Origin of the sequence: Paenibacillus phytohabitans (genome assembly GCF_013141775.1) — a bacterium.
Lineage (GTDB): Bacteria > Bacillota > Bacilli > Paenibacillales > Paenibacillaceae > Paenibacillus_AQ > Paenibacillus_AQ phytohabitans.
In genome coordinates, this window is the sequence record NZ_WHOB01000069.1 from 519,044 (window position 1) to 576,714 (window position 57,671).

Consider the following 57,671-nt stretch of genomic DNA (forward strand, 5'->3'; position numbering starts at 1 on the left):
ATCATTTCCGGCAGGAACTTGGCGACAATGACCAGCCCCACCTGGAGCGAGGAACCGGTCATCGAGTACACGAGCCAGCTGATAGCCAGATTGTATAAGGAATCCCCGAAGACGGAGCTGGCACGGGCCAGCCATAGATAGCGGAAATCGGCATTATGTTTTAACAGGAGTCTGTAATTAGGTTTGCTGATTGCGGGGTTCAAGGAATAGCACACCTCCTTCATAAAGCGATCTTCAAGCTTCTGCTGCCGGTAACCGCTTCAGCCGCAGAAACCGGTTCGAGATACAGTGTTGCCATAACTCAGTATGGAACTCATGCTGCGCCGATTGCTGCAGCAGCTCCGTCAAACTTAAGCCAGGTACGAAATTCCGCAAAAACTCGATCATGGGTACAGGAAACGGAAAAAGAGTGCCATCCCGCCGGACGAACAGCTTCTGCTCTTTGGGCTGCGGGTAACTGGAGCAATCCGGTTTCCATTGCCCAAGAAGTTCAGTTAAATTTTGCGCGGTGACTGCCTTTCCTTCGCATTCGGATCTGTCCAGGATGTTATCCAGGTTCTTTTTGTTAAAAAGCTTGTGGACCGGAAGGTAATAATGTCCCTCTAGAAGGTGTCCGTTTAATTCCAAAATCGAGTTCTCGTTAGCTGCCGTCTGAGTTGTCCCGCTGATGACCTGAAGGACCTTGTTCCCGAAACGGTCGTGATAGAACATCGAATGCGCAGTATCCACTCCCCCCACCCAGGGACGGTCAAACAGGTTGCTCCTGAGAGATGCTTTGGCCTCTGTCAGCTCCTTCGGTCCCCAACGGGAAGTGTTGGCAAGCAAGTGCGTTTGCTCACTGTAATGCAGCCTCCATGCGACATCTTCGCCCTCGAAAGGCCGGAGATCCTGAATGCCGAAGCGCTCCGGTTCTTTGGCTATAATGGCACCTTTGGTTAAGACGAACTGGCCAAGCCCGCCAAAAGTCCAGTGCCTGCTGTTATGCTGCAAAAAATCAACTGAACTCAGGGCATCGTCAACCGTTTCTGTAGGAAATCCGGTAAATCCCATAATTTGTACGCCGATGCCGGCTTCGCTGAACATTTGGATCGTTTCCTGCAGGCGGTCCACCTTGGTTCCTTTATGAATCAGATTCAATATCCGCTGGTTGCCGGATTCAAATCCGACAGAGATGGCGGTACATCCGCTTTGCTTCAGCAAAGCGCAGCGTTCCGGTGTCCAGTATTCCTCTAACCGGATCTCCGCTCCCCAGCGAATGTCGAGTCCTTCTTCCAGAATCGCTGCCGCCAGCTTAAGCAGCAGGGCCGGAGATAACACGTCCACTGAGAAATAGATATATTTGTAGGTGACGGCGAGCGTCCTCAAATCTTCCATAATCTTATCCAGCGGGTATTGCCGCCAGGGACTGGTAGGCGAATCGGTATTGAGTCCGTAATCACAAAAGGTGCACCGGTTCCAATAACATCCCCGCGAAGGAGAATAGTAAATGAACGGAAAGGGGGATAAGTATTTCTCCCAGGGTAGCTTGCTGTACTCCGGCACCGGAAAGGAGCAGATATCTTCGTATTTGATTTCCAGAGCGGAGGCACCATGCACCGCCTGGTACCGGGGATGCAGCGCAATATTCGGTGACGCAGGCAGCGGTTTATGGTGCTTCAATGCCTGGAGGATAGAGACCAGTGCACTTTCACCTTCCCCGATAATGCAGGCATCTGCAGAGTCAAATACAGCATAGAAATCGCTTTTGTTCAAAATATATTTCCAGTAATCTGAGACGGCAGTCCCGCCAAATATAATCCGGATTTCCGGGCAGCTCTCCCGGATGTGCTGCGCCATGCTGAGCGCGAAAGGAAGCTGGGCGACATAGGTGATGCTGATCCCCACGAGGGAATAACCGCCAGTGATGATGCCGGGAATCAATTCGTTCCTGAAATAATCGGTGAAAGGTGCTGAGATCACTCCGGTAATTCGGGTATCGCGCATATCCATGGAGTTAAATACATTGAAAAATCCGCTGGTGGCTAAGCTGAATCCTCTGAATTGCCCCGGAAAGCCTTTTAGAGATAAGGCATCCATCCAGAGCATTACAGTCTCAACGGCGCTGGTATACAGCCTGTAGTCAAAGAATTCTGTTTCATCACGGAAAGTATGCAGCGCGGCTGGCAGCGCCCCGGCAAAATTCATGCCTTGTACTTTGAGCGCGTAATAAAGCTCCATCTGTTCAATGGGCGCAGGTTGTTCCAGTGCTTGAAGCTGTGCAGTCCGTTCATTTATATACTGCATTGTTCTTCCGATTTGCTCAGGCGTTACGGTATACAGCCAGGAGTCTATATTACTATCAATAATATCAATATCTTCAAAGCCGAATTGCCGCGCATAGCCCGCCAAGCAACATAGGCTGTGATAACCTGAAGTAGGGTCGCTGACCGGAGGGTATATTAGCGCAGTTTTTACCATTCCAAAACCTCCATCATGAAGAGAATTCCTCCTCATTGAAAGATTCAATGAGGAGGATGGGCTGCGGAGAGTTACTTAGTGAATGTTATTGACGTTGTTCTGGCGTGTGACATCGTTATCAGATGCTTCGGTGACTTCCAAAATCGCTGCAAGCAACTCTTTTTCTTCCTTTTTCATGTAAATTCACCTCCTTTAGCTAATTAAAGAGATTATATGCTATAAAATACCACTAGACCTATGAGTTAGCAGATTGACGATGAAAATAATTACAGATAAACTATTAAATTGGGTATTTCTGCGTAAAATCGTTCAAGCCTAAATGAATACTCACTCTGCTGTTACGGGAAGAATGTATGCAAGAGAATGTCTGGAAGGAGTGAGCGCTAGATGAAAGTTGCAATCATGGGGGCAGGAATATCGGGGCTTGCCTGTGCCATTACACTTGAGAAGCATGGAATAGAACCCGTAATTTTTGAGAGCCGCAGTATGATTGGAGACCGGTTTGTGAATGCCGAAGTGCTGCTCTCCATGTTCACCCGTCCCGTTAATGACAGTATCGCTTACTTATCGGAGCAATACGGTATATATCTTCATCCGGCTGCCGGCATTTCAAAGTTTACATTTTATTCGAAGCATGAGCAGGCTATTCTGGAAGGGCAGCTAGGCTTCACGAACATTCGTGGAAGACATAAGAATTCTTATGAAGCACAGCTGGGGAGGCAGGTTAAGTCAAAAATCCATTATAGATCTGACAAAACGTATGAGGAACTGCTTGCAGACTATACGCATGTGGTGCTTGCAACGGGGGACAGCGATTACGCGAAGAAAACCCGCAATTTCAGGGAAGATCTGACGGTTTCGGTCAAAGGTGCAACGGTTGAGGGCCAATTCGATCCGTATGAGGTTAAGGCTTGGCTGGATTACGACCTCGCACCTTTCGGATACGGATACCTGATTCCATTCTCGGAGAAAGAGGCTAACCTTGTCATTGCCATTCCTGATCTCCCTGAGATGAATACCGTTATAGAAACTCTATGGGAGCGTTATTATCTCAAGGTACAAGCGGAACTCCAGCAAGCGCTGCCTATTACGGACCAATTCCAAATCACCGGTTACCCCCTAGGGGTATGTCACTCCGGCAGGATCGGCAATACATTTTATGTTGGTAATTGCTTCGGGGCAATGATGCCGTTCATGGGGTTCGGACAGCATGCCTCCTGGATGACCGGGATTTATGCCGCCCGCGATTTATGTGGTCTGGGTAGCTATGAGGAGCTTACCAAGCCGATCAGACAGAGTTACGAGAACTCGCTAGTCCTGCGCAGAACGATGGAGCATCTCTCGAATGAGACCTTGGATCTTATTATCCGTAATCTCGATAGCAGCCTGGGCAGAAAATTGCTCACAAGCACTATCCTTAATCCTTTAAAAATAGCAAGTTATCTGCTTCGTCCCTATATTAAGCTGAAGAGCTAATTATTTTAACTTAAGAGCTTCAATAAATCGTTCCTCAGCTGTACAACTTCCCTGTTTGCACTATCCGCATAATCCGGCAGCAGCATATCCTTCACCATGTTGGTCCGCAGCCATAGCATAAAGAATAAATCCAGTATCAAGCTTGGAAATATAAGCACCATTTTAAATCCAGCAGGGTTAATAGTGACGCCAGCTTGTTGGATGGCCTTTAAATACTTTTTTAAGGTGACTGTTATTTGGTGTGCCGTTTGTCTGGTTCTGACTGTTTTTATGTCAATAATCTTATGGTCAGAGTGTAAAACACTAAGCAATGCAATGTCCGATACGGAATGTGTTATGAGATAAGCTCTCATATCCTTATTCATTGTGTAAGGAAGCTTTGCTGTTATAAATAATTGTGCGAGGTTTTCTACACGTTCTGTCACTGCACCGTTGATTTCTCCAAATGTAGTAGCGAATAGCATCTTTGGCGGAAACCGGGCATACAAAATCCCCTCTTTAATCTGTCCGCCAGCCCCGGGAAAAGCCGGTAAAAGTCTGTCTCCCACAATATCCAGCCACGAAGCAAATCCAATTGAATTATTAGTCATAGTAACAATATTTTTGCTTTGATTGTCTTTGAGTGCTAACAACGCGGATTCGGCTTGATCGTAACGAACGGTTACCAAAATAAAATCATATACATCATCATTTTCAAGCTTATCGATGACTTTTACCTGTACCGCTTTAACGGCACCTTTCTCATTATATTGCAGGCCTTTCTCTTTCAAGGCTGTAAACCGGTTAGAACGTGCAAACAGAGTAACATCCACCCCTGCTTCCAAGAATTTGATTGCATACGCGCTCCCTATAACACCTGCACCAAAAATCAAAATTCTTTTTTGTTTCACTGGCATAATAATCCCCCTATTTTTTAACATTCCGGTATTGACTATCCAACAGCGTGTTGTATGATGTGATCATAAATCTTTAGTCTTCCCTCATCAACCATCAGTTTTTCAGGATGTGTCGGATGATAATCTTGTCTGCGAAGGAGTATGGAATGAAAAAACAGCCCGAAATCACGGAAAAAACGAGACAAAATTTCATAGATGTTTTTTGTGAGCTGTACAGCCAAAAGCCGATTGAAAAAATCTCAGTGCAAGAGATTGCGAAGAAGTCGGGATATAACCGCAGCACCTTTTATCAATACTTCACTGATATTTACGAATTGTTGGACTCTGTTGAGAATGATTTGTTGAATTACATCAAAGAAGAGTTGGCGAATAAAAAGCTGGCTGCCTATACTGTTCAGGATGCGCTTCATTGTCTGGAAAACCAGGAATATCTCTCGGTCCTCAAGGCCCTCCTGGGTGATTATGGCAGTATCCATTTTATAGAACGCTTGAAAAGAGAAATGATCCTGGATAGATTGGATTTAAACGTTCCGCACAACGATTCCTTAAAGCCATACCTGATTGAGTTTCAGATTTCAACCTCACTTTCTCTGCTTCGTCTATGGCTTCAGCGGGAAAAGGATTTACCGCCGGAAGAATTCCACAGGTTAGTGGACAACCTATATACAGCGGGGGTAACGGCCTATTCTCAGAACTGAAACCATGCCGATTTCACACCATTATTCGACTTGTTCAAATTTTAATAGCGCTTACATTAGGATATTCATAGGGTCCTTCGCTCCCCGTCATTATAATGAAGGTGCAATTACCTTAAAGATGAGGTGAGGTGGGGTTAATAATGAAGAGGAAGTCCGTTGTGTCATTGCTGCTTGTCTGGATGCTGATTGTCGCAGTCGTTCCGTCTTATGCAGGTGCAGATCCGGTACCGGGTCCGGTTAGTATTGTGCTGGGAGAGACGAATACAGAGAATGGAATAACGGCCTGGAACGGGGACGGACCGGGAGGGGTCATCAAAGAGACGGTCCAGGGCAAATCCGGCTGGCGGACAGACCCGGCCGGGGGCGGGAAATATATTTACCTGAACGTGTCGGATGCCTTCATCCATGGCGGAACTAATGCGGTCACGGTCACATTCGAATATTATGATATGGCCGGCAGCGCAGACAACATCTTCGGATTCTCCTACGACTCCGTATCAAGTGCATGGGATTATAACGTACCTAAGACGTATCTGACAGGCAGCAACACCTGGAAGACCGTCACCTACACCTTAAAGGACGCTAACTTTGCGAATAGGGAGAATGGGGCTGATCTCCGGATTGACACCTCTGTCCCTGTCCTGTTCGGGAGCATCACTGTCGCGAAGAGTGCGGTAACTTCTGCAGCAACGGGGCTTCAGGCAGTTCCGGCTGCCGTAAGTCTGCCCATCGGATCAACCCGTACGATTGCTGCCGCTGTACTGGACCAGAACGGGTTCCTGATGAACAAGCTGACCCTCAGCTACACCAGCAGCAACGCTGCCATCGCCAAGGTTGACAGCACCGGCAAGATCACGGCCATGCAGCTGGGAAGCGCCGTTGTCACAGCGAAGTACGGCACCCTCACCACGAACATTCCCGTGACTGTAACCAAGGTGACCGGACCTGTAAGCGTTATCATGGGGTCGGTTACACAGGAGAACGGATTGACGCCGTTTGCCGGAGATTCGAATGCCAAGACGATCCAGACTTACAATGGCATTACCGGCTGGCAGACGAATCCTGCCGCCAGCGCGCATTATATCTATTTCAAGGTAACCGATAATTACATTTATGGCGGCAAAAACACGGTCAGGGTAACGGTAGACTACTACGACAGCGCCGTGAGCGGAGAGAAAGGCTTCAAGCTTGCCTATGATTCATCACAGACGCAGTACGCTTACACAGACTTGACCGTACTGACCGGCAGCAATACCTGGAAGCAGGCGACTTACATCATAGAGGATGCCCAGTTCAGCAACCGTCTAAATAATGGCTCCGACTTCCGGATTGAGACCAGTATACCGGTCTGCTTCGCCAAGGTAACCGCTGAACTCATCCCTACCGTGTCAATGCGCGGGGCACAAATCAAGACAGGCAGTGTTTTCAAGGAGACGGAAGCATCGGGCGTCAACCTGGTTTTTGACAATCAGTTCGAATCCGGCAGGGCCCTGCATGTGAAGTACAGTCTTCTTGACTATTCGAATATCACAGTGGATGAAGGTGAGTTCGATGTCAGCCTGAATCCGGAGCAGAAGGGCTTCATCAAGCCGCTGAATTTCGGTATTCTGAACAAAGGGACGTATACCGTATCCGTAGACGCCGCCAGTGCAGACGGAACGATTCAGCTTCATGAAGACCTGCATCTCGGAACAATCACCGATCTTACGGGTAAATCTGTCCAATCGTTCCTGGGCATGAACACCCATTTCAGCAAAGCCTATGGAGGCTCAGATATCCGGCTTCCGCTGGCTGTCCAGGCGGGCGCTGTATCGATCCGGGATGGCTACAATCCGGGCAACCCAACGACTTACATTGATAACGCAGCCGCAAACGGATTAAGCACATTCATCGTGACAAGCACAGATCCTGTTGTCATAGAACAGACGGTGACAAGTCTGCAGGGCAAGGTGAACGCTTTTGAAATCGGCAATGAACTCAGTACCCAGCTGACACCCGCGCAATATCTGGCGATTCTGCAGAACGCGTATACGATTATCAAAGGCGTGAATCCAAGCCTCAAGGTAGTCGGCGGTGTCACCTTGAACTATGATGAGCCTTGGCTCAAGCAGCTGGTCGATCTTGGGGCCACGCAATATCTGGATGTGATGTCCTTCCATGTGTACCCTTCCTACAATCCTGAACAAGGGGAGACGCTTGCTGAATTTCAGGATCTGGACAGTTATATTAAAGCTTATCAGAGTAGTCATGGGCTCACCAAGGATATTGAATTATGGCTGACCGAGATTGGCTGGCCGACGATGGATCAGAAATGGGGAGGGGTTACGGAACTTGATTCGGCTTCTTATGCGGTTCAATTGTATGTAGCCAATCTGGCGAATGATAAGCTGATCGATCGAATTTACTGGTACGATTTCCTGAACGACTGTACCGACAGCACCTTCTATGAATGCAGTCAAGGTGTGCTGTACGTCGATAATTCGCCGAAACCTTCGTTCGTCGGGTTCAATGCCGTCTCGGAGCTGCTAGGCGGAGCCACCTTCGTTCAGGCTTACAGTCTGGCGGACAATGATGTAAGAGCCTATAAGTTCCACCGTGCGTCCGACAACCAGGATATCACTGTAATCTGGTCAAACACCGATAAGCAGATTGGTCTGCATACGGGTACCGCCGAGGTAGAGCTGAGAGATCTATTCGGTAATGCCCGTTCCTTCGATACGATCGGCGGCACGACGACATTCACGGCTTCGCAGGAACCCGTCTACCTCGTCGGCAATCTCGCCGCGGCTCCAGTGCTGGATACGCCGACCTTTCAGGCGGACACTTCTGCTATAACGGCGGCACCGGGGGAAGAAGTTCAGATACAGGTCACGCGGGCAGGCGGGGCAGAATCGCTCTCTGGAACTTACAGTCTGGCCCTTCCGGCCGGCTGGCAGCTGGTATCAGGAGGCTCCTTCAGTGCGGGACCGGCAACGGATACTTTAACCGTCAGAGCCCCGGGAACCCCCTCCACCGGCAGCGCACGCCTCTACCCGACCGGTGCGTCCGGCGAACGGTACGGCAGTCTGACGCTGGAGGTTCTCATGAAGGAAGCTGACGCTGTGCATGTCTCTCCCGCCCTTAACGCAGCCGGAGACGGCTGGGATCTGGCGGTCACGATTGACAACCAGAATGCACTCGGGCCAATGGATGGGGGAACAGTCACCGTGCTGGAACCCTCTAGTATGGCCGGAACGCTACCTTTTGCGCCTGTTGCGCCTCATTCGAGTACAACTCTTGTCATTCCGGCTCCGTCGCTAAGCAAGGACGCTCCATTGTCTGTCAAGATCAAGGTAGACCGGGATGACGGGTTCTCGCAGCTCATCGAACGGAATATCAGCGCTCTGACAGCGGTCAAGTCGAACCAGCCTATTACGGTAGACGGAGTTATCGGTGCAGCGGAGTGGAGCCACGCGGAGTCATTCGTATTGGATCAGGCCTCGCAGGTCCGGCTCATGACGGATTGGGGAGGAATAGAAGATCTAAGTGCCACCGCCTATACCAAGTGGGACGCAGAGCAGCTCTACCTGGCGGTTCAGGTGACAGATAATACCCATATTAACAACAATCCTCCGGGCGATGCCTGGAAGGGAGATTCCATCCAGTTCGCAATCGATCCGGGCCGTCCCGTCGAGCCGGGTAAACTGGGCTGGAGTGAGAACATCGTCGCCTTGAATCCGGAGACACAAGCAATCATGAAAAGAGGCGGCATCGGCGGCAATAACCTGCAGAATTCATCCGTCGCGATCCACCGGGAAGGCACCCAAACCGTCTACGAGCTGGCGGTTAAATGGTCAGATGTGCTTCCCGCCGGAATGACGCCGTCTGCGGCGAACTCCATCGGGTTCTCTCTGCTCGTGAATGATAATGACGGAACAGGCAGACGGGGATGGATGGAGTATATGAGCGGGATCGGCTTCAGCAAGAATCCGAATCTCTTCGGGGATCTAATCTTAACAGACCGGACGAAGCTTGGAGCAGACCTCCCCGGACCGGCTTCGATTGCGGTCGATCAGACCGAAGTCCACATGCCTGTCGGGGGTACGGTTTCTGTAACGGCTGCAGTCTATGATCAGAATAACACGGTCATGAGCGGTGTCCAGGTTGCCTGGTCGAGCAGCAATCCGGCTGTAGCTGCCGTCGATGCGGCAGGGGTGATTACCGGGGTGTCGGCCGGAACATCTGTGGTCCAAGCCACGTATGAGGGCTTAACCGCAAATGTGGCGGTGAATGTTGAGGCAGTCACCTTGATCTCCGACGGATTCAGCGGAAGCAACGGAAGCGTGATTTCCGGAAGAGCACCGGACACGGCTAATCTTCCAGGAGGGACTTGGTCGCTGGCAAGCTTCCCTTCGAACGGCAATTTCTCCGTTTACGTGAATAACAGCCAGGGAAATCCGTTGCCGCAGGCACAGATCAATGCGGCCGGCAATTCCCGGGGCGCAATGGCCATTCCAATCGTCAGCTCCGGAGCCTACCAGAAGCCGGGGAAGATGCGCATCGAGGCGGATCTCTCCTTCCCGGTGAAAGCTACCGAGCATGTGGGACTCGGATTCTACGCTGCACTTCCCTCACAGAGCAGCGGCGAGCTTGCTGAGACTTATTTTACCGGCCTGAGCATCGACAACCGGACGGGCGCCATCACGCTTAAGGTGAACGGGCAATCTGCCGGGTCCGAGATTGCGTATACCGGAACCTGGAATCCGGAGAGCGGCTTCCTGCATCTGGCCTATACGGTTGATACCTCCACGGGCACGATCTCAAATATAACCTTTACGGGGAGTACCAGCAATTACAGCTTCCAGACAGACGGATTTAACGGAAACGCTACTGCTTATGCGGCCGTCCTGATCGGGTCGACTTCCCAGCGGGATCACCGCGTGTATCTGGATAATTTCAAAATTAGCGGTTTATAGAACCAAGCAGGACAACAGCGGTGCGGGGAGTAGTCTCCGTACCGCTGTTTGGCATGGCCGTTTAAATTTTCATAGCGAGGAAGTACAGATATTCCATTCCCGCTCTTAGCGAAACTCTATACAATTACGCTGAGTCTACCGAAGAAACGACAAGGGGAGTGCCGCAATGAATAACATTGTACATGTCATATCCCATACACATTGGGACCGGGAATGGTATATGCCATTTGAGAAGCATCACGTGAGACTGGTCGCTTTGATGGATGAATTGCTGGACGTGCTGGAACGGGACGCGGAATTCCGCAGCTTCCATCTCGACGGGCAGACGATCATCCTGGACGATTATTTACAAGTGCGTCCTGATCGCAGGAAAGAGCTTGAGCAGCGTATAAGAGAGGGCCGTATCCTGATCGGCCCCTGGTATATCCTGCAGGATGAGTTCCTGACCAGTCCGGAAGCCAATGTGCGGAACCTGCTGGCCGGCTGGCAGGCCGCGAAGCCCTATGGCCGCTGGACGAGGATCGGTTATTTCCCTGATTCCTTCGGGAATATCGGGCAGGCGCCACAGCTGATCGCGCAAGCGGGCATGACAGCGGCGGTATTCGGTAGAGGGGTGAAGCCGACAGGCTTCAATAATTACACCCGGCAATCAGGCAGCTACGAATCGCCTTATTCCGAGATGTACTGGGAGTCGCCTGACGGCACGAAAGTCCTGGGCATCTTATTCGCGAACTGGTACAACAACGGGATGGAGATACCGGTCCGGAACGAAGAGGCTGCGGCCTATTGGGACGAACGCATAGCAGCGGCCGGGCAGTATGCATCGACACCTCACCTGCTACTCATGAACGGCTGCGACCATCAGCCGGTCCAGGCCGATCTGTCCGCAGCGCTTGCGGCCGCACGCCGGTTATATCCGGATACCCGGTTCGTACATTCTGACTTCGAATCCTATATCGAACAGGTCCGGGCTGCGGCACCGCAGAAGCTTAACATCATCCAAGGAGAACTGCGCAGCTTACGCAGTGACGGCTGGTATACACTAGTCAACACGGCTTCAAGCCGGATTCATCTGAAGCGGCAGAATGCCCTGGGCCAATCAGAGCTGGAGCGTGTTGCAGAGCCGCTCGCAGCTTTCGCTTACCTGCAGGGGGATGCCTACCCGCATCACTTGCTTGCTTATGCGTGGAAGACGCTGATGCAGAATCATCCTCACGACAGCATCTGCGGCTGCAGTGTTGATGAGGTTCACCGGGAGATGGTAACACGGTTCGACAAAAGTCTTCAGGTGGCGGAATCGGTCGCCCTGGACAGCGCGGAGTCTCTGGCGGGCAGGGTGGATACCTCTTGCTTCGCAGCATACGGTAACGCCTTGCCGTTCGTCGTATTCAACACGTCCGGCTGGCCCAAGCACGGTGTCGTCACGGTGGAACTGGAGACCCAGCGGTTGTATCTGGCTGAAGGCAAGCCGGCTGAGCTGAAGCAAAGACTCAGCAGCCTGCCCTTCCGGCCGGGATACGTCATTACGGATTCGGGCGGGAACCTTGAAGCGCAGGTAGAGGACCTCGGCGTCCGCTTCGGCTACAAGCTGCCGAACGATCGGTTCCGCGAGCCTTATTACGCCCGTATCATCCGCTTGACCTTCTTAGCCGGCCAAATTCCGGCTCTCGGATACCGGACATTCGCCTGGGCAACGGATACGCTGCCAGCTGCATCTTTCCCGCCGTCTTCGCTGGTTACAGGTCCGCGATCAATGGAGAATGAATGGATTCGGGTGGATATTGCAGATAACGGAACGTTCACTTTGCTGGATAAGGCATCGCAGACAACCTATCCCGGACTAGGCTATTTCGAGGATACGGGCGATATCGGCAATGAATACGTATATACCGCACCGCAGGGACATTCTGCGCTGACGACGGAAGGCAGCCCGGTGTCTTCCTGCGAACTGGTGGAGAATTGGGCCGGTGCAGCCGCGTTCGAAATCGTTCACCGGTGGGCTGTTCCGGCAGAAGCGGATTCGCTGCTGCAGGAAGAGATCGATGCGATGGTTCCGTTCATGGATCGGCAAGCCCAGCGCGGCAAGCGTGAGATTCCGCTCATCCTCAGGATGAAGGTGACGCTGGAGCGGGGAGCGAGAAGCTTGAAGCTATCGGTCCATTACGACAATCAGGCGAAGGATCACCGGCTGCGTATCTGCTTCCCGGCCGGCATTCAGGCGGACAGCCATTACGCGGAGTCAGTCTTCGAGATTGCGGAGCGCAGTAATATACCCGACCCCGAATGGGTCAATCCGAGCTACTGCCATCCTCAGCAATCATTCTCCGGCATCGATTCCGTGGAGGCCGGTCTGATGGCGGCTGGCCTCGGGCTGCACGAGTATGAAGTGCTGCAGGACGGCCGTAACACACTTGCCGTCACGCTGCTTCGGGCCGTGGGCGAATTAGGGGACTGGGGCGTGTTCCGCACGCCGGAGGCACAGTGCCTGGGAACGCATACGGCCCAGCTCAGCCTAATTCCGTATTCGGGTAAGCCGTTCCGGACTGAAGCGGCGGCGGAAGCCTATCGCCAGTCGGTTCCCTTTACGGTAATTCCAACCGGGTTGAAATCCGGAGAACTTCCCCCTACCCATTCTTGGCTGCAATGGGAGGGAGACGGATTGTTACTAACCTCGGTCAAGGTTTCGGAAGAAACCGGCGATCTCGCCGTCCGCTGGTTCAATGCGTCTATGCAGCCTGCGGTCTTATTGCTGGATGCACCTCCGGGAGGCGGGGGCGTATGGAACAAAAGCAACATTATGGAGGAACGTCTGCATAGGCTGACCCAAGGGCAGGATGGACGGGTTCGGTTGCCGGTCCGGCCTGCCGAAATTGTGACGGCGGTTTATGAGAGAGCCGGTCAGGAAGGACTCCCTTTAGCGTAATAATCGGATTATAATGAATTATGGAAAAAATTATGATCTGGGGGCGATGGCCATACTCTCGTTAATCCATTCGGTCACAAAGGGGATTATGGCTGTATTCGGCTATTTTTCACGCTCCCTTTTTCGTAAAATGCTGCTCGCCTTATTCGCGATCATCACGATTACGGTATCAACGCTTGGCTTATATACCTACGATCATACGTCCTCAGATATCAAGCAGCGCGAGATCCAGAATATGGAGCTCTTCAGTTCGCAATCAGCCGCCAACCTGGAGACGCAGATGGCCAATATCAAGAGTACCGCATGGAATTACTTCTCTGACCCGAGATTCCAAAGCTTCGTGCAGACGTTAGGCTCCGATCCGCTGGCTTATAGTGAATTCTCCGGCAACTTCAGTCAATTCGTGACCGATCATTCCGCAGTCGAATTCATCGTGGTTACACAGCTTGAGGGCAATCGCTTGATCAAAGGCAATCTCAATAACACGGATGTAGTCGATTTCGAAGATTTGAAGGAGATCGCGGTGGCGAATAACGGCAGAGGCGTCTGGGTCCCCTCGATAGCTTTTGACCGGCGTACAGGGCAGGAGGTTAGCACGCTGACTTTCGTACAGGCAGTCAAGAATATCAGCACGCTATCCAAGTTCCCTATAATCGGTGTCCTGATGGTCCAGCTGTCTTATGAGTATCTGAAGCAATGGCTCTCAGGACTTGGTGAGACGGAAGGCGTGGACTTTCTGCTGGTGGATGCAAGGGAAGAGACGGTCCGGATCTCTGCTGATTCCTCACTGCCCGGTAAACCGCTGGAGCGCCGTAACGATACGGAAGTGCTGTACGTTTCCCAGCCTTTGGCGAATACGTCATGGGTACTGGTGGGCATCGTTAATGTCCGTACCCTGCTCAAAGAGGTGAACGGATTGGCGCGGGATACGATCTTGATCGGAATTGCCTGCTTATTGGGAGCCATGCTGGTGGCTATTCTGCTGTCCTCACGAATTCTCACACCACTCAAAGAGCTGAAGAAAGGCATTCTGGCCGTTGAGAAGGGCGATTACGATATTATTCTGCCTATCCGCACCAAAGATGAAACCGGTTACATTATTCACCGTTTTAACCACATGACTGAGGAGATCAAGTCGCTGATCCGGAAAGTGTACGAGGCAGACTTAGTCCGTAAAGAAGCGGAAATCAAGGCGCTGCAATCGCAGATCAATCCCCACTTTCTCTACAATACACTAGGCATAATCGATAGCCTTGCCACCCTGCATGATGACGACCGTATTAGCCTGATCAGCAGGTCACTGGCAAAGATGTTCCGTTACAACATAAGTGCTGCCCGGACGTCAACGATCCAGCTTGAGCTGCGTCAGATCGAATTGTACCTCTATATTCAGCAGCAGCGGTACGGGAACCGGTTCAAATATACGATCGAAGTGGAGGATTCAATATACGGCTTCTCCATTCCGAAGCTGCTGATACAGCCCTTGGTGGAGAATTGCTTCGTGCATGTCTTCGACAGAATGTCTGCGCAGTGCGAGCTGCGAATCCGGGGCTGGAGACGGTCCGATCAGGAAATCTATCTCTCTGTATGGAACAACGGCCCGCCGATTGCAGCGTCAAGACTGGCGGAGCTCAACATGCTGCTGGGTCAGGATATCCAGCAGCGGCGTGACGAGCTGCCGCCATCCTCCATCGGACTGATGAACGTGCAGAACCGGATCAAGCTGCTGTATGGAAATGAATATGGTCTTACCATTACCAGTGAGCAGGAGCAAGGCACTGAAGCTGTTATTCATCTAAGAAAACTGGGAGAGGAGGAGTAGTGGGATGAAACTGCTCCTGATTGAAGATGAGCCTATCTTACGGCAAGGCCTGATCCGGATCATCGAACGGATGGGGCTGCCGATCGGGGAGATTGGCGAAGCCGCAAATGGCATTGAAGGCTTGCAGCGTCTGGCTGAGCTCCGGCCGGACATCGTCATTACGGATATCCGGATGCCGGAGATGAACGGACTGGATTTCATCCGCGAGGCCAAGGAGGTCGACGATAAACTGCAATTTATCCTGGTCAGCGGCTATGAAGAATTCGAGTTCGCCAAAAGAGGCATCCAATACGGAGTTGCCGACTATCTGCTGAAGCCGGTCGAACCCGAAGAGCTTCGGGGCTGCCTGATCCGGATCATGGCGAAGATCGAGCAGGACCGCCGGCATTCCACGCTCGGCGATGAGCTCCAGCTGCTTCAGCAAAGAAGCGAGGAGACTTCGCGTGAGCGGCTGTTGACCCAGCTGATCCAGCAGGGAGACGAGGGCTTTGCCTTCGAGCAGGACAGGGAGCTGGCTTCCATGAACACTTCTTGCCGCGAGTTCGTAATCGTCCTGTTCGAAGTCACACGGCCCGACTTGCCCTATAGCTCTTTCCTCCAGGGAGACGAAGCTCTGCTTGGATTTGCAATCTCCAATGTCATCTCCCAGCTGATTGAATCCAGGGAGCGGGAAGGGATGTTATTCCGCCATTCTATCTATGACAAAGAGCTTGTCTACCTCCTTGGAGACGGCAATTCCATCGGCCTCACCTCTATAAAGCATGAGCTTGAAGGGGTGATGACGGGGATTCACCGCTATCTTAAGCTTGAGGTGACCATCGGCTTCGGCCTGCCGGTGCGGAATATCCGCCAGATCCATCAGTCCTATCAGCAAGCCAAGCAAGCGCTGCGGGACCGGATTATCCACGGACGGAATAAAGTATACGGCTTGACACCGGCAGCCGGCGGTCAGGGTAACGGGAGCTCGGTTCTTGCGGAAGAGGATGAGCGGTTCGTATTCCGCCTTTTGAACGATGGCAATGCCGCAGCCTTAATCAAGTGGCTCGGCCCCCGTATCGAAGCTCTCGTGGAGTACGAAGCTTCCAGCTTCAATCAGCTGGAGAGCTTCTGCATTGATCTCCATCTTCTCTACCGCAAATATCTGCTGCTTAAGACAAGTATCCCGGAATGGATCATCGGTGAGGTCGGCGATCTGCTGAGCTGGCTTCACGGGGTGGAGAGCTGGACGGAGATTGAGGTCAAGCTTGCCGCTATGACCCATAATATGATGGATCACTTAAACAGGATGCGGCATTCCTCGAATCCCGATCTTATGGATGAAATCAAGCTCTATATAGACAATAATCTGCATGAGCCGATCAGTCTCCAGGTCATTGCTGACCGCTTCTATATCCACCCGAATTATTTCTCCAGACGGTTCAAAGAACGGTTTAAAAGCAGCTTCATCAGCTACATGACTGAAGAACGAATCCGCAAGGCCGGACAGCTCTTGAAGAAGACGGAGCTGCAGATCCAGGAAATTGCCGTTCTGGTTGGCTTTCCCGATGCGGCTTATTTCAGCAGCGTGTTCCGGAAATCGACTGGTACGACTCCGGTTCAGTACCGCTTGAACATGTCGGCTGCTTCAGAGTAAGGCCGATGAGCGTTGACAAGGGGGGACAAGGGTTCGATGAAGATCATGGAACATACATTGCAAGCTCACTATAAGACACTAATCTGCGGAGCGACTTGCAGCGGAATCGGAGCAGCGTTAGCGGCACCGGAGTCGACTCTGGTCGTCGAGCGGTCGGCAGCAGTAGGGCAAGAGTATATCGAGAGCTTCAACCCTGGACGGAACGATGGGCCGATTCCGCTGTCCTCATTCGGACGCTCGTTCGTGCTGGAGCTCCGTCAGCGTAATTTGACCGGGGCCGCCTTAGAGCCGGTGCACCTGCCGGGCCTTCATCCTGTTCTGTGCCGGAGACTGCTGGATGCCCGGGTTCAGGTGCTGCTCCTGACAGAGATTCTTGAGATCCGGCAGCTCCCCGCAGGCTTCGAGGTTGATCTATTCAATGCATCCGGTCTACGTACGGTAACGGCCGACCGCATAATAGATACGACTACATGCCGGGTATCCCGTCCGGCAGAGATCCGTCCGTCCGGGCGCAGCCTTAATGCGTATATTCACACCGGAATTGCAGATCAGGGCCTGCCTGCTGCCAGCGATCCCGGGGTGGAGTTCGTTCAAGGCCGTTTCAGCGCAGAGCATATCGTCAAATGGACGCTTGCAGCAGACGACGATTGGCCTGCTGCAAGAAACGGTCTATTAAGCTATTGGCATACCCGTCCAAGCGTACTTCTCCCCTGGACAATTGCCGCCATCGCCTCCGTCTTCGATTGTGAAGTGCAGCGAGGCTTGCAGCTCGTCATGGACGGCTGGTTCTGGCTTCCGTCAAAAGGGTATGGGCACCCGGTTGAAGCTATCGATCAAGGCTATGTTCACCAAAAGAGATGGGAGGGAGCAGCAGATGGAGCACGCAGAAAGGTATAGCGGTGGCGTGGTCAACCATTCGTCCTTCGGGGGAGCTTATGCGGGACGCTATGATGTCATCGTAGCAGGGCTGGGAACAGCAGGAGCGATTGCGGCGATCACGGCGGCCAGGCAAGGGCTGAAGGTTCTTGGCGTAGAGCGTCTGCATGGCATGGGCGGTACAGGAACGGCCGGGGCTGTATGGAGCTATTATTACGGGTCGAGGGGCGGCATATCCGAGCCTCTGGATGAGCAGGTGTTAACGCTTGCTGCCGGATGCTTCACACCTTCGCAAGGCGTGAACGGAGAAGCCAAAATGATCGTAATGGAGCAGGAAGTGATTCAGCTTGGCGCAGACCTCCGGTATGAGAGCACAATCACAGGAGTCCTTAGACGGGGCAAGCGCGTATGCGGAATCGAATGGATATCCCCGGAAGGCCGATTCACGGCGGACAGTGAAGTCGTGATTGATTGTACGGGAGACGCGCATGTGTGCGCGCATGCAGGAGCGGGCATGTACTGCGGCCGCAAGATGGACGGCCAGCTGCAGCCGTTCTCGAACGTATGGCTGCAGCTGGAGAACGGACAGGTTAACTGCCGGCATACCGACTCGGGTTATGCCGATCCGGGAGATGCGTTAGCTCTGTCGCAAGCAATCCTCACGTCCGCAACCGTCTCTACGCACCTGAAGGATACTTATACTGAGCGGGACCGCTGGCTCCGCCTTGCACCACTGACCGGAATCAGGGAAGGGCGGCTGATCGAAGGGGAAGCACAGGTGACACTCGAATGCGTCCTCAATGACATTCATACAACGGAGCCCTTGTATTATGCGTATGCGCATGTTGATCTGCACAGCAAGGATACCGCCTTCGAGAGCGAGGTGCTGCAGAAATGGAGCGTTGCCTGCAGCATGTGGGGACACAAACTCTCCGTTCCGGTCCCGCTCGGCGCGCTCATTCCCCGAGGAATGGAGGGGCTGCTCGTCGCGGGCAGATGTCTGGCCGTCGATCATGACTTGGCCACCTGTGTACGGATGAAACGGGATATGCAAAAAGCAGGGGAGGCTGCCGCCAATGCCGCCTATCTCTCCATAACCAGGAAAGTACCGCTCCGCGAGGTTCCTTATCCGGAGCTATCCGCGCTGCTCACCGCAACAGGCTGCTTGCAGGCAAGCGGTCACAATACGGGTCCGGCTTGGCTCGGTGCGCCGGAGAGCATCAGGGAAGGCATGTCCAGCGCGCATCCGGGGCTTTCGATCTGGTCGGCGGTTAGAATGGGTGGATCTATTCACGCTGCATTAAGAGCCTGGATGACACAGGTTCCTGAGTCTGACCTCAGTAAGCATAGTGCATTCGCACTTGCATTGCTTGGGTATGCCTCGTCCGCACCTGTGCTGAGAAAGCTCGCGCGCGTGAAGGACCCCTTCGTACCACAGACCCGCCTCGTCCATAAGCGCGGCCATGGGCGGGGCTATTCGGCGATTCTCCTGCTGGGACTGCTTGCGGACAAGGATGCGGCTGACTTGCTGTATACCCTATTGGAAGAACCTGTAGAAGCTTTCCCGGACCCGGATGCAAGTGAAGCGTCGGAGACGCCTGCCGAAGTACACTTCCAATACGTCTCGTTCGCCGTGGCTGCCTTGGCCAGAATCGGGGACCGCCACTCGGATACGCGCTGTCCAACGGCCGAAGCTTATTGTAAGCTGCTGCACAGGAAGGACCTCGGATTTGAGGTCGCCCTGCCCGGTGCGCCTCACATTCCGTACGACATGCTCCCTAAAATCCGGTTGTGCATAGAACAAACAATCCTCCGCTGGGACATCGGACCGCTGTCCTGGAGGTGAAATATTCATGTTTAGCCGGTTAATTATTTCTATTTAGTAAGCGGTTGCAACCCTTTATGATGAAGGGGTACAGCAATCACACTTCACGGGGGGATTATGAAATGAAGCGTTATAAAGGGTCCACACACAAGCGGGCTGCGCTGTTAACCATGTCGCTCGCCTTCGGCCTGCTGACGGCGTGCGGTTCCGGCAACGGGAACGATCCGGCAGCAGAATCGGCGGCAACGCCGGCGGGCAATACGCCTGCGGCGGAGAATACAGCAGAGCCTTCCAAGGAAGCAGCTATCGTCGAGATTACCGTTTGGGATAAGCCGGCGCCGGATGCCGCAACGAAAGCAGTCGCCGAAGAATTGCAGGCAAAGTTCGATGCTGCTTATCCGAATATCAAGGTCATACACGAGGATGAGACGCAGACGCCCGAGAAATTCCTGGCAGCGGTTGCGGGCGGAGAGCAGCCTGACGTGTTCCGGCCGTCGTTCCCCAAGATGCAGGAATACGTTCAAGCGGGCATTGTAGCGGATATTACCGATTTGATCAACGCTTCCCCTGATAAGGACCGCTTTATCGACGGCGCCTTCAACATGGCTACACGGGACGGCAAAATCTATGGCGTACCTCTCTCAATGTATTCGACGGGCGTCTATTACAACAAAAAGCTGTTCGAAACTGCCGGAATCACGAGCCTTCCCGCCACATGGGATGAATTCGCTGCTACGGCCAAGACCGTACAAGAGAAGAATCCGGGCACTATCGGTTTCGATATTCTCGGCATGGACTGGGGCGACTGGCACTTCGAGTATTACGTCTGGCAAGCCGGAGGAGATTTGACGGAGCTTCAGCCGGACGGAACGGTCAAGCTTAACTTCACTTCTGAGGCTACCGTCACAGCCTTGCAGTATTACAAGGATTTGAAATGGACGCATAAAGTCGTTCAGAGCAATGTTCTCCAGTCTTTTGAAGAGAATAACAAGGACTTCTACAGCGGGAAGTCGGCGATGATCCTCGGAGCATCCGATGCCTATAACACCTTCGTCGGACAGGGTATGGACCCGAGCGTAATCGGCTTCATGCCATACCCGGTCGGTCCTGCGGGTGTAGGCCCATCCCAGGTGGGCGGCAGCTTCTGGGCAATCAGCCCGTCGGCAACTCCGGAGAAGCGGCAGGCGGCTTTTGATTACATTATGTTCATGTCCTCCAAGGAAGCCTTCGAGACCCGGCTGCAGTTCAATAAAGACAACGGGCTGGGAGTCAACCCGTTTACCGTCGTCAAAGACGTAGACACATCCAATTATGTTGAAGGCATGCCCGCTGATTTCTTAAGTGCCATCCGTAAGGCGGCCGAAACGCAGCAATTGGAATATTATTTGAAGTCGAGTCTGAGCCCCTATGTGGTGAAGCCGATTCAGAAGGTGCTGCTCGATCAGAATGCTGATCCTTTGACGGAGCTCAAGGCGGCGGAACAATTGGCGCAGAAGGAAGTTATTGATAAATATAACACAGATATCCTGAGTCAATCCGGCAAGTAACCACAGATTACTGTTAAGCTGCCCGGGGTTTCCGGCAAGGAGATCCCGGCATCTATTCTTGTGCAGGCGGTGAAAAGATGAAGCTCGAATCCAGTCCTCCCCTTAAGGCCCTTCCCGCCCCGCGGACCCGTTTCCGTATCCGGTGGACGCCGGTCTTGTTTCTACTGCCATCCATTATCGTCTTCATCGTGTTTAAGTATTATCTGATCTTCTCGGCCGTGCAAATCAGTCTATTTAACTACGATATCGTGAATCCGCCCGGCAGGTTCGTCGGGTTAGAGAATTACTTCGTCTTTTTGCAGACATCGACGTTCTGGCTTGCGCTCAAGAACACCTTTATCATCTTCCTCCTGTCCGTCGCGTTAACCTTCTGGGTGCCGATCGTTCAAGCCATCTTCCTGAGCGAGATCCGCAAGGCGAACGGAGTGTACCGGGTGCTGTATCAGATTCCGAGCATTCTGCCGGTCGTGGCAGGCGCACTGCTGTGGAAGTGGATGTACAACCCCGACAGCGGGCTGTTCAATTACTTGCTCGGCAAAATCGGCCTTGGTCCCTACGGCTGGCTCAACGATATTAACATGACTAAGTTCGCTATTGTCCTTCCGGGGTTTTTCGCCAGCGGCGGAATCGGAGTGCTGCTCTACTATGCTGCGATCAAATCGATCCCTGCAGAATTATTCGAATCGGCCAAAATCGACGGTTGCGGCCCCTGGCGCCGAATCCGGTCTCTGGTGCTGCCTAATATCCGCTTCGTAATCCTGATCCAGTTCATCTCGTTCATGTCCGGGGCGCTGCTTGCATTCGATAATATCTTCATTCTGACGAAGGGAGGACCTGCAGATGCTTCACTGGTCGTTTCCTTGCTCATTCAGCGTTCTGCCTTCGAACAATCGAACTTCGGGATGTCGGCTGCCCTGTCATTCTTCATGTTTCTGGTCATTGCCTTGCTGACGGTCATTCAATTCAAGCTGCAGAAGGAGGAGAACTGATCCTTATGAAATCTAACCGCATCTCTGAGCGAGGTGAGAAGGGACTAAGGTTCACCTCCTATGCTGTGACGATATTGTTTCTCTTGTTCGGTACGCTGCCACTCGTATGGCTGTGCCTTACTTCCATCATGGACAACGAGTCGATTCAATCGGCTACGCCCAAATTCATTCCGGACGTGCCTCACACGATTACTGTTACATTAGATTTCACGGGCGCAGACAGCGGGGATGAGACCTTCTATAAGAAAGAAGCAATGGAGGCGATCTGGTTCCCCTGGGCATCCTTAATCCGCAACAATATCGGTGAGATTATCGTGAACGGGACGAGGGACGGCCAGCAGCTGTTCCGGGCCAAGGCCACTTCGGCGCAATTCTATGTGGGCCAGATGTCGATTGTTCCTACCCGCGTCGTCAACGATCAGGTGATGAAGCTTAAGCTGCCCACCATCGCAGAGCGGAAACTGAGTGATTTCGAATGGTACGGCCCGGCCTCTAAGCCGGCCAAGGCTACGGCACCCTCCTCTGACCATGAGGTGGCGAAGCTCTACCGCGACTTCTTCGTGTCCCATGACGTGTTAGCCGGGAAAATAACGAGTGTCGGGCATTCCCGCAATAAGCTAAGGCTGTTCGACAGCTTCGCCAGCCTGCAGCATATAGCGCTTGGGAAAGCCGGGGATCTCGGGTTCTACCGTTACTTCATCAACAGCGGAATGGTCACGTTCACCGTCATCATCTGGCAGCTGGTCTTCGCGGGTATCGGCAGTTATGCCTTGTCCCAGCTCATCCGCAGCAGCCGCCTGAGATTCTTCCTGTTGATGTTCTTCCTGGCGACAATTATGATTCCCGGGGTATCGATCCTGATCCCGCAATATATTCTCATCAAGAACCTGCATCTAAGTGACTCCCTGTGGGCCATCATCCTGCCGCATTTCGCCTGGGGCTTCGTAATCTTCCTGTTCAAAGGCTTCTTCGATCAGCTGCCCAAGGAATTGCTTCAGGCGGCCCGAATTGACGGTGCTGGTGAACTCAGAACCTTCTTGAAGATTGTCGTTCCCATGTCGATCCCTGTATTCACCATCGTGGCAGTCATGACCTTCGTGCCTGTATGGAATGAATTCATGTGGCCCTACATCGTAACGAAATCGCCGGAGCATTGGACCTTCCCGGTCGCGATGAACGATATGCAGCAGACGACCAACCGCAATACCATCGTCCGGCCGAACCTGATCAGTGCGAGCGGCGTCCTCTCGCTGATTCCGCTGCTGATCTTGTTCATATCCACACAGCGTTTCGTGGAGAAAGGGATTAATTTCACAGGAATTAAGGGCTAATAACCACTTGAAGGAGCAGAGGATAAATGGAAAGCTATGAGGTTGTCATATACGGAGCAACACCCGGCGGAATCGGTGCAGCGCTCGGAGCGGCGAGGCAGGGCCGGCGGACCTTGCTTCTGGAACCGACAGATCATCTGGGCGGAATGCTGACCAGCGGACTAGGCAGAACCGATATTCTCTCTCTTGAAGCCTCCGGCGCCGTATTCCGTGAATTTGCCGGCCGCGTACATGCTTATTATCGTGACCGGTACGGCGAAGAATCCGCGCAGGTCCAGGATTGCAATAGCGGATTATTCTTCGAGCCGTCCGTCGCTCAGCATATTCTGCAGGAGATGACACGCAAGGAAACGCTGCTTCACATTCAGCTGTGTGCAGAGCTGAAGGGTGTCCGGGTAGAAGGCACTCAACTGCTGGCGATTCGGGTACAGACGCATGCTGGCGAACAGGAATTTGTCGGCAAGGTATTCGTGGACGGGACTTACGAGGGGGATCTGGCGGCGATGGCAGGTGTTCCTTACCGGCTGGGACGCGAATCCCGGGAAGAGTGGAACGAGGAGTATGCCGGCAGGCTCTATATGAACTTCGATGAATCGAAGGAAGTGTATCCCGGCAGCACCGGCGAAGGGGACGACCGGATACAAGCGTATAATTACCGGCTGTGCCTAACCCGGAACCGGGATAATTTCATTGCTTGTACCAGACCGCCGGGGTATAACCGTGACGAATATGCCCTGCTGGCAAACGATGTGACGGAGCAACGGGTCAAGTCTATTGGGGATGTGCTTAATATGCTGGCCGTGCCGAACGGCAAGACAGACAGCAATAACCACCATTACTGCATGTGCTCGACGGATCTTCCGGAGGAGAATACGGCTTATGCCGATGGGGATCGCAGGACAAGGGAGCTATTCGCGAAACGCCAGAAGGAGTATATTCAGGGGCTGCTGTGGTTTATTCAGCACGATGAGGAGCTGCCGGAGGACTTTCGCAAAGAAGCATTAAGCTGGGGGTATGCGGCGGATGAATTTACCGCTTACGATTATTTCCCGCCGCAGCTATATGTGCGTGAAGCCAGAAGGATACAGGGAGAGTACACGTTTACAGAAAATGATGCACGACTCGCTCCCGGTCTAGCACGTGCGCCGATTCAATTCGACAGCATCGCGATCGGGGATTACCCCATTGATTCTCATGCCGTGAAGAAACGGGAGCCCGAAGGTCAAAACAAAGCGCTTGAGGGCTTCCTCGGCCTCAACTGGCTGTCTGAAATCTATCAGATTCCCTACGGTGTTATAGTCCCGCAAGCTATTGACGGATTGCTGGTACCGGTCGCCGTGTCCGCCAGCCATATGGGCTTCGGCACCCTCCGGATGGAGCCATGCTGGATGCAGCTCGGCTTGGCGGCCGGCATAGCCGCAGACCTTGCCATCACTAGGAACACAGATGTGCGTCTTGTGCCTGTCGATGCACTGCAGATCAGCTTGCTTGATCGGGAGCAGCGGATTACTTACTTCGAAGATGTTGCCTGGGATCATCCGGCAAGGCAGGCCGCGGAATACTTGGGAACAAAGGGGTTCTTCACTGCTTATGCTGCCGGATTAGACGATCCAATGCCGTTATCCGAAGCCTCCAGACTGATTGCATGGGCACGCAGCTTACCCGGATGCCGCAGCCTGCCTGTACTTCCGGCGACAGACAACCTAATTCCGGTTGGTACAGATATGGGGCCAAGGCTGCCCCTGGAGGAAGCCGGACCGCGGGAGTACTGGCATGAACGGCCGCTGCTAACCGGGGCGATGACGGCGAATTGGATACAGGTTGCATTAAGAGGGCTTGGCCTCTCCGCCCGGGAGGACCCGCTTATAGAGCTTAGCCGGGAATCCAGCATCACAAGAGGGACGTTTGTGTCCAAGCTGTATGAGCTTATCCGTGAGGTTCAGCAAATGTAGTGAGGGGGTATGTTTTTGAGAACGTCTGGCCGATGGGCAGGCAAAAGCTGGGGCACGCTTGGCGACAGCATCAGCGCGGCGGGTGGTTATCAGCCGCTGGTGTGTGCAGAAGTTGGTTTCGGAACAATGGCCAACCTCGCAGTCAGCGGTTGTCCTATGGCAGCGGGCGGAGACCGTGACTACGGGGCGACTGTACATGCGGGCCGTTCTTTAACAGAGATCCCTGACTGTGTTACTATTTTGGCCGGAACCAACGATTTCAGGCTCGATAAGCCGCTGGGGAGTATGGAAGGGCGGGACATTCATACCTTTTACGGTGCCTACGCCACTTTGATTGAGGACCTGTTAACCCGCAGGCCGGATGCCCGTCTGAATCTGTGGACTCCGCTTCAGCGGGATAAGGACGGATGGGATACCACCGTCAGGAACTGCGCAGGCTTCCGCCTGCCGGATTACGCTGAAGCGGTCCGCAGGATCGGAGCCTATTATGCGGTGCCAGTACTGGACTTGTATGCTGAAAGCGGGATTACCCGGTTAACTCTGGATTATTTCACCCTTGACGGCCTTCATCCGAACGAGGCAGGCTTTCAGCGGATTGCTGAGCTGGCCATCCCTTTTCTGGAGCGGATTTGAATAGCAGGCTGAATGGTTCCATGCACTTTTGAATGTACAAAGAAACCTCTCTTATGAGAGGTTTCTTCATTTGTTTTTTAAGATTGCAGATCCAATTCCCGCTTAAACAGCGGAGAGGACGGAACGATTGTGGAAAAGCGACAGCGGTCCGTTCGCGCAGCGTCCACTAAAGTGCACACGATGATCCTACTCCAAAAAAGGGGCTTATTAGCTACCCCAACCAACTATAGGGCCGCTCAGAATCTCTGTACTTATAGCATCGGTAAAAGTATCAGTAGTGTGGAAGTAGTAGGAATGCTGGCCGGGAGGCAGCTTGGTCGTGTATTGATAGACTCTGCCGTCAACATAGTTAGTATCACCCGGATTAGCAGGCTGCATGGTCCGGACAACGCCATCCAAGACCAGCTCCATGGCAAATGGGGCCTGATTGTCCGCATCGGTATAAGTGACTGTGAAAGTAAACTCGGTTTGCGGCGTGCCTGCTGTATGATTTACGCCTCCTGAAGTTAACGTTGGCGCACTTCCGCTGACCTGATTGGTCGCCTTGATTTCATCAATCAGCATTTCACCGGCAGTGACTGTATTTTGTTTCAACCAAATGGACATCTTCAGCGCCTTTTTATCAATGGCCGGACTAAGTGCATTCAGATCAAATTGCAGATCGCTCCAGTCCGCTGGAACCAGAGCCCAGCCTCCGGTCAGATTGTACGTTCTTTTGCCGTCATTAATTTCAATCCGGGTTCTGAGGTCAGGAGAGGCCGGATTCTTAAGCGTAATATTCAAATACCGGTAGCCGCTCAGATCGACCACATCGTTCCACGGCTGGAATTTAGACGCTGAAGTCACACTTGCCGGAGTCTGGGCGAATTTGCCGGCTGAACGTCCGTCTACGGTAAGCTTGGTGAACGTTCCCGTGCCGCCATTCTGGTTATACCAGTTGACCCAGGTCGTATTGGCCGCAGAACCACCCCAGAATCCGCCTCCTCCAAAATCATCATATAACAGGGGAGTGGAGGGGTCCGGCAACGCGGGAGCAACGGTGTAATGAGTCGAGCTGTAGGTGTATCCGCCGGAAGAGTCCTTCGCTCGAACATCTACTCTCCGGTTGGTGTAGGGCAAGGATTGGCTCTCATCGATGACAGCAGCGTACACCGCACCCCTTACAGTTGAATATACATTACCGGATACCGTCATCGGCTGATAAGGCAATCCGGCTGCCGCATACTCTACCTGGCTCAGATCATCCCCAGCCTCAGCAAAAACAGTTACATCTCCGCGGACCCATTCTCCAATCACCGGAGAGAGTAGCGGCAAGGCGGGCGGCTTCGCGGTGTTGTCCGCACCTGTTCCCGGAGTTGCACTCAGTCCCATGACTGTGTATAGGAGTCCTGCCTGAATACTGATACTGAACTCGTTATACCGCCACTGATTCGTATCATCCAGATAGAGGGAACGGTCCTCGTACCAGGGGCTTATACTGGTTCGATTCTTAGGATCTTTCATATTCGGTCCGCTGACCATGGCGCCGGGGAAGATAATCCCAGTATCACCCGCAGTATTAGAATCCTCATTGTAGCGGGTATGCGGGAACATCACATGATGGGTGCCAATGCCGGAGATCCAGCTGATATTCCACGGATTTTCTCCGAACAGCCAATACATGCCTTTTACCACCGCCTCCAGTGCTGCCGGGTCACCGAATAATTCATAGTACCGCAGCAGGTCCCCTAAATAAGAAGCATGAGGTTCGTTTACACCGAAATTCTTAAACTGGTTCAGTACACCATACGGGGTATCATCTGAAGTGGAGAGGAAGAAATCCGCTTGCCCTTTTAACAAACTGTGAATATGAGACTGTGTTGCAGCATCGGCAACCGGGTAGAACTCAGCCATGGACATTGGGCTCATATCCCAATAGTTCGTGGATGAAATGTCACCCAGCGTTAAGGCGTTGATTGTAGCTGAAGCTGAATTCCTATACCGGATCTCGCCGGTCAGCAAGTACAGCTCCACATCAGCGAGCAGCTTGGAATTGGGGATGCCTCCTCTGGTGGAGTAGGAGCCTATTGGACCGTCAGGATGGGCAACCACATAATCATAAAAGATTACAGCTGCGCTCTCGCATTGGTCGGCAAAATCCGTAAGTTCTGCAATCCGGGCTGACGCGATGTCGCCTTCGTTAACCGCTGTGCGGATCGCGCGCGCTGTGGCTGCCAGTGTACCCGCTGACTTGGCTGAGCCGCCGACGCTTAAATCGGTCAGCTTCCGGTCATCGGCTGTGCCGGAGATGTTGTCGGTAGATTTCTCCGGGTGAACGAAAGAAGCATTGTTCCTGAGATTATACATTTCCCCGCCAAGCTGATCCGCGAACTTGATGAGATATTCGCTGCCGAAGACAGCTTCATCTACCAGGTCCGGGATGCCATTGCTGTCGTTATCGTACTTCACGCTGTCTTTGTCCGCATAACGCGTATAAGCAAGTGCAATCTCCGCGCCGACCCATTGGTTACCGCCATATTTCCCGTAATCCCCCGCATCGTACCAGCTGCCTGTCAGATCATAATGGGTCAGGCCGTCCGCAGACTGGGCATCATCCAGGTGACCCGCGGCATGGTAGAGCTTGGCGGAAGGAGCTACACTGCTGTAACCCTCAGGATAAGCATCACTGGTGGCTACTGAGGCACGCAGGAGACGATAGAAGGCAGTCATTTCATCCTTGTATTGATCCCACAGGTTAGGCGTAATTTCAAAAGGATAGGAATACTGCTGATTACTTCGCACCCTGTAGTTGTTCCCGGAATCTGTGACGGAGGAGAAGCCGATAGAGTAAACATGCTTATTCCAGTAAAAGCCCTCGTAAGTCATGGTGCCTGAAGACACGACATTAGCTCCATCCAAGATCTCATAGGTTGTATCTGTCACTGTGGTGGTTGAGATGAATTTGGCGTTCTTGATATCATCTGCGCTGTAGCCGGCTTGGCTCACTACAATATCAATTACAGAAGAGGAATTGGTTACGCTCAAATTGTGAATTCCGGTCGTGACTTCATTCGATGTCGTATCTGTGGTACGGAAATAGTAGGAATGGGCACCCGCCGGAAGCTTGGTCATGAACCTGTAATCTTTTCCGTCCGTGTAGGTTACATCGGCTTGATCGGTTTCGCGCATAGTATAGGCCGTGTCATCAATGATCACCTGGACGGCATAAGGCACCTCGTTATCCGGGTCGGTATAAGTGGCATCGAAGGTAAAATTAGTGTTCTGGTTATAGCTTCCATCTGTATCCGCACTCATCACAGCCGGGCTTAACTGAGGCGCGGTACCGCCGGAGGCCGTGGTAAACACGATATCATCGATCAGCATTTCCCCGTAAGTCCCGCCGGCTTGTCTAAGCCATACCTCCAGTTTGACTTTCTCCTTCTGAATCTTGGGCGACAGGGCATCCAGATCAAACTGCAGGCTGGTCCAGGTATTCGTTGCAGGTACATAACCACCGGTAAGATTGTAATTGGTAATGCCATCGCCTATAACAACACGAATGAGTGACTGGGTATAACCTGCATTTTGCAGAGACAGATTCATATAACGGTAGCCCGAGAGGTCAAAGGTCTCGTTCATCGGCTGAAACTTGGCCCAGGAGGTGGAGGAGCTTGGGGTTTGTGTGAACTTTCCAATTGTACGGGTGCCTTGGACCGTCTTGGTGAAAGTGCCGCTGCCCCCGTTCTGATTGTACCAGTTCGTCCAATTTTGCTTGAACAGCCCGCCGCCGGCAAAATCATCATACAGAAGAGGGTGGCCGGGTCCCGGCAAGGGGTTAACCGCTGCTGCGGCAGGCCGGGGAGACAGAGCAACAGCACTTATGATCAACAACAGACTGAGGCATACAGGTAATAACTTTTTGAATCGTACGGGGAATAGGCTTGATCTGAACATCTGTTTAACCTCCTCATAGTCGGATAGTGTGAACCCTAATCTCCTTTCCTCTTTTATGTAAACGCTTGCAAAAAGAGCATAAAAGAGTTACTATCACTAATCGATGATGAATTACAGGGAATATGTGATCTATACTAGGGCTGTAACGGCTTCGAACCTATGAAACAAAGGTCTTTCAGAGCCAGGCGGTCAACAATCCTGATATAGATCACACAAAAGATGAAATAGATCATCTACCGGAATTTGCAGCGAGTGTACTGTGATACAAAAGGGGGGAGCATCATGTATAAAATTCTCGTGGTAGACGATGAGCCGAGAGTGAGTGCGGGGATCAAGAACTTCCTGCTCGCTTCGGACATGAACATCACTTATGTTGAAACGGCAATCAATGGGTTCGAAGCGATTGATTATTTGCGGATGGACCGCTTTGATCTGGTGCTGACCGATATACAGATGGGCCGGATGAGCGGAATTGAATTAATGGAGAATATCTATATGGAGCAGTGGAATGTCCCGGTGATTGTCATTTCCGCCCATGAGAAGTTTGATTTCGCCAAAAAGTCGCTCCGGCTGGGGGCTAAGGATTATCTGGTCAAGCCGGTAGAGCGAGCAGAGCTGCTGCGGGTAGTCCGCAAAGCGTTAACCCAGAAAGAGCTTCCGGGGAAGAGCCTTGAGGCGGACAGCAGGCCGATACAGGACCAGTCCAGGCGTAATGAGTGGCTGATGGAGCTGGTTACAGAGCGGAATCTGACCCGGAAGGATATTGAAGATGTGACCAGTGAACTGGGAGAGCTATTACAAGGACAATTCTTCGGCGTGATCTCCAGCCGCATTGATTATAGCCAGGCCGGCTTCAGCCAACAGAAGGTCACTCTGCATGACCGCAAATTATTGAAATATGCGGCGATCAATATTATGAATGAAACCTTAATGGAGTGGAATGGTTTGACCTTCAACGGCTTCGGCCATTCCATCATCAGCATTATCCAGTTATCTGCCGAAGAAATGGGCGATCCCCAGGTTAGAGTACACTCGCAGATCCATATGATCGGGCAGATGATCGCCATGAATATGAAGCAGTATCTGAATGTGGAGGCAACGATCGGCCTCAGCACTTTGGGCGGAGATGTATTAATGCTCCCCAGGCTGATGGAAGAAGCAGACACTGCGGCGGAGTGGACCAAAGTCCATCCCGGACAAAGAGTCTTCTATTATCACGATATAGCCGTGCAGGATAATCTGAGTATGGTCGTCTGGATGAGCAAGGTCAGTGAATTCATGGAGCAGATGAAATCAGCGGTAGAATCCGCAGGGTACGTGAATCCGCAAAACATCCTTGGCCAGCTGCCGGTGTCTGAACAGTCACAGGAGGTCACGAACAGCTATTGCGGGATGCTGATCTACCGGATTTACGGGCTGCTGGTCGAATACGGGCAGGGGAACGGGGTCTCCCTCTATGATTTCAACCCGGATATGGTGTTCCAGGGACTTAGCGGACAGCAGAAGCTGGAACGGCTGCACCGGTACATTGAAGATTCGGTTGCTTTTTTGCAGCAGCTCTCGAAGGCCAGAGATCAGAATGTGATCTCGCGGATTACCAGCTACATCCAGAAGAATTACCGTAATCCGGCGCTGAAAATCCAGGATATTTCCGAGGAGGTTCATTTCAGCGCAGCTCATCTGGGTTATATTTTCAAACGTGATATGAAAACAAACCTCTGGGATTATGTGACGGCACTAAGGATGGAAGAGGCCCGCCGGCTGATGATTACCACGGACAAGAAACGGTATGAAATCGCCTTTGCGGTAGGGTATGAGTCGCCTGAGCACTTCAGCCGGATGTTCAAGAGAATGCTGGGGCTCACACCGGCAGAATTCCGCAAGCAAGCCAGAGGAGGGAACCGGACTGAAGCTGAAACTGAAACTGAAGCATAAAGTCACCCTGGCATTCCTCGTATTGATTGTCCTCCCCTTTATAGTAGTAGGCTGGATTTCAGCTTATGTGGCTGTAGATACCATCAAGGAAGAAGTCGGCAGTACAACACTCCAGCTGGTTAAACAAAATCATGTGACGATCGACAAAACCATATCCGCGATCAATGACAGGACGGTCACACTGCTGGATAATCACTTTTTCAGTAATCCGGCGGGGTATAGCTTCTGGACCGGAATTGACACGCTGAATGAAATCCAGCAGGCCGATAATATTCTGGAGAGCTGGTCTACCGGAGGCACAGAATATGCAATTTATATGAGAAATATTGAGCGTAGAGATACGCCTTTTGATCTTTCCCATAAGACAAAGGGATTCAAGTATTTGGATAATGATGCGGGCGGATTACCTGACGCTATGGTAAGCAACATGGATGACAGCGGAGGCGGAGCACTGCGCATTACGCATGCAGAGACCGGTGAGCAAACGATCTCGTTCATGCGCAGTATTCTCAATCCCCGGGACTATAATGAGGCCATCGGCCTGCTGGTGGTCAACAAGGTAGAGGTGCTTTTAACCCGGGATATGGTATCTGTTGAGGTGCCGTCTGCTGCCGGTATCTTTTTATTCAACGACAAGGATGAGCTGTTAATGTCCGCAGGTTCAGGCAGCATTTCACTGGCCGAGATTGACAAGAATATCGGACCTGCGGGGCCTTATGGCTTCACCTTCGCTGAAGAAGGCGGGGAAGAGTGGCTCTATGCCTATTCGGACAGCCCGAAATTCCACACCAGATTATTGTACAAAATCCCCTTAGCGTCCATTACCGGTAAACAAATCTGGCTGCAAAATATGCTCGTCATAATCTCCGTCGTTTTTTTAGCATTTGTCCTCACGTTCGTGCTCTATTTAGTACGGCTTGTCGTTAAGCCCGTAGTGAAGCTCGTCTCGGTTATGAAAATATATGAACCCGGCAAAACGCTGTCATGGACAGAGGAGCCGCTCAGGCATGATGAATTCGGCATTCTATATGGATCATTTGTGAAAATGACCAAAAGGCTGGATTATTCGATTGAAGAAAATTATGTGATGCAGCTGAAACAGAAAGAGTATGAGCTGCTGATGCTTCAATCCCAGATCACCCCCCATTATCTGTACAATACTCTGGATTCGATTTACTGGTACGCGCTGGATAGCGGAAATACCGAGGTTGGCGAAATGGTCCGTGACTTGTCCATGCTGCTGCGTATCGGCCTCAGTAAAGGCCGGAAAATGATTACAGCCGGGGAAGAGCTGGAGCATGCCCAGGCCTATACACGGCTGCAAGAGAAACGTTACCCTGACACCTTTGAGGTCTGCTGGCAGATCGATGAAACATTGAGCGGCTATGAAACTCCCAAAGTCATTATTCAGCCTCTGATCGAAAATGCCATTATTCATGGCGTGCGCGGAATGGATGGGGAAGGAGAAATACGGGTATCTGCAGTTCAAAGTGAAGATACCCTCCGCTTCATCGTAGAGGACAACGGGCATCTGCCTGTAGATCCGGATGAACTCTCTGCCATCATGCAGGAAGAGCATAGTCCGAAGGGATATGGCATTAGAAATGTGCACCAGCGGATCCAGCTCCATTACGGGGAGGCGTATGGTTTGACCTATGAACGAAGCGATGAGGGGTGGACACGGGCAATCATCACCCTGCCTTTGCGCAAGCCCCCCGAATGAGGTACTACCGGCTATGGGCGTTTAAAAGATCACGTTTTTACGGGAATGCATCATCGTAGCCGTGTAGAGATGGTTCTATAATAAGTCCATGAAAGGAGTAATGGACATGACTAGAGCCACTGGATTCTCAAGATTTATCCATGCCATGTGGAAGTACAAGGCGCTGACACTAATGATGCTGCCGGCCGTTCTTGTCCTTCTGGCGCACAGCTATCTGCCGATGTTCGGTATATTCATTGCGTTCAAGAATGTGAATTACATTGACGGAATTTGGGGGAGTCCATGGGTAGGATTTGATAACTTCAAATTCCTGTTCTCCTCGGGAGATATGTGGAGAATTGTAAGAAACACGCTGCTGTACAGCTTGACCTTTATGATACTGAACCTAGTGCTGTCGGTATCTATCGCGGTGGCCATCAATGAGATCCGGCGGCGGTTTCTGGCAAAAGCTTACCAAAGCTTCATTATCCTGCCGCACTTCCTGTCGATGGTCGTGGTGAGTTATCTCGTATACGCTTTCCTGCAGCCGGATCATGGCTTCATTAATGCCACCGTCCTCAAAGCCTTCGGGCAGGATGCGGTGTTCTGGTATTCGGAGAAGGAATACTGGCCTTATATCCTGGTGTTCGTGAACGCCTGGAAGCATGCCGGCTTCGGTGCCGTTATCTACATTGCGGCGATCGCCGGAATTGACCCCGAATACTATGAGGCTGCACTTATCGACGGGGCTTCCAAGTGGAAGCAGATTACGAACATAACGATCCCTTTTATCCGGCCGGTCATTATCATTATGACGATTCTGTCGATGGGAAGTATCTTCAGTTCAGACTTCGGGCTGTTCTTCCAGGTGCCCATGAACTCAGGGGCATTGTATCCGGTTACGGATACCGTGGATACGTATGTATACCGGGCCTTGATGCAATTAAATGATATCGGGATGTCCTCGGCCACGGCGCTTGTTCAATCGGTGGTTGGGTTCATCATGGTGATCGCAACCAATAGCGCGGTCAGACAAATTGACCGGGAACAGGCATTATTCTAAATAAAGGAGAACAATCATGGCCAACGACTCCGGCAGCCGCATCGGCGGAATTTCTGTAGCTTCCAGTTTAATTTTAAACATTGCTTTTGTAATCCTCTCATTAATCTGCTTTTTGCCTGTTCTGCTAGTCATTATTGTATCCTTCACAGACGGACAGTCCATTCTGACTCAAGGGTACAGCTTTGTTCCGGATAAATGGTCGTTGATTGCCTACGAATCCATCTTTAAGGATTTTCAGACGATTCTGTCGGGCTACCGGGTGAGCTTTACCATAACCATTCTTGGCACAGCGCTCAGTGTACTGCTCATGGCACTATATGCCTATCCCATTTCACGTGCGGATTATCCGTTCCGTAATGCATTTACGTTCTTTTTGTTCTTCACGATGTTGTTTAACGGCGGGATGGTCAGCAGATATTTAATCTATACTCAGGTGCTGCATATCAAGGACTCCTATATGGCGCTGATCCTGCCCATGCTGATTGTGCCATTCAATGTAATTATTATGCGGACCTTTTTCCAGACGACCATTCATCCTGCAGTGATTGAATCGGCAAGAATTGACGGTGCGGGTGAGCTTAGAATCTTCCTGCGGATCGTTCTGCCGCTCTCGTTGCCTGTCCTGGCGACCATGGCTTTGTTCAGTACAATCGGCTATTGGAACGACTGGTTCAATGCGCTGCTGTATATCAGCAGTGAGGACAAATATCCGCTCCAGTATTTGATGATGCGTGTCCTCAATGACGTGCAGTATCTGCGCAATAATGTGGAGCTGGCCGCCCAGAATCCAACGATGATGAAGAACCTGCCGAATGAATCCTTGCAGATGGCAATGGCCGTCATAGGAATGGGGCCGATCCTGATCGCGTACCCTTTCTTTCAGAAATATTTTGTCAAAGGCCTCACAGTAGGGGCTGTTAAGGGCTAAAGCAGCGGTGGAGCCGGCAAGCAGCCTATTCTGCCTGCCGTTCTATATATAAGCTTAATCATTTAGGGAGGGTTAATATGAAAAAGTTAAAAGGGCGCAAACCGCTATTCACAGCGATTATTCTGGTTCTTGCGTTATCCTTGCAGGCATGCTCTGGCGGTAATAACGGGGGTACTTCTGAACCGGCAGCATCAAAAGGCACGGAGAGCACGAGTACTGCGGCACCTGCTGACAGTCCGGAATCACTGAAGCCTTACGAGGTGTCGATTATCTACTTCGGTGCACCGCAGCGGGATGATGCGCTGGTGGAAGCCAAGCTCAGTGAATATTTCAAAGAGAAATTCAATGCCACTGTTGATCTTCAGCCGATCGCCTCCAGCGAATACAAGCAGAAGACCGAGCTGATGTTAAATGCCGGTGAGCCGATGGATCTTGTATTCACAGCCTCATGGCTTAATTTCTTCGGCAACGTCTCTAAGGGCGCCTTCCTGGATCTGGATGATCTGCTGGCCAAATACGGGCAGGGCATCTCGGAGAACCTGAACCCGATCTACCTGGAGGCTCCGCGCTACAAAGGGAAGCTGTATGGGATTCCCACAAACAAAGAGATTACCCAGGGCAAGGCCTACACTTACCGGAAAGATATAGTCGACAAATATAGTATCCCTATTGAGGATATTAAGACGATGTCAGACTTTGAACCCTGGTTCAAGCTGCTGAAGGAGAAAGAGCCGGAATTGATTCTGGATTTCATTAAGGAGTCGGGTGAAGGCATGATGTATGAGACCCGCTCGGACTTCCGCGTTATCGGGCCGACGCCTAACAAGATTCCTTTGTTCTTATATGACTATACGAATACAGATAACATCCAGATAAAATCGGTTATTGATCCGGAAATCTCATCGATTGCCAAAGCGGAATATGAGCTGAACCGCAGCTATTATGAGAAGGGCTACATCAATAGCGATGCAGCTACAACAACGACTGACATCGGTGATTTAAGAAAACAGGGTAAAATCTGGATGCAGCAGGCCGTCTGGAAGCCGGGGGCTGATATTGAACTGAAAATTGCCACCGACAATAAATATGATTTCGTCTCTAAGGTTATTGAAGAGCCTATTGTAACCACGGACCTTGCCGCCGGATCGATGTTCTCCATCTCCCGCACCTCCAAAGATCCTGAGCGGGCCATGATGGTATTAAATGCGCTGCATACTGATCCTTATGCCGTGAACCTGTTCGTTAACGGAATTGAAGGCACCCACTATAAGAAGATTAGCGAGAACCGCATCGAGCCGATTGCCGATTCCGGATATGGCACCAGCGCCCTGTTCTGGGTGATTGGTAATCAGCTCATCAATTATCTCAAGCCGGGTCAGCCTGATGATTTGTATTCAAGCTGGAAGGAATTCAACAATGAGGCCAAACGTTCACCGCTGTTAGGGTTCGTATTCGATGAGTCATCCGTCAAGAACGAGATTACTCAGCTTACCTCGGTCATTGGCGAATACCGGGCCGCAAGCACGGGGGCTATTCCTGACCCTGCCAAAATGCTTGAGGAAAGAAATGAGAAATTAAAGAAGGCTGGCATTGAGAAGGTCCAAACAGAATTGCAGACCCAAATTGATGCATGGAAAGCAGCTCAATAATTAACGCATTGAAGCATGGCAGGAGGTCTGTTGTTTCAGGGCGTCCTGCCATTTAACTGTACAAGAGAAAAGGAGACCATACACGATGGAGACTTGGATCAATGAGGCCTGGGATTATTCCCTGGGCAAATTAAGCACCACGCGCCACAGAATCGGAGCAACCTTCCCTAATGCCTCTTACGGCGGAAAATATGATGCGCGTGACCCCGATTGCTGGACCAACGGGTTCTGGCCCGGAATCCTGTGGCTGGCTTATCGGGCTACCGGCGATGAGGAATACCGGAGTATCGCCGAGAACTGTGAAGAACAGCTGGATGCGCCTCTTCAGGAATACGAACAGCTCCATCATGATAACGGATTCCTCTGGAGTCTGTCAGCGGTGGCCGACTACAAGCTCACCGGCAATATGCTGTCCAGAAGAAGAGGGCTGATCGCTGCCAGCCACTTAGCCAGCCGCTTTAATCTTAAAGGGCATTTCATCCGTGCCTGGCTGTATGAAGGCAGTGAAGGCCTGGCTATTATAGATTGCATGATGAATCTTGGCTTACTGTACTGGGCCAGCGAAGAGCTTAAGGACCCGCGGTACCGGCATATAGCCGCTGCACACTCTGAGATGGCGCTCCGCGAATTCATCCGTCAGGATGGCTCGGTGCACCATATCGTCCGCTTCGATCCCGGAACGGGAGAGCGGATAGAAGCGCTTGGCGGACAAGGGTATAGTCCGGATTCCGCCTGGTCCCGCGGATCGGCCTGGGCGATTTACGGATTCGCTATAGGGTACCGCTATACGCGCGACATCCGGTTTTTGGATGCGGCCAAAGCGGCTGCGGATTATTTCGCCGCACAATTGCCGGAGGATCTTGTGCCACCGTGGGATTTCCGGGCACCTGCCGAACAGCTATGGGCCAAAGATTCAACAGCTGCGGCCTGCGCAGCCAGCGGAATGCTGGAAATTGCCTTTCTGTTGGAAGGTGAAGAGGCAGCGCGCTACCGGAAGCTCGGCGCGGCAATAACGGAATCGCTGTTCCGTCATTACGCGCCGGAGGACCCGGCGGAAGAAGCGTTGATTACCCGGGGCACCGGCAGCTTCCCGTCCAATGCCGAAGTAGAGGTGCCTATCATCTACGGCGACTTTTTCTTTCTGGAAGCCTTGCTGAAGTTAAAGGGAGAGAGCGAAATCTTTTGGTAGAGGGAAGGCTTTACCGGCAATGAAGGAGGTACAACGTTGATGAGAAGAAGAGTGGATTATGTCGATCCGTTTATAGGTGTGGATGGAGAAAACAATTGCTTGTGCGGGCCTTATCTGCCGGGCAGCATCGTAAGGCTTGGCCCGGATACGCTGCCGCCGCAGCTATCCCACGGCTACGACAGTTCGAGGCCGATTAGCAGATTCAGTCATACGCATGTCAGCGGAACGGGGGGCGGAGGCCGTTACGGCAATGTAGGCTTCACCCCTTATACCGGCATGCAGCGGTTCCATATCGATCCTTACTTTAAGGAGAATGAGCAGGCCGAAGCAGGATATTACAGCGTGCAATTAATGCCCGCTGCCATACAGGCTGAATTGACCAGCACAGCGCGCACAGGCATCCACCGTTACAGCTTCAAGCCCGGGGACGCTGCCAACCTGCTGATTGATGCCGGGGCGGTAATTCAGGTAGGCGGAGATGAGCCGGGGAAGACTACCGGCGTCTCCACGGGCGGCTACCTTGAAGTGATATCGGAGTACGAGATTGCAGGCCGTTCCGACCTGCGCGGGGGCTGGGGGCATGAGTTCCCTTATTCCGTCTACTTCTATATCCGCTTCGATCAGCCGATGAAGAGCAGCCTGCTGGCGGACGCAGGCGGAGTGCGGCGCAGCCCGTCTGTAGATGGTCCGAATTGTAAGGCTTCCCTTAGCTTCGGTGACTGCAAAGTTCTGGTGGCGAAGACTGGTATTTCTTATGTAAGTGTCGGCAAGGCCAGAGCCAGTGTGGACCGGGAAGCGTCCGCCGGATTCGATGAAATCCGGCAAGCGGCCAGTAGCATCTGGGAGGATAAACTTAGCAGAGTCACGGTGGAAGGCGGAAGTGAGGAGCATACGCGGCTGTTCTATACCCTGATGACCCGGCTGTTCTGTATGCCGAGTGACTTGGGGGTAGACGATGAGAACTTCGCCTGGGAATCCGGGGTCCGGCATTTCACTGATCTGTATGCACTGTGGGACAGCGTCCGAAATGCCAACTCGTTGATTACACTGCTTGACCCGCAGCTTGAAGTGGATATCCTCAATTGTCTGCTGGATATCGCGGATCATACCGGCTGGCTGCCGGACGCCTGGATTATGGGACATAGCGCGATGATTCAAGGAGGAAGCTCCGCAGATGTGCTGTTCTGTGAAGCGGCGCTTAAGAAGCTGGAGGGAATCGACTATGCCAAAGCCCTGAAGCAAATGCGCAAGAATAATGAGGTTACGTCCCCGGACACCTGGCTCTATGGCCGTCACCTGAAGGATTACCATTCCCTGGGGTACTTGTCGACGGATGTGAAGAAGAACTGTGTATCCCGTCATATGGAGTATACCTATCAGGACTGGTGTATCGGCCGGTTGGCCGAGGTTCTTGGTCAAGAGGAGACGGCTGAGACGTACTATGCAAGCTCGGAGAAGCTATGGAACCTATGGCGGGAGGATCTCAAATGCTTCGCGCCCCGGCTTCCGGACGGGGAATGGGCAAGGTCCTTTGACCCCACATCCTGCCTGCCGGATTCATGGAATGATCCTTACTTCTACGAAGGAACCAGCCTGCAATGGTCGTTCAGCACGCATCATGACTTTCATGGACTGGTCGAACGGCATGGGGGGACAGAAGCTTTTATCAGGCATTTAGACCGTTTTTTTGACGGCGGATTCTATAACTCCAAAGAAACCATGCTGCATATTCCTTATTTATATATTTATGCGGGAAGACCCGACCGGGCGGCAGACCGGGTCCGGGAATGTCTGGAGACGTACTTCAGGGCTGAACGTGACGGACTGGGTGATAACGAAGATATGGGCTGCCAGAGTGCCTTTTTCATCTGTTCAGCTATGGGGTTGTACCCTTTGATGGGTCAGGACATCTATTTCCTCGTTCCACCGTTGTTCAATAAGGTAACCCTGCTGCTGGGAGCGAAGGAGACTCCCGTTCCTTTGACGATCGAGACTCAGGGTGAATGCAGCGGGTCCGGCAACCGGTATATCCTGTCTGCTTCCATCAACGGCAAGGAATTGAACCGTGCCTGGGTCCGCCATGAAGAAATCGCCGGAGGAGGCACGCTTCTGCTGGAGCTTGGTTCTGAAGCCGGAGAGTGGGGAAGCATGATTCCACCTTCCCCGCTCAAGGAGAGGGAACCGCGCACAATGGCATAAAGGGCAAACCGTTGGCTGAAGGAGAGAATGCGCATGCAGATTCTGAGAAACAAATGGCTGCAATATATCTCGGGAGATACGCTGAGTCATGAATCGCTGCAAAGTGTCAGGCATGATCAGGATAAGATGCTCGATCACCAGGAGTTGCTATGGGCTGATGTTCCTTATGCTGAGAACGCTTCGGATGTATTTGTGATCATTGGCCGTTTAAGAGGGATGGCGATTGCTCTGAGATCATCCAAAGGTCCCTACTATATGGACTCTGTATTAAGGCAGCAGGTGATTTATGGATTGAAATGGCTATATGCACAGAGATACAACGAAAGCTGCCATCCCTATGGAAACTGGTGGTATTGGGAGATTGGCGTGCCGATAGCTCTGCTGGAAACCCTGCTGCTCATGGAGGAGCTGCCGGATACAGAAATTGTAGAGCGGCTACTCCTCCCCATAGACAAATATGTCGGCGATCCGGCGTTTCATGCGCAGTGGTTCGTGGCTAAGGCTCCGCCGTCCACCGGAGCGAATCTGGTCTGGAAGTCTACGGCAGTTGCTCTTGCTGCCGTTATTCAGGGCGACGGGCAGAAGCTGTCCGCCTCCCTTAGTGCGCTGCTTCCGGTATTCAAGAATGTTAGCGAAGGGGACGGCTTCTATGAGGACGGCTCCTTTATTCAGCATGATAAATACGCGTACACCGGCGGATATGGGGTCTCACTGCTGCAGGATGTGGTCCGGCTGATGGTATGGCTGCATGATACCCCTTGGGAATTGCCGGGTGAAGCCCGCGATTTGACAGCCAAATGGATTGAGGATACATTTGTGCCCCTTATGTACCGGGGATCTATGCTGGATATGGCCAGCGGCAGGGAAATCTCGCGGGCGGATTCGCAGAATCATGAGTGCGGGCATTCGGTGATCACCTCCTGCTTACGCTTCTCGCGCATACTGGATGAAGCGGAGCAGGTACGGCTGCTCTCCAGAGCGAAAGGGTGGATTGTGGCTGACACGTACAAATTGTATTTAGCCGATGCACCGCCGGATACTGCCGCACAAGCCGGAGCTTTGCTGGACAATGAACTCGTGGAGCCTGCCCGGGAAGAGGCCTTCTGCAAGCTGTTTGCGCATATGGACCGGGCGGTGCTGCAGGGTCCGGGTTTTGCCTACTCCATCAGTATGTTCTCCAGCCGGATCTATAGCTATGAATCTATCAACAGAGAGAATTTGAAGGGCTGGTATACTTCGTATGGCATGGGCCAGCTGTATAATAGTGACTTGGGGCAATATGCCGATGCTTACTGGCCGACCGTTGATCCCTGCCGCCTGCCCGGAACTACAGTAACAAACAAGCGTCAGGAGGATGGGGCCGGGCAAGGCCGTTTAAGCACCAAGTCTTTTGTCGGCGGGGCCGTACTTCACAACCAGTATGGCGCCATCGCCATTGAATTGGAGGATGTGGTTAACGAGGCCGATGGATTGACAGCGCTCAAAAGCTGGTTTTTGCTCGGAAACCGTATCGTTGCCTTAGGTTCGGATATTAAGAGCCGTAATTCCGCCAGAGTAGAGACGGTCATCGATAACCGGAAATTGAAATCGTTGGGAGACCATGCGATTACAGCAGACGGAACAAGGATCTGCCGGAAGCCTGGATCTGGCGAGATAGAGACCCTTAACCCCAAATGGATTCATATGGCGGGCAGTGAGCGGGGAGCGGATGTGGGCTTCTTTTTTTCGGAACAATGCCGTGTACATGCCTTGCGTGAACCGCGCCAGGGGAGCTGGAAGGAAATCAACGATGCCGGTTCACCTGAGAAGATGGAACGGTTCTATCAGACGTTGTGGTTCGATCATGGAGAAGCCCCCACGGGGGATACCTATGCATACCTCCTCCTGCCTGGCTACAGCGAGGAAGAGACTGCTAGTTTCGCAGAGCAACCAAGGGTGAGAATCCTGGAATTGAATGCTCAGGTGCATGCGGTTGAAGATTCTGAACTGGGAATTACAGCAGCGCATTTCTGGAAGCCTGGCTGGTATACAAGCGGGGGAATTTCTTGCAGCAGCCAAGCCTCCATTGTGCTGCAAAGGAATCCGGCAGGCTGGAGCCTGGCCATAGCCGATCCGACACAAAGGCAGCGCAGTTTGATCGAAATCGGGATTGAATTCAATCACCCTGTTACCCGAGTGAAGAACAAGTCAGACCGGATAACGGTTGAACACAGTGAAACTGGCAAGGTGAGACTGTGGTTTGACCCGGATGGTGCCGGGGGATCCTCGTTTCATGTTGAGCTTGGGACCTAGCGAATCTATGAAATGAGGAACAACGTTGGCAGACTTGTCTGCGCAGACGGCTAGGAATAGTTGAATTTTCTCCACTTGCTCATGAATGGAGGAGTCTTAGACAAGCAATAGTTCGAAGATCAGGGGAGTGTACCGTCAGCAGAGTGAAGCGGACTCAAAAGCCCTTATTTCGCAGAAAAGCCCCTTTCTGGGGCTTAAGCGGACTGAGAATCCGCTAACTTGTTCATTTGGGCTTGAAAGGGGCTGCGGCAGCCCCATTAACGGAATCTGAGTCCGCTTAGCCAGAACAAATGGAAGATATGGGAAAATAGAGGATTTTCAGTCCGTTTGGTGGTTTGACTAGCTGATGATCCAAAATGAAAGGTATCCTTTCGAGATCGCTCGATATTTCATACCTTTTCTCGAATTCACGTAGTTTCTTTAGCGGCCATTCCATATCATACTATTAAATGTAAGCGCTTCATCATAGGCGAGATTACAGTTGGGAACGGAAGGATTATGGCTGGAAAACGAAGTGTTTGGATTACGAAAACGAAGCAAACGAAGCAATGAATGAAAAAAGGAGGATTATGGATGAGAAGAATGCTAATGAAAAGCTGCATGATTATGTTAATTCTGCTCCTGTCTGTCGGCAGCTTCGGAGGAATAACGGGTATGGAGCGTGCCCGCGCAGCGGATGAATTCGACGGAATGAGGGAGCACCGCAAGGTTATGCTGACGGGAGGAGCCTCCCTGAATACTGCGGATACTGATATAGCCGCTGCAATTACCAGGCTGACTACCGAAGCGAACGGCTATTGGCAGACAATGAATACTTCGCCCAGCCGTACCTATCTGTGGAGCGATAACCCTGGTATTGGGAATTCAATTCACATCCGGGTGACCTATGAACGTCTGTACACCATGGCGCTCGCTTATGCCACCACTGGTTCGGCGTTGTACCAGGATAGTCAGCTTGAGACCGACATCGTTGCTGCACTCGATTATATGTATGCAACCAGATACCATGAGGCGGTAACGACGACCGCCAGCGGAACCAGCAATTGGTGGGATTGGCAGATCGGCATACCGATGCAGCTGAACGATACAGCTGTGCTGATGTATGACTCCCTAAGTCCGGCTCAAATTACGAATTATATGAAAGCCGTAGAACGTTTCTCGCCAACCGTCACCTTAACAGGAGCCAACCGCTCGTGGAAAGCGATCGTTGTAGGCGTTCGGGGAATCCTCGTCAAAGATGGTGCCAAGATTGCCGCTGCGCGTGACGGGCTATCTTCGATTTTTAATTACACGGTTAGCGGAGACGGCTTCTATCGTGATGGTTCATTCATTCAGCATGGCAATATCCCCTATACCGGAGGGTATGGACTCAGCCTGCTGCTGGCTGTAAGCGATCTGATGGGAATGCTCCACGGTTCAACATGGCAGGTCACCGATCCTAACCAGTCCAATGTCTGGGATTGGGTATACAACACCTATCAGCCGCTGATGTACAAAGGCGCCATGATGGATATGGTTCGCGGCAGGGAAATCTCCAGAAATTACAGTCAGGATCATGACGCGGGACATACAGCAATGCAAGGTATCCTGCTGTTGTCCGGGATCGCGCCGCCCGCGCAAGCGGCTGACTTCAAGCAGATGCTTAAGGGCTGGATAATGTCGGATACCTTCAAGTCCTTTTATTCCAGTGCACCGATCCCATCCATCGTACTGGCCAAGAGCATAAACGCGGACCCGTTGATTGAGCCGGCGGAAGAGCTTAAGGTCTATAAGCAGTTCTCGGCGATGGACCGGGCAGTCCAGCACCGGCCTGACTATAGCATCGGACTTGCTATGTATTCGAAGCGCATCAGCAGCTTTGAAGCGATCAACAGCGAGAACGCCAAAGCCTGGTACACCTCAGCCGGGATGACCAGCTTGTATAACAGCGATCTCGGACAATACAGCAATGATTTCTGGCCAACCGTCGATAATTACCGCCTGCCGGGAACAACCGTGTTGTCCCAGACCCCGTCAAGCAGCCATACCAGTGCAAATACGTGGACCGGCGGCTCCGACATTCAGAACTTATACGGCAGCTCAGGTATGGATTTGCAGTATGCGGATCATACGCTTGGCGCCCGGAAATCCTGGTTCATGTTTGACGACGAAATCGTCTCCCTGGGTGCAGGCATCACCAGCACGGACAATATTGCCGTTGAAACTATCGTGGAGAACCGGAAGCTGAACACAGCGGGCAGTAATACACTCACTGTGAATGGCGAAGTACAGCCTTCAGCTTTGGGGTGGTCGGAAACCCTAGACCAGGTAGACTGGGCTCACCTGTCCGGCAGCACAGCTGGTGCCGATACCGGATATTATTTTCCACAGAATGTATCGCTTGCCGCCAAAAGAGAGGCCAGAACAGGAAACTGGAAGCAGATCAACCCACGTCCGGTAACCCCGTCCACGCCGATAACCCGCAATTATATGACCTTATGGCTGAATCATGGTGCGAATCCGGGTGGCGGGGAATATCAATATGTCCTGCTGCCGGGCAAGACGGCTGCTCAAGTGGCTGCTTATGCCGCTGCGCCTGATATTGAAGTGCTGTCAAACTCCTCCTCTGTTCAAGCGGTAAAAGAAACGAAACTGGGCATCATTGGGGCGAATTTCTGGGAAGATGGGGCCAGCTCCGTCGATCTGATCACAGTGAACAAGAAAGCGTCGGTCATGACCAGAGAAGCTGAAGAGGGCACTTTGGAACTATCGGTCAGCGATCCGACACAGTTAAATACCGGTGTTATTGAGGTTGAACTGGAGCGTTCGGCAAACGGATATACTGCGGACCCCGGAATTACCGTGACGCAGCTCAGCCCGACCATCAAATTAACAGTCAATGTCAACGCAGCCAAAGGCAAGACGTTCAAGGCCTCCTTTGTACCGGGCAGCGGTACGCCGCCAACCCTCCCTGGAGAAGAGGTTATTGTGGACAATAACGACACCACAGGTGTGCTAAAGACGGGAAGCTGGAAGACCTCTGCGGTTCAGACAGACCGGTACGGAATCAACTATGTACATGATGACAACAGCGGTAAAGGCAGCAAAAGTATTGCGTATACACCCGAGTTGCCCGTCACCGCCACTTATAGCGTCTATATGATGTGGCCGGAGCATTTTAACCGCTCCACTGCGATCCCAATTGAAGTCATTCATGCAGGCGGGACGGCAACACTTACCATAGACCAGACCTCAAACGGCGGGGTATGGAACTTAATCGGAACGTACACCTTCAATGCCGGCACCTCCGGCAGTGTGACGATCCGCAATAGCGGAACAAGCGGATATGTTGCTGCTGATGCGGTCAAATTTGTGCGTAACCCGTAATGGGCAGCTAAGTGAATAAAGGTTGCATCAAGAGACACTAACGGGAAAGGAGACTTTATTTGAATAAATCCGGCAGATGGGTGGGCAAAAGCTGGGCCACGCTTGGAGACAGCATCAGCGCGGCGGGTGGCTATCAGCCGCTGGTGTGTGCTGAAGTTTGTTTCGCAACAATGGTCAATCTCGCGGTCAGCGGTTGTTCTATGGCAGCAGGCGGAGACCGCGACTACGGGGCGACTGTGCATGCGGGTCGAGCCTTACAGGATATTCCTGACTGTGTTACAGTTTTTGCGGGAACCAATGATTTCAGGCTCGATAAGCCGCTGGGGAGCATTGAAGGGAGGGACATTCATACCTTTCGCGGTGCCTACGCCACATTGATTGAGGACCTGTTAACCCGCAGGCCGGATTCCCGTCTGAATCTATGGACTCCGCTTCAGCGGGATAAGGACGGGTGGGACAACACCGTCAGGAACGGCGCAGGCTTCCGCCTGGCGGAATACGCTGAAGCAATCCGCGGGCTTGGAGTCTATTACGCCTTACCCGTCCTTGATCTGTATGCTGAAAGCGGGATTACCCGGTTAACCCTGGATTATTTCACCCTTGACGGTCTTCACCCGAACGCGGCTGGCTTTCAGCGGATTGCAGGACTGGCTGTTCCTTTTCTGGAGCGGCTTTGAGCCGTATATAGATAACAGCACAGCATTGTCGGACAAGAACATATACGCACAGAAAGCCGCCGGATGGGCGGCTTTCTGCGCTTTTCAAAGAGGTTTAACTCAGGAATTCAAATGCAGCTGCCGGTATTCCGTTGGCGTCATACCATAGTATTTCTTGAAATTGCGCAGAAAGCTGGAGAAGTTGGTGTAGCCGACCTGCTCGGCAATATCATTCAGCTTCATGGGGGTTTCCAGCAGCAGCCGGTGGGCGGCCTTCATGCGTACTTCAATCAGATAGTCGACAAAATTGCTGAAGGTATATTCCTTGAACAGCTTGCTTAAATAATTGGGGCTGATGCTGAACCGGTCCGCCAAATAATTAACGGAAATGTCACTTTGGGAGTAGTGCTCTGTGATATAAGAGAGAACGTTTTCAATTAACTCGCTGCTTTTTTTCTTACTGCTCCGTTTCTCCTGCAGAGACTGAATCAGTTCGGTCATCAGCGAGCTTAGAACCATCCGCATCTCGTACAATGTCTCGCATTGCTGAAGACGGATGAACACCGCTTCATGCTCCGTCTGAAATTGTTCATTCAGGCTGGAGTCAGCTGCGGTCCGCAGCGCTTTCAGAATGACCTGCAGACAGAGCTGGACCATCATCTCTTTGGACAGATTGCATCGCGCTGCCCGTTTGAACAGCTCCTCCAGCACGATTCCGGTCTTCTCCGCGTTCACCTGCTTGACAGTTTCCTGCACAGCATCAACGGATTCGAAGACCTCAAGCAGCCTGCCGCTGTCCCATGCGCCAACGTCGTTTGAGGTGATGAGCGCATTATGACCCATAAGAATTTTACAGGAAATCAGCCCTGCCGACTCCAGATAAGATTTGCGGATGTCTTGAAAATGGTCATAATACTCCCCCATGCTGACGGAGATCGTCCGTCTGAACTGCACCTCAACATAAGCCATGAAATCCTCTCCGAATGATCTGGCTTCCATTGTATTTTCCGCACGTCCCGCATCCCTGAAGCTCAGAATCATTACCGCCTGATCATCGTTCATCTGAATCGCAGCCCCTTTGACCTTGTCCTGCCGGGAGCGGATCATCTCTTCAGCTACATTACATAGAGCGTACAGGTACAGATTCATGTCTCCAACCTTCTCAAGCATAGCCTTATTATCGAATTCAATGGTGAGGACGATATAATGCTGCGGATACAATTCAATGCCCACATGATTAAGCATAGGCTCAGCGGAGGCGAATTTCGTCCGGTTGCCGGTCAGAATATCGAACATAATCTGCAGCTTCAGCGCCGGAATGCTCTCGTGGAGCTTCTTTTCTGCATTGGAATATCCGGTGAATACCTGCTCTATTCTGTTATGCAGATCATTATAGGAGAGGGCTTGTGAAGATGTTAAGCTCTGGAAACCAGAGGGAGTGCGCACAGTAATCTCCTCCAGCCTTGCAATGAAAAACTCCATGGGAGCAAACCAGCGGTGATTGACGAAGCGGCTTGCGGAAACCGCGATGACAACCATCAGCAGGGCCATAGCGATCAGAATATAGCGCACTGTAAGCGAAAGCGTGCTGAGCTGCTGCTGGGATACGATGTAAATCAGCTTCCAGCCGGTATAAGCAGAGTTATCGTAGAATACGAGATTTTTCCCGGTGGCCGTTTTCTCTACCACGTACCCCCGCCCTTCGCGTGCAAGTACCCGGGAAGCGTAGCTGTTGTCCAGAATGCTCTGATGAATCAGCTTGGGGTCCTTATGGGACAGCACATTCCCGTTCCGGTCGACCAGAAATACATTGTAGCTGTCGCTGAATTGCAGATCGCCGAACATCTTCGAGATACTCTTTTCATTAATTCGCGTGACCATTACACCGCTTCTGTCTTTGGGTCCGGCGGTAAAAGGGTAATTGCGGACAAGCAGGAAATCGCTGCTCTCTGCTGCCGGAGGAGAGGCATTCCATTTGCCGGTCTTGCCGCTGCCGGTGAAGGACTTGATCCAGCCCATGGAAGGCGCTGATTCCAGCGGGTAATAGTCGGACGCAGAGAGGAGCTTGCCGCTTTTCTCCGAATACAGATAGATCGCCTTCATATTAAAATTGGCTGCGAGATTGTTGCCCAGCTGATCCTGGAGCATAGAGAGGCCCAGCAAATGCTGAGCAGAATCCGGACCGGAGTCCTCAAAAAAAGACCGGGTATCATTACTCCGCAGCAGATTGATGGTGGTTAAATCGATTTCCTGAAGTGTGCTGTCAACCCGTTTGCTGATCTGGCTCAGCACATTCTGATTCGAACCAATCACCTGCCTTTCTAACTGGCGGATAGAGCTAATATAGCTGATCGCCACTGTCATCAGGATAATCAGGATGAATAATGCGGTATACATGAGCTGTACTTTGGCTGAAATTCTTCTCTTCACTTGCTATCGCTCCTTAACCGGCGGATGTTCACTTCATTATATGACATAATGCAGCGGTAAGCGGGTGTCACTTTCCATTATGATGTAGCGTTATCTACAAATATCCGCCGCATAGCGGGAGATGAGAGTTCATTGTAGGTTCTGCAACTATTCAGTCTGCCGGATAGCCCGCTATAGTTAGGTGGAGGCCAGGCGCCAGGCTTCACCGTCTAAGCAAGACATGATCTGCCCAACATCACAAGTCCATTGGAGGTCAAAAGAATGTACAGAAACAGAAAGCTCACCCCCGCGCTTCTCGCGGTGCTGCTGTTAGGAACGGCGGCGTTGTCCGCATGCGGCAACAGTAACGGAAACGCCGGAACATCCGCAGGGCCATCCCCGGCCGCTGCCTCACAGGCACCAAGCGCAGATCCCTATGCTTCGCTGCCCAAGGAGATATCCGGTTCCATTTATGACAGGGGGCAGGTGGCAACGGGAGAAGGCTCTTATGAAGAGAACCGGTGGACAAAGTATATCAATGAGAATTCCGGAGTGAAGGTCAATTGGGTGCCGATTCCGCGCAATCAGGAGGCGGATAAATTCAATGTTCTGATTGCTTCCGATCAGGCGCCGGATATGATGACTACCTTCAACCGCGATTTTATTGTCCGCTGGGCCGATGAAGGAGCCATTCAGCCGCTGGATGAGTATATCGACAAGTACAGCACCAGCTACAAAAAATATCTGCAGGAGCATCCCGAGCTGAAGCCGTACCTGACGCTGGATGACGGTAAAATCTATGCCATCGCCAGCATGCGACCTGCCCGTGCCAATACCGCTATCTTCATCCGGCAGGACTGGCTGGATAAACTCGGACTGGCTATGCCGACTTCGGTGGATGAGCTGGTGGTGGTCGCCAAAGCCTTCCGTGACAATGACCCTGACGGCAACGGTGCGGCCGATACCATTCCAATGGCGATGTCAACGGCCTATACGGCGATTACTGACGACTGGTATATGGCGCGCAGTGCGGCCTGGTTCGTGGAGGACGGAAAGCTCACCCAGAGCTTCTTCACCGAACGGTATAAAGACGCGCTTGCTTTCCGCCAGCTTGCTTACCATGAGAGTCTCGTTGACAAGGAATTTGCGACAGATAAGGAATTTTCGCGGCAGAAGCAGCTGTGGACCACGGGTCGCTCCGGCATCTATTTCAGTAACCTGAACATGGACAATACCATTACCGAGCTGCGGAAAAATAATCCGGAGGCCACACTGGCCGCAGTTCCGCCTCTGTCCACGAAATATGGAACGAATGGCTATGAGGTCGAAGTCCCTAACCATCTGCTGACTGCTTTTAACAAAAACATGAAAAATCCGCAGGCTGCGATGGAATTTATCGACTGGATGCTGGATTCAGGCTGGGAGCCGCTGACCTATGGAACTGAAGGCGTACATTATCAGTTGAAGGACAGCATTCCGGTCACAACCGATTTTGACAAATGGAAGACAGAGGTCGGCTATGCTTCGGAATACCGGCTGGTTCAGCAGGAGCAGCAGACGCCGGAATATTTGGTTACCCGGGCAGGGGACAGCAAGGATGATCAGGATATGGCTGCCCTCAAAAGTACGATTATTAAAAACAGTGAGACCTATACCTTCCGCAAGGATCTGCCATATATCCCGCCAGTTGCGGAATACGCCTCCATCGCCGGCCAGTTTGAAACCAAATGGAAGGAAATCAACACCCGTATGGCGATGAGCAATCAGACACCGGATGAAGCTGTCGAAGAGCTGCGCCAAGCCTGGAACAGTCTGGACGGAGACAGTGTAACCGCTAAGGTTCAGGCCTGGTACGATGCGAACAAAGACAAGCTGAAGTAAACCATACGGTTCTTGGATATAAGGGAGCTGCGGAATGTACCCTATTCCAGGCTCCCGGAATTTATAGAGGAGTGAGAAAGAGCTATATGCCAAAAACATTGCACCAGCCCTCCGGTCCGGCGGCCATACGCTCCAAAGGCCTGAACAAGCCGGGGCGGGGCCTGTTATTTTATCTCTACCGGGACCGTTATCTGTACTTGTTCCTTATTCCGGCCATGTCCTATTTCTTCCTGTTCAAATTTGTCACCCTGTACGGCGAGCTGATCGCCTTCAAGGATTTCCGTCTGCTGGACGGGGTTTGGGGCAGTCCCTGGGTGGGGCTTAAGCATTTTCATACCTTGTTTGGAAGCTCAGACTTCTGGAATGTGCTGCGCAACACCCTGCTGCTGAATTTATACAATCTTGTTTTTGCCTTCCCGGCTCCGATCCTGCTGGCCCTGCTGCTGAATGAGCTGCGGGTGAACTGGTTCAAGCGGGCTGTGCAGAACATGCTGTATTTGCCTTTTTTCATCTCATGGGTAGTTCTGGCGGGGATCATAGTCTCCTTGCTGTCACCTTCCACCGGAGTAGTGAACGCGGCCCTGCGCCTGTTCGGGATTGATCCGGTTTACTTCATGACCAGCACCTTATGGTGGCCTGTGGTGTTCATTGTCTCCACCATCTGGCAGAGCGCGGGCTGGGGTACGATTATCTATATGGCCGCCATCTCATCTATTGACCCCGGCTTATACGAAGCGGCCAAAATCGACGGAGCCACCAAGCTGCGCCAGATCTGGCATATTACGCTGCCGGGTATCCGCGGAACCATTGGTGTCCTGCTGGTTCTGCAGATGGGGAAGATGATGGATGTGGGCTTCGAGCATATCTTTAATCTGCAGAATGCCGCTGTCTTCAGTGTATCCGATGTCATCAGCACGTTCGTGTACCGCACAGGGCTGCAGAACGCGCAATACAGTCTGGCAACGGCTGTCGGATTATTTCAGGCGCTGATCGGGCTGATTCTGGTGCTGACGGTCAACAAAATTGTGAAAAAGCTGGGAGAAGGCGGATTATGGTAAACCGACTGAAAAGTATGCCGCTGTATTTGTTTCTGGCCCTGTGTGCGTTCATAACGGTGTTTCCGATTCTGAATATTCTGGCGATGTCGCTGAGCAGCAGCCGGGCGATCATCTCGGGTGAAGTGGTATTGTGGCCGGTAGAAATTACCGTTCAGGCCTATAAACAGCTGTTCATCGACGGGCAGCTGCTCATCGCTCTCAAGAATACAGTGATCATCACAGCCGTAGGTACTGTACTCCAGATGATTGCAACTACGCTGGCCGCATATACGCTTTCGAAGCGGAGATTGAAAGGACGACAGATCTTTACGTTTATGGTGATGTTCAGCATGCTGTTCGGCACCGGGCTGATCCCGCTGTTCCTGCTGGTTAAGCAGCTGCACCTGATCAATACCTTCTGGGCGATCTGGCTGCCCGGGCTGGTAAGTGCTTACAATCTGTTTGTGATGAAATCATTTTTTGAAGGCCTGCCGGCCGAGCTGGAAGAATCAGCGACGATTGACGGCGCAACGGATCTGACGGTGTTCTTCAAGCTGACGCTGCCTTTATCCAAGCCTATCTTGGCTGCGATTTCGCTGTTCTATGCGGTTGCTCTGTGGAACACGTATTCCAACGCCTTATATTTCATCAGCAAATCGCAGCTGCTGCCTGTAACGGTCAAGCTCTACCAGATGCTGCAGACGCCGATTGATTCCCTGCTTGCAGGCGGGGATTCCTCCCAATACATCCAGCCGGAGGGGCTGAAGGCCGCGGCGATCATCATAACGGTGCTGCCAATCCTCTGCGTTTATCCTTTTTTGCAAAAGCATTTTATCAAAGGGGTTCTGCTGGGCTCGGTGAAGGGCTGAAGTGCAGAATTCCATTACCGGAGGGAACACATGAAGGTGACTACAAACTATACACTCGGTTCATTTGCATTTGATTTACGGAAAAGCCTGGCACCCCCGGAGCATCTATGGGTGAGCAGCGGTTATAGTACTGCGGCGCCGTCCGGGCGAACGGTCAGCGGCGTTAAGGGCTGCTATTCGCCGCCTTATGCCGCCAAGGATCTGGCCGTTAAACTTCATATAACAGCGGACGGACATCCTGTCCGGGATAACGGAGACTTAGGCAAAGGGGACTGTGGCGTACTGTATGCGAAGGGCGTATGGCAGCCCGATCAGATCAAAAGACAAGGAACATACCATCATCTGGTGGACGGAAACCTGTTATCACTGGCGGTGTCCAGTGAATTGACGCCTCTGGCGGATACCCATGGATTCCTCCTGACTCAGCGGATCAAGAACCGCAGTCTTAGAACGGTAACGGTTGCTGTTCTACCGGAGCTGGTGCCGGGAAGCCCGGCCATGGTTCCGCTGGACGATTGGGACTATGGAGCACCGCTGACCTCTGCCGGTCCTGCGCTGCAGATTGAGGAAGGAATCTGGGAGAATGAACAGGTCCGCATTACCCTGCTTCGTGAAGGAGATCAGAAGCGAAGCCTTGGAGAAGGGGAGGAGGCCGTGTTCCGGCTGGCTGCGGTTCTGACCTCTGCCGGACAAGAGTTCCAAAGGGAAGAAGGGCAAACCCTGGAAGAGATGGCCCGGCAGACAACCGTTGTCTGGGAACGCCGGCTTGAGGAAGCCTGCCGTGAATTGCCGGTGCTTCAATCGGATATTCCGGGTCTGGAAGACTATTACCGCCGCTCATTGATCAGCGGGATGGTCTGTCTGTGGGAGAACCCGGAATTCGCTATTCAGCCTTTTCCCGCCGTCTCCGGCCTGGAAGGTGCAGGAATCTGCTGTTATCCATGGGATGCGGGGGGATACGGTGCAAGAACGCTGGCGCTGATGCTGGGGAAGGACAAAGCAGCAGAGCTCGCGGGACTAATGGCGGCCAGCGGTATTGAACGGCACTCCCGGTTTGCTCCCAGCGGACAAGGCGCCCATGTGCCCTACTCGTATAGCTTATGGTCCTTTCTGAACTTTGCCTGGTCTATCTTTGTACTGCACGGAGAAGGGGCAGAACTGTTCCCGACCATGCGGACACTGGCCTTATATGACGATAGCCGGTTGCCGGAGTGGAATGAGCTGCTGGATTACGGCCTTCAACCGAACCTGCTGGAAATGCGGGGTGCAGGCTATGAACATATCGTAGCCAGTCCGAATGCCGAGCGGGCCTGGAGTTATGACCGCTTGGCCGATCTGGCGCAGCATCTGGATCTGGCGGCGGATCAGCCCGCACAGGAATGGCGGGACAAGGCGGAGCGTATCCGCCAGTCGATCCGCACCCATCTGTGGGATGAGGACAAAGCCTGGTTCAAGGCCATTTATCCCGAAGGCCATGCGGAATGGATCTATTCGATTCAATATTATGACGCGCTGCGCTTCGGTGCCTGCACCGAGGAGATGAAGCAGGGAATGTTCGCACAGGTTAGGGATGGGGCATTTCTCGGCAAATACGGCGTAAGCAGTATCTCGGCCGAAGATGAGCTCCATTATGAGCAGAATGATCCGGACTGGTCGGGAGGCGGGGCGTATACCGGGGATGGGCCGATGCTGGCGCTGACATTGTGGGAATCCGGACGCGATGAGCTGGCCTGGGATACACTGAAGCGCCACTTCTGGATGGGGCAGCATCTGCCGTATTATCCGCAGGAGCATTACTGTGACCGCCCGGCTGTACCCGTGCATAAGCGGGCGAATGTGGTCGCAGGCTTGGCCGGCGCGGAAGCAATACTGTTTGGCCTGGCCGGTCTCGATCCCCGCCTGGACGGCAGCTTATGGATTCATCCCCGCCCGCCCGCTGAAGGAAGGGTCTCTCTTTCCGGTTTCGCTTTCCGGGGGCATATCATTGATGTGCGGATGAACCCGGAATGGTGCGAAATCATCTGCGATGACAAGGTAATCTACAGCGGTGTCCCCAGCCTCCGTGAGGTTGTTCAGTCCCCCGGAAGCCTGAGGAATTGAAGAGAGAGAAGGGAGCGGACGCTATGAAGGGAAACTGGAATTTCGAGCTTGTGGTGGTAGGAGCAGGAGTCGGCGGGATCAGCGCAGCCCTGGCTGCTGCGAGGTTGTTCCGGCGGGTGCTGCTGATTGAGGCGGGGCCTGAAGTCGGCGGCACCGGCGTCTTCTCCAGCGTCTCGCTGATCTGCAAATTCCGCGACAGTATGGGACGCCCGGTTACAAGCGGCATTCACCGCGAGCTGTTCCCGGCGGCGTATACCCATTACAACGAACAGCGGGTGCCGACCTATGATGAGCAGTCTCTGAAGTCCACCTATCAGCAGCTCCTGGAAGCTGAGCCAACGCTAACTGTGTGGACCGGGTGCTCGGTGAATGAGGTTGATGTGGAGAAGGGTCGGATTCAGCGACTTCACCTTCAGGGCAATCAGGCTGGAACGGTTGCCGCAGAGGTATTTCTGGATGCCACGGCGGACGGTAATCTGTCCGCAATGGCAGGGATGCAGTACGAAATCGGCCGTGAAGGTGACGGCAAGCTGCAATCAGCCACCGCCACCTTTCGTGTGAGCGGCTTCGATCCCTTGAAGCTGAAGAATCCGGATATCCAGACCTGGCCGGCGATCCATTCCCTGCGGCTTGAGCTGCTGCCGTATTATCAGGAGCTTAAGGACAAGGGGGAGACCGCTAATCCAAGGCAGAGCATCACCTGCTTTCCTTATCCGGACGGCAAGTCGCTGCTCTTCAACTCCACCTCTGTGCTGGGAGTGGACCCTACCCGTCCGGATTCAGTAAGCCTGGGCATGGAGGAGGGTACCCGGCAAGCCAATGAACTGTTCGGGGCCATCTGCGGGCATCCGGCATTCCGGCAGGCCAGGCTGGATTATATCGCGCCGCGACTCGGTGTCAGGGAAGGCCGGCGGATCACTGGTGAGTATGTCCTGACAGCCGAAGATTGCCTGAACAACCGGCATTTCGGGGATATGATTGCAGCTTGCGCCTACTCACTGGACATTCACAGCCCGGATGGAGGAGCGACCCGGCTGGAGCGCATTCCCGGGGAGGGATATTATCATCTTCCTTATCGTTCCCTGATCCCCGTGGGCTGCTCCAATCTCCTGCTCGCCTCCCGCTGCATCAGCGGAACCCATGAGGCGCACAGCTCTTACCGGATCATGGCGTCGGTCAGCGCCATCGGTGAAGCGGCGGGGATTGCTGCCTCGCTGGCCGTGATTCAGGGGAAGGCGGATGTAAGGGAGGTGATGCCTGCACATATCCGTTATGTGCTGCAGCTGCGGGGGCAATTCACAGAAGGTGAAGTGGAGCGGATTCCGCTTCCGGCCAGTCCGCATCAGGAACAGCCTGTATCATTGGAACCGAACTTCAAGTCAAGTCATGACTGACCATTCAGAAGGGAGGAATACGCAACGATGAATAGGAGAAGCAGCAAGCAAGCCGTATGGGCGTTGATCATCCTGCTGGTATTCTCCATGGCGGCAGAGGGGTTCCCCTCTGCTGTCTACGGAGAACAATTGAGAGCGATTGCATCACCTGGGGGGATCATACCGCCGGATGCTCCGGGCACTCCCGCCAGCGTAACTGAGTCCGTCTATGAGGAACCAGCTTCCCCGGTCATTACAGACTGGGAAGAATTCCGCAGCAGCTTCGGTAAGCATACGCACGCTTTGGCTCTGGAAGCGGAGGACATCGTCATTGACGGGGCAGTGGATGAATGGGATCGCTACGCAGAGATCCGGCTTCCGGAGGCTGCCGGGCAGGTGCTGGTCGAAGGCTGGGGAGGACCTGCGGATGTATCCGCCAGCGTCTATCTCGCTTATGACCAGAGCTACTTCTACTGGGCGGCGAAGGTGACGGATAATGTGCATGTTCCTGTCTCCGACAGCACCATGTGGAGAGGGGACAGCATCCAGTTCGCCTTCAGTCCCGGCGGCAGCTACGGGCCGGAATACGCCATCAATTATATGGACGGGCAGGCGCATGTCTGGCAGTTCAGCGAAGGCGGAGCCGCAGCAGGAGCGGAAGTGATCACGGCTGCAGCCAGCCGGACCGGACAGGAGACCTTCTATGAGGTACGGATGCCGTGGTCTGCCATCTCCACGGGTATGCCGGAGAACGGGGAGCTTCCGTTCACGCTGCTGTTCAACGACAATGACGGTGCTGGCCGCCGGGGCTGGCTGGAATGGACACCGGGTATCGGCAAAGCCAAAAGTCCGGCCGACCATGCAGTGGTTCATCTGGTCCCTTCCGCCGACCCTTGGAGCTTCTGGGTGGAAGGTCCCCGGGAGATCAATGTGAATACGACTGTCTCTTATTCGGTGTACGCTGTGAACAGAACCAGTGAACCGCATAACCTCCATCTGTCATCCAGCCTTCCGGGTGTTGAAGCGGATTTCACGCTGCCTGCCGGCTCGGCCGCCGGATGGAGCCTGCCGTTCACC

34 protein-coding genes (2 of these 34 running past the window's edge) are annotated in these 57,671 nt (G+C 52.6%); 29 read left to right on the forward strand and 5 right to left on the reverse strand.

The window, feature by feature from the left end; genetic code table 11:
• Both GC101_RS25680 and GC101_RS25685 read right to left on the reverse strand, forming a co-directional pair.
• Nucleotides 1-203, reverse strand: the beginning of a protein-coding gene (locus GC101_RS25680) for an MFS transporter (RefSeq protein WP_171719589.1). The gene continues 1,084 nt to the left of window position 1, outside the view; the window shows 203 of its 1,287 coding nt (coding positions 1-203); it begins with the start codon at nucleotides 201-203; the stop codon falls past the left edge of the window.
• A 31-nt stretch (nucleotides 204-234) separates the two neighbouring features.
• The gene (locus tag GC101_RS25685; protein WP_171719590.1) at nucleotides 235-2,457 is read right to left on the reverse strand and encodes a B12-binding domain-containing radical SAM protein; all 2,223 of its coding nucleotides are present in this window, start codon (nucleotides 2,455-2,457) and stop codon (nucleotides 235-237) included.
• A 387-nt stretch (nucleotides 2,458-2,844) separates the two neighbouring features.
• Here GC101_RS25685 and GC101_RS25690 point away from each other — a divergent pair, with 387 nt between their 5' ends.
• Complete coding sequence (locus tag GC101_RS25690) at nucleotides 2,845-3,933, forward strand: NAD(P)/FAD-dependent oxidoreductase (protein ID WP_171719591.1); 1,089 nt, start codon at nucleotides 2,845-2,847, stop codon at nucleotides 3,931-3,933.
• 5 nt (nucleotides 3,934-3,938) lie between these two features.
• Here GC101_RS25690 and GC101_RS25695 read toward each other — a convergent pair whose 3' ends face one another.
• Complete coding sequence (locus tag GC101_RS25695) at nucleotides 3,939-4,829, reverse strand: ketopantoate reductase family protein (protein WP_171719592.1); 891 nt, start codon at nucleotides 4,827-4,829, stop codon at nucleotides 3,939-3,941.
• Nucleotides 4,830-4,975: 146 nt separating this feature from the next.
• On the opposite strand from GC101_RS25695, the gene GC101_RS25700 reads away from it, so the two are divergent.
• The 12 genes from GC101_RS25700 (at nucleotide 4,976) to GC101_RS25755 (ending at nucleotide 26,013) form a co-directional block, all read left to right on the forward strand.
• Nucleotides 4,976-5,527, forward strand: coding sequence for a TetR/AcrR family transcriptional regulator (locus tag GC101_RS25700; protein WP_171719593.1), 552 nt, complete (start codon nucleotides 4,976-4,978; stop codon nucleotides 5,525-5,527).
• A 140-nt stretch (nucleotides 5,528-5,667) separates the two neighbouring features.
• Nucleotides 5,668-10,482 carry a sugar-binding protein gene (locus GC101_RS25705; RefSeq protein ID WP_171719594.1) on the forward strand — a complete coding sequence of 1,605 codons (4,815 nt, stop codon included), beginning with the start codon at nucleotides 5,668-5,670 and terminating at the stop codon, nucleotides 10,480-10,482.
• A gap of 166 nt (nucleotides 10,483-10,648) precedes the next feature.
• A complete protein-coding gene (locus GC101_RS25710) occupies nucleotides 10,649-13,405 on the forward strand; it encodes an alpha-mannosidase (RefSeq protein WP_171719595.1) in 2,757 nt (918 codons plus the stop codon).
• A gap of 13 nt (nucleotides 13,406-13,418) precedes the next feature.
• Entirely contained in the window at nucleotides 13,419-15,227 is a 1,809-nt protein-coding gene (locus tag GC101_RS25715) for a sensor histidine kinase (protein WP_171719596.1), read from the forward strand.
• A gap of 4 nt (nucleotides 15,228-15,231) precedes the next feature.
• Nucleotides 15,232-16,860, forward strand: coding sequence for a response regulator (locus GC101_RS25720; RefSeq protein ID WP_171719597.1), 1,629 nt, complete (start codon nucleotides 15,232-15,234; stop codon nucleotides 16,858-16,860).
• 36 nt (nucleotides 16,861-16,896) lie between these two features.
• Entirely contained in the window at nucleotides 16,897-17,757 is an 861-nt protein-coding gene (locus tag GC101_RS25725) for an FAD-dependent oxidoreductase (protein ID WP_171719598.1), read from the forward strand.
• Complete coding sequence (locus GC101_RS25730) at nucleotides 17,735-19,582, forward strand: FAD-dependent oxidoreductase (protein WP_171719599.1); 1,848 nt, start codon at nucleotides 17,735-17,737, stop codon at nucleotides 19,580-19,582. Before GC101_RS25725 ends, GC101_RS25730 begins: the two co-directional genes overlap by 23 nt.
• Nucleotides 19,583-19,683: 101 nt before the next feature.
• Nucleotides 19,684-21,108, forward strand: a complete 1,425-nt coding sequence (locus tag GC101_RS25735; protein ID WP_171719600.1) for an extracellular solute-binding protein — start codon at nucleotides 19,684-19,686, stop codon at nucleotides 21,106-21,108.
• Between the two features lie 77 nt (nucleotides 21,109-21,185).
• On the forward strand, nucleotides 21,186-22,097 hold the full coding sequence (locus GC101_RS25740) for a carbohydrate ABC transporter permease (RefSeq protein ID WP_042137398.1): 912 nt from the start codon (nucleotides 21,186-21,188) through the stop codon (nucleotides 22,095-22,097).
• A 5-nt stretch (nucleotides 22,098-22,102) separates the two neighbouring features.
• The gene (locus GC101_RS25745) at nucleotides 22,103-23,428 is read left to right on the forward strand and encodes a carbohydrate ABC transporter permease (RefSeq protein WP_171719601.1); all 1,326 of its coding nucleotides are present in this window, start codon (nucleotides 22,103-22,105) and stop codon (nucleotides 23,426-23,428) included.
• A 26-nt stretch (nucleotides 23,429-23,454) separates the two neighbouring features.
• A complete protein-coding gene (locus GC101_RS25750) occupies nucleotides 23,455-25,380 on the forward strand; it encodes an FAD-dependent oxidoreductase (protein WP_171719602.1) in 1,926 nt (641 codons plus the stop codon).
• Between the two features lie 15 nt (nucleotides 25,381-25,395).
• Nucleotides 25,396-26,013, forward strand: coding sequence for an SGNH/GDSL hydrolase family protein (locus tag GC101_RS25755; RefSeq protein ID WP_171719603.1), 618 nt, complete (start codon nucleotides 25,396-25,398; stop codon nucleotides 26,011-26,013).
• Between the two features lie 207 nt (nucleotides 26,014-26,220).
• Here the strand turns inward: GC101_RS25755 and GC101_RS25760 are convergent, their stop codons facing one another.
• Nucleotides 26,221-29,946 carry a glycoside hydrolase family 9 protein gene (locus GC101_RS25760; RefSeq protein WP_171719604.1) on the reverse strand — a complete coding sequence of 1,242 codons (3,726 nt, stop codon included), beginning with the start codon at nucleotides 29,944-29,946 and terminating at the stop codon, nucleotides 26,221-26,223.
• 282 nt (nucleotides 29,947-30,228) lie between these two features.
• Here GC101_RS25760 and GC101_RS25765 point away from each other — a divergent pair, with 282 nt between their 5' ends.
• From GC101_RS25765 to GC101_RS25805, 10 genes are all read left to right on the forward strand, one after another.
• Nucleotides 30,229-31,881: a response regulator transcription factor gene (locus GC101_RS25765; RefSeq protein WP_171719605.1), complete on the forward strand. Its 1,653-nt coding sequence runs from the start codon at nucleotides 30,229-30,231 to the stop codon at nucleotides 31,879-31,881.
• Entirely contained in the window at nucleotides 31,769-33,604 is a 1,836-nt protein-coding gene (locus GC101_RS36290) for a sensor histidine kinase (protein WP_246354511.1), read from the forward strand. Before GC101_RS25765 ends, GC101_RS36290 begins: the two co-directional genes overlap by 113 nt.
• 106 nt (nucleotides 33,605-33,710) lie before the next feature.
• On the forward strand, nucleotides 33,711-34,646 hold the full coding sequence (locus tag GC101_RS25770; RefSeq protein ID WP_216626735.1) for an ABC transporter permease: 936 nt from the start codon (nucleotides 33,711-33,713) through the stop codon (nucleotides 34,644-34,646).
• Between the two features lie 16 nt (nucleotides 34,647-34,662).
• The gene (locus GC101_RS25775) at nucleotides 34,663-35,574 is read left to right on the forward strand and encodes a carbohydrate ABC transporter permease (protein WP_042137408.1); all 912 of its coding nucleotides are present in this window, start codon (nucleotides 34,663-34,665) and stop codon (nucleotides 35,572-35,574) included.
• A gap of 77 nt (nucleotides 35,575-35,651) precedes the next feature.
• Nucleotides 35,652-37,223: an ABC transporter substrate-binding protein gene (locus GC101_RS25780; protein ID WP_171719606.1), complete on the forward strand. Its 1,572-nt coding sequence runs from the start codon at nucleotides 35,652-35,654 to the stop codon at nucleotides 37,221-37,223.
• Nucleotides 37,224-37,308: 85 nt separating this feature from the next.
• The gene (locus GC101_RS25785; protein ID WP_171719607.1) at nucleotides 37,309-38,412 is read left to right on the forward strand and encodes a glycoside hydrolase family 88 protein; all 1,104 of its coding nucleotides are present in this window, start codon (nucleotides 37,309-37,311) and stop codon (nucleotides 38,410-38,412) included.
• A gap of 39 nt (nucleotides 38,413-38,451) precedes the next feature.
• Nucleotides 38,452-40,611 (forward strand): GH92 family glycosyl hydrolase, encoded by a 2,160-nt coding sequence (locus GC101_RS25790; protein ID WP_246354512.1) that lies wholly within the window; start codon nucleotides 38,452-38,454, stop codon nucleotides 40,609-40,611.
• 33 nt (nucleotides 40,612-40,644) lie between these two features.
• Entirely contained in the window at nucleotides 40,645-42,903 is a 2,259-nt protein-coding gene (locus GC101_RS25795; RefSeq protein ID WP_171719609.1) for a polysaccharide lyase 8 family protein, read from the forward strand.
• A 573-nt stretch (nucleotides 42,904-43,476) separates the two neighbouring features.
• Nucleotides 43,477-46,269: a polysaccharide lyase family 8 super-sandwich domain-containing protein gene (locus tag GC101_RS25800; protein WP_171719610.1), complete on the forward strand. Its 2,793-nt coding sequence runs from the start codon at nucleotides 43,477-43,479 to the stop codon at nucleotides 46,267-46,269.
• Between the two features lie 59 nt (nucleotides 46,270-46,328).
• The gene (locus tag GC101_RS25805) at nucleotides 46,329-46,946 is read left to right on the forward strand and encodes an SGNH/GDSL hydrolase family protein (protein WP_171719611.1); all 618 of its coding nucleotides are present in this window, start codon (nucleotides 46,329-46,331) and stop codon (nucleotides 46,944-46,946) included.
• A gap of 99 nt (nucleotides 46,947-47,045) precedes the next feature.
• Here GC101_RS25805 and GC101_RS25810 read toward each other — a convergent pair whose 3' ends face one another.
• Nucleotides 47,046-49,355, reverse strand: a complete 2,310-nt coding sequence (locus GC101_RS25810; protein ID WP_171719612.1) for a helix-turn-helix domain-containing protein — start codon at nucleotides 49,353-49,355, stop codon at nucleotides 47,046-47,048.
• Nucleotides 49,356-49,616: 261 nt separating this feature from the next.
• On the opposite strand from GC101_RS25810, the gene GC101_RS25815 reads away from it, so the two are divergent.
• The 6 genes from GC101_RS25815 to GC101_RS25840 form a co-directional block, all read left to right on the forward strand.
• The gene (locus GC101_RS25815) at nucleotides 49,617-51,215 is read left to right on the forward strand and encodes an extracellular solute-binding protein (protein ID WP_171719613.1); all 1,599 of its coding nucleotides are present in this window, start codon (nucleotides 49,617-49,619) and stop codon (nucleotides 51,213-51,215) included.
• 86 nt (nucleotides 51,216-51,301) lie between these two features.
• The gene (locus tag GC101_RS25820; RefSeq protein WP_171719614.1) at nucleotides 51,302-52,273 is read left to right on the forward strand and encodes an ABC transporter permease; all 972 of its coding nucleotides are present in this window, start codon (nucleotides 51,302-51,304) and stop codon (nucleotides 52,271-52,273) included.
• On the forward strand, nucleotides 52,267-53,121 hold the full coding sequence (locus GC101_RS25825; protein WP_039292182.1) for a carbohydrate ABC transporter permease: 855 nt from the start codon (nucleotides 52,267-52,269) through the stop codon (nucleotides 53,119-53,121). Before GC101_RS25820 ends, GC101_RS25825 begins: the two co-directional genes overlap by 7 nt.
• Nucleotides 53,122-53,151: 30 nt before the next feature.
• Nucleotides 53,152-55,221: an MGH1-like glycoside hydrolase domain-containing protein gene (locus GC101_RS25830; protein WP_171719615.1), complete on the forward strand. Its 2,070-nt coding sequence runs from the start codon at nucleotides 53,152-53,154 to the stop codon at nucleotides 55,219-55,221.
• Nucleotides 55,222-55,244: 23 nt separating this feature from the next.
• On the forward strand, nucleotides 55,245-56,615 hold the full coding sequence (locus GC101_RS25835) for an FAD-dependent oxidoreductase (protein ID WP_171719616.1): 1,371 nt from the start codon (nucleotides 55,245-55,247) through the stop codon (nucleotides 56,613-56,615).
• A 27-nt stretch (nucleotides 56,616-56,642) separates the two neighbouring features.
• On the forward strand, nucleotides 56,643-57,671 hold the beginning of the coding sequence (locus GC101_RS25840) for a sugar-binding protein (RefSeq protein WP_171719617.1). It continues 2,718 nt past the right edge of the window; only the first 1,029 of its 3,747 coding nucleotides appear in the window; it begins with the start codon at nucleotides 56,643-56,645; its stop codon lies off the right edge, out of view.

Coding starts and splice junctions, on each gene's coding strand:
- GC101_RS25685 (WP_171719590.1), bottom strand. CDS start 2,457: ATGGTAAAAACTGCGCTAATATACCCTCCGGTCAGCGACCCTACTTCA.
- GC101_RS25690 (WP_171719591.1), top strand. CDS start 2,845: ATGAAAGTTGCAATCATGGGGGCAGGAATATCGGGGCTTGCCTGTGCC.
- GC101_RS25695 (WP_171719592.1), bottom strand. CDS start 4,829: ATGCCAGTGAAACAAAAAAGAATTTTGATTTTTGGTGCAGGTGTTATA.
- GC101_RS25700 (WP_171719593.1), top strand. CDS start 4,976: ATGAAAAAACAGCCCGAAATCACGGAAAAAACGAGACAAAATTTCATA.
- GC101_RS25705 (WP_171719594.1), top strand. CDS start 5,668: ATGAAGAGGAAGTCCGTTGTGTCATTGCTGCTTGTCTGGATGCTGATT.
- GC101_RS25710 (WP_171719595.1), top strand. CDS start 10,649: ATGAATAACATTGTACATGTCATATCCCATACACATTGGGACCGGGAA.
- GC101_RS25715 (WP_171719596.1), top strand. CDS start 13,419: ATGAATTATGGAAAAAATTATGATCTGGGGGCGATGGCCATACTCTCG.
- GC101_RS25720 (WP_171719597.1), top strand. CDS start 15,232: ATGAAACTGCTCCTGATTGAAGATGAGCCTATCTTACGGCAAGGCCTG.
- GC101_RS25725 (WP_171719598.1), top strand. CDS start 16,897: ATGAAGATCATGGAACATACATTGCAAGCTCACTATAAGACACTAATC.
- GC101_RS25730 (WP_171719599.1), top strand. CDS start 17,735: ATGGAGCACGCAGAAAGGTATAGCGGTGGCGTGGTCAACCATTCGTCC.
- GC101_RS25735 (WP_171719600.1), top strand. CDS start 19,684: ATGAAGCGTTATAAAGGGTCCACACACAAGCGGGCTGCGCTGTTAACC.
- GC101_RS25740 (WP_042137398.1), top strand. CDS start 21,186: ATGAAGCTCGAATCCAGTCCTCCCCTTAAGGCCCTTCCCGCCCCGCGG.
- GC101_RS25745 (WP_171719601.1), top strand. CDS start 22,103: ATGAAATCTAACCGCATCTCTGAGCGAGGTGAGAAGGGACTAAGGTTC.
- GC101_RS25750 (WP_171719602.1), top strand. CDS start 23,455: ATGGAAAGCTATGAGGTTGTCATATACGGAGCAACACCCGGCGGAATC.
- GC101_RS25760 (WP_171719604.1), bottom strand. CDS start 29,946: ATGTTCAGATCAAGCCTATTCCCCGTACGATTCAAAAAGTTATTACCT.
- GC101_RS25765 (WP_171719605.1), top strand. CDS start 30,229: ATGTATAAAATTCTCGTGGTAGACGATGAGCCGAGAGTGAGTGCGGGG.
- GC101_RS25770 (WP_216626735.1), top strand. CDS start 33,711: ATGACTAGAGCCACTGGATTCTCAAGATTTATCCATGCCATGTGGAAG.
- GC101_RS25775 (WP_042137408.1), top strand. CDS start 34,663: ATGGCCAACGACTCCGGCAGCCGCATCGGCGGAATTTCTGTAGCTTCC.
- GC101_RS25780 (WP_171719606.1), top strand. CDS start 35,652: ATGAAAAAGTTAAAAGGGCGCAAACCGCTATTCACAGCGATTATTCTG.
- GC101_RS25785 (WP_171719607.1), top strand. CDS start 37,309: ATGGAGACTTGGATCAATGAGGCCTGGGATTATTCCCTGGGCAAATTA.
- GC101_RS25790 (WP_246354512.1), top strand. CDS start 38,452: ATGAGAAGAAGAGTGGATTATGTCGATCCGTTTATAGGTGTGGATGGA.
- GC101_RS25795 (WP_171719609.1), top strand. CDS start 40,645: ATGCAGATTCTGAGAAACAAATGGCTGCAATATATCTCGGGAGATACG.
- GC101_RS25800 (WP_171719610.1), top strand. CDS start 43,477: ATGAGAAGAATGCTAATGAAAAGCTGCATGATTATGTTAATTCTGCTC.
- GC101_RS25815 (WP_171719613.1), top strand. CDS start 49,617: ATGTACAGAAACAGAAAGCTCACCCCCGCGCTTCTCGCGGTGCTGCTG.
- GC101_RS25820 (WP_171719614.1), top strand. CDS start 51,302: ATGCCAAAAACATTGCACCAGCCCTCCGGTCCGGCGGCCATACGCTCC.
- GC101_RS25825 (WP_039292182.1), top strand. CDS start 52,267: ATGGTAAACCGACTGAAAAGTATGCCGCTGTATTTGTTTCTGGCCCTG.
- GC101_RS25830 (WP_171719615.1), top strand. CDS start 53,152: ATGAAGGTGACTACAAACTATACACTCGGTTCATTTGCATTTGATTTA.
- GC101_RS25835 (WP_171719616.1), top strand. CDS start 55,245: ATGAAGGGAAACTGGAATTTCGAGCTTGTGGTGGTAGGAGCAGGAGTC.